At 57.1% G+C, this 57671-nt stretch carries 48 protein-coding genes (1 of these 48 cut by a window edge); 17 read left to right on the forward strand and 31 right to left on the reverse strand.

Features of this window, described 5'->3' with window-relative positions; genetic code table 11:
• Positions 1–89: 89 nt before the first annotated feature.
• Positions 90–1637 (reverse strand): glycoside hydrolase family 17 protein, encoded by a 1548-nt coding sequence (locus TU86_RS15800; RefSeq protein WP_048365267.1) that lies wholly within the window; start codon positions 1635–1637, stop codon positions 90–92.
• A gap of 213 nt (positions 1638–1850) precedes the next feature.
• Between TU86_RS15800 and TU86_RS15805 the strand changes: the two genes are divergently transcribed.
• The 3 genes from TU86_RS15805 (at position 1851) to TU86_RS15815 (ending at position 4895) form a co-directional block, all read left to right on the forward strand.
• A complete protein-coding gene (locus TU86_RS15805) occupies positions 1851–2702 on the forward strand; it encodes a glycine betaine ABC transporter substrate-binding protein (RefSeq protein WP_048365268.1) in 852 nt (283 codons plus the stop codon).
• 226 nt (positions 2703–2928) lie between these two features.
• Positions 2929–3240, forward strand: coding sequence for a DUF485 domain-containing protein (locus tag TU86_RS15810; protein ID WP_048365269.1), 312 nt, complete (start codon positions 2929–2931; stop codon positions 3238–3240).
• Entirely contained in the window at positions 3237–4895 is a 1659-nt protein-coding gene (locus TU86_RS15815) for a cation acetate symporter (RefSeq protein WP_048365270.1), read from the forward strand. The genes TU86_RS15810 and TU86_RS15815 overlap by 4 nt, the downstream gene beginning before the upstream one ends.
• Before the next feature lie 300 nt (positions 4896–5195).
• Here TU86_RS15815 and gltA read toward each other — a convergent pair whose 3' ends face one another.
• Complete coding sequence (gene gltA / locus TU86_RS15820) at positions 5196–6485, reverse strand: citrate synthase (RefSeq protein WP_048365271.1); 1290 nt, start codon at positions 6483–6485, stop codon at positions 5196–5198.
• Positions 6486–6836: 351 nt separating this feature from the next.
• On the opposite strand from gltA, the gene sdhC reads away from it, so the two are divergent.
• The 11 genes from sdhC (at position 6837) to TU86_RS15875 (ending at position 20822) form a co-directional block, all read left to right on the forward strand.
• Positions 6837–7223, forward strand: a complete 387-nt coding sequence (sdhC, locus tag TU86_RS15825) for a succinate dehydrogenase, cytochrome b556 subunit (RefSeq protein ID WP_070411961.1) — start codon at positions 6837–6839, stop codon at positions 7221–7223.
• Positions 7217–7585 (forward strand): succinate dehydrogenase, hydrophobic membrane anchor protein, encoded by a 369-nt coding sequence (sdhD, locus tag TU86_RS15830; RefSeq protein ID WP_003446906.1) that lies wholly within the window; start codon positions 7217–7219, stop codon positions 7583–7585. Before sdhC ends, sdhD begins: the two co-directional genes overlap by 7 nt.
• A gap of 3 nt (positions 7586–7588) precedes the next feature.
• Complete coding sequence (gene sdhA / locus TU86_RS15835; RefSeq protein ID WP_016780168.1) at positions 7589–9364, forward strand: succinate dehydrogenase flavoprotein subunit; 1776 nt, start codon at positions 7589–7591, stop codon at positions 9362–9364.
• An 11-nt stretch (positions 9365–9375) separates the two neighbouring features.
• On the forward strand, positions 9376–10080 hold the full coding sequence (locus TU86_RS15840) for a succinate dehydrogenase iron-sulfur subunit (protein WP_048365272.1): 705 nt from the start codon (positions 9376–9378) through the stop codon (positions 10078–10080).
• A gap of 260 nt (positions 10081–10340) precedes the next feature.
• Positions 10341–13172: a 2-oxoglutarate dehydrogenase E1 component gene (locus tag TU86_RS15845; RefSeq protein ID WP_048365273.1), complete on the forward strand. Its 2832-nt coding sequence runs from the start codon at positions 10341–10343 to the stop codon at positions 13170–13172.
• Positions 13173–13211: 39 nt separating this feature from the next.
• Positions 13212–14429, forward strand: a complete 1218-nt coding sequence (gene odhB, locus TU86_RS15850) for a 2-oxoglutarate dehydrogenase complex dihydrolipoyllysine-residue succinyltransferase (protein ID WP_048365274.1) — start codon at positions 13212–13214, stop codon at positions 14427–14429.
• A gap of 106 nt (positions 14430–14535) precedes the next feature.
• Positions 14536–15972 (forward strand): dihydrolipoyl dehydrogenase, encoded by a 1437-nt coding sequence (lpdA, locus tag TU86_RS15855; RefSeq protein WP_048365275.1) that lies wholly within the window; start codon positions 14536–14538, stop codon positions 15970–15972.
• Between the two features lie 226 nt (positions 15973–16198).
• Positions 16199–17365: an ADP-forming succinate--CoA ligase subunit beta gene (gene sucC, locus TU86_RS15860; protein ID WP_048365276.1), complete on the forward strand. Its 1167-nt coding sequence runs from the start codon at positions 16199–16201 to the stop codon at positions 17363–17365.
• On the forward strand, positions 17365–18246 hold the full coding sequence (sucD, locus tag TU86_RS15865; protein ID WP_016780174.1) for a succinate--CoA ligase subunit alpha: 882 nt from the start codon (positions 17365–17367) through the stop codon (positions 18244–18246). Before sucC ends, sucD begins: the two co-directional genes overlap by 1 nt.
• Before the next feature lie 372 nt (positions 18247–18618).
• Positions 18619–19932, forward strand: coding sequence for a branched-chain amino acid transport system II carrier protein (gene brnQ / locus TU86_RS15870; protein ID WP_048365277.1), 1314 nt, complete (start codon positions 18619–18621; stop codon positions 19930–19932).
• Between the two features lie 149 nt (positions 19933–20081).
• Positions 20082–20822, forward strand: coding sequence for a DUF599 domain-containing protein (locus TU86_RS15875; RefSeq protein ID WP_048365278.1), 741 nt, complete (start codon positions 20082–20084; stop codon positions 20820–20822).
• A 63-nt stretch (positions 20823–20885) separates the two neighbouring features.
• Here TU86_RS15875 and TU86_RS15880 read toward each other — a convergent pair whose 3' ends face one another.
• On the reverse strand, positions 20886–21155 hold the full coding sequence (locus TU86_RS15880; RefSeq protein ID WP_048365279.1) for a hypothetical protein: 270 nt from the start codon (positions 21153–21155) through the stop codon (positions 20886–20888).
• A 335-nt stretch (positions 21156–21490) separates the two neighbouring features.
• Between TU86_RS15880 and htpG the strand changes: the two genes are divergently transcribed.
• Both htpG and TU86_RS15890 read left to right on the forward strand, forming a co-directional pair.
• A complete protein-coding gene (htpG, locus tag TU86_RS15885) occupies positions 21491–23395 on the forward strand; it encodes a molecular chaperone HtpG (RefSeq protein ID WP_048365280.1) in 1905 nt (634 codons plus the stop codon).
• 59 nt (positions 23396–23454) lie between these two features.
• Complete coding sequence (locus tag TU86_RS15890; RefSeq protein WP_048365281.1) at positions 23455–24183, forward strand: dienelactone hydrolase family protein; 729 nt, start codon at positions 23455–23457, stop codon at positions 24181–24183.
• Positions 24184–24287: 104 nt separating this feature from the next.
• Here TU86_RS15890 and trhP read toward each other — a convergent pair whose 3' ends face one another.
• Positions 24288–25640 carry a prephenate-dependent tRNA uridine(34) hydroxylase TrhP gene (trhP, locus tag TU86_RS15895; RefSeq protein WP_048365282.1) on the reverse strand — a complete coding sequence of 451 codons (1353 nt, stop codon included), beginning with the start codon at positions 25638–25640 and terminating at the stop codon, positions 24288–24290.
• Positions 25641–25801: 161 nt separating this feature from the next.
• Between trhP and TU86_RS15900 the strand changes: the two genes are divergently transcribed.
• Complete coding sequence (locus TU86_RS15900) at positions 25802–26884, forward strand: AI-2E family transporter (protein WP_048365283.1); 1083 nt, start codon at positions 25802–25804, stop codon at positions 26882–26884.
• Here the strand turns inward: TU86_RS15900 and TU86_RS15905 are convergent.
• The 27 genes from TU86_RS15905 to TU86_RS16025 form a co-directional block, all read right to left on the reverse strand.
• Positions 26881–28980 carry a TonB-dependent receptor family protein gene (locus TU86_RS15905; RefSeq protein WP_048365284.1) on the reverse strand — a complete coding sequence of 700 codons (2100 nt, stop codon included), beginning with the start codon at positions 28978–28980 and terminating at the stop codon, positions 26881–26883. The genes TU86_RS15900 and TU86_RS15905 overlap by 4 nt on opposite strands.
• Positions 28981–29068: 88 nt before the next feature.
• On the reverse strand, positions 29069–30301 hold the full coding sequence (locus TU86_RS22555; protein WP_082152902.1) for a YcaO-like family protein: 1233 nt from the start codon (positions 30299–30301) through the stop codon (positions 29069–29071).
• A gap of 48 nt (positions 30302–30349) precedes the next feature.
• The gene (locus tag TU86_RS23510; RefSeq protein WP_275575770.1) at positions 30350–30481 is read right to left on the reverse strand and encodes a hypothetical protein; all 132 of its coding nucleotides are present in this window, start codon (positions 30479–30481) and stop codon (positions 30350–30352) included.
• A 240-nt stretch (positions 30482–30721) separates the two neighbouring features.
• Positions 30722–31720 carry a class I SAM-dependent methyltransferase gene (locus TU86_RS22560; protein WP_082152903.1) on the reverse strand — a complete coding sequence of 333 codons (999 nt, stop codon included), beginning with the start codon at positions 31718–31720 and terminating at the stop codon, positions 30722–30724.
• Positions 31721–31782: 62 nt separating this feature from the next.
• Positions 31783–31917: a hypothetical protein gene (locus TU86_RS23515; protein ID WP_275296388.1), complete on the reverse strand. Its 135-nt coding sequence runs from the start codon at positions 31915–31917 to the stop codon at positions 31783–31785.
• A gap of 504 nt (positions 31918–32421) precedes the next feature.
• Positions 32422–33891: an NADH-quinone oxidoreductase subunit NuoN gene (gene nuoN, locus TU86_RS15920; RefSeq protein ID WP_048365286.1), complete on the reverse strand. Its 1470-nt coding sequence runs from the start codon at positions 33889–33891 to the stop codon at positions 32422–32424.
• Between the two features lie 7 nt (positions 33892–33898).
• A complete protein-coding gene (gene nuoM / locus TU86_RS15925; RefSeq protein ID WP_048365287.1) occupies positions 33899–35431 on the reverse strand; it encodes an NADH-quinone oxidoreductase subunit M in 1533 nt (510 codons plus the stop codon).
• A 38-nt stretch (positions 35432–35469) separates the two neighbouring features.
• On the reverse strand, positions 35470–37323 hold the full coding sequence (gene nuoL / locus TU86_RS15930; RefSeq protein WP_048365288.1) for an NADH-quinone oxidoreductase subunit L: 1854 nt from the start codon (positions 37321–37323) through the stop codon (positions 35470–35472).
• A complete protein-coding gene (nuoK, locus tag TU86_RS15935) occupies positions 37320–37628 on the reverse strand; it encodes an NADH-quinone oxidoreductase subunit NuoK (protein WP_048365289.1) in 309 nt (102 codons plus the stop codon). Before nuoK ends, nuoL begins: the two co-directional genes overlap by 4 nt.
• Position 37629: 1 nt before the next feature.
• Entirely contained in the window at positions 37630–38133 is a 504-nt protein-coding gene (gene nuoJ / locus TU86_RS15940; RefSeq protein WP_048365290.1) for an NADH-quinone oxidoreductase subunit J, read from the reverse strand.
• Positions 38134–38142: 9 nt separating this feature from the next.
• The gene (gene nuoI / locus TU86_RS15945; protein ID WP_048365291.1) at positions 38143–38691 is read right to left on the reverse strand and encodes an NADH-quinone oxidoreductase subunit NuoI; all 549 of its coding nucleotides are present in this window, start codon (positions 38689–38691) and stop codon (positions 38143–38145) included.
• A gap of 12 nt (positions 38692–38703) precedes the next feature.
• On the reverse strand, positions 38704–39711 hold the full coding sequence (gene nuoH, locus TU86_RS15950; RefSeq protein WP_048365292.1) for an NADH-quinone oxidoreductase subunit NuoH: 1008 nt from the start codon (positions 39709–39711) through the stop codon (positions 38704–38706).
• Positions 39708–42422 (reverse strand): NADH-quinone oxidoreductase subunit NuoG, encoded by a 2715-nt coding sequence (gene nuoG, locus TU86_RS15955; protein ID WP_048365293.1) that lies wholly within the window; start codon positions 42420–42422, stop codon positions 39708–39710. The genes nuoH and nuoG overlap by 4 nt, the downstream gene beginning before the upstream one ends.
• Positions 42423–42554: 132 nt before the next feature.
• Entirely contained in the window at positions 42555–43910 is a 1356-nt protein-coding gene (nuoF, locus tag TU86_RS15960) for an NADH-quinone oxidoreductase subunit NuoF (protein ID WP_048365294.1), read from the reverse strand.
• Positions 43907–44404, reverse strand: a complete 498-nt coding sequence (gene nuoE, locus TU86_RS15965; RefSeq protein WP_048365295.1) for an NADH-quinone oxidoreductase subunit NuoE — start codon at positions 44402–44404, stop codon at positions 43907–43909. Before nuoE ends, nuoF begins: the two co-directional genes overlap by 4 nt.
• A 2-nt stretch (positions 44405–44406) precedes the next feature.
• Complete coding sequence (gene nuoC / locus TU86_RS15970) at positions 44407–46191, reverse strand: NADH-quinone oxidoreductase subunit C/D (protein WP_048365346.1); 1785 nt, start codon at positions 46189–46191, stop codon at positions 44407–44409.
• Positions 46192–46266: 75 nt separating this feature from the next.
• Positions 46267–46941: a NuoB/complex I 20 kDa subunit family protein gene (locus TU86_RS15975; RefSeq protein ID WP_016780200.1), complete on the reverse strand. Its 675-nt coding sequence runs from the start codon at positions 46939–46941 to the stop codon at positions 46267–46269.
• A 10-nt stretch (positions 46942–46951) separates the two neighbouring features.
• A complete protein-coding gene (locus TU86_RS15980; protein WP_003446990.1) occupies positions 46952–47365 on the reverse strand; it encodes an NADH-quinone oxidoreductase subunit A in 414 nt (137 codons plus the stop codon).
• 621 nt (positions 47366–47986) lie between these two features.
• Positions 47987–49312 (reverse strand): isocitrate lyase, encoded by a 1326-nt coding sequence (gene aceA, locus TU86_RS15985; RefSeq protein WP_048365296.1) that lies wholly within the window; start codon positions 49310–49312, stop codon positions 47987–47989.
• 245 nt (positions 49313–49557) lie between these two features.
• Positions 49558–50286: a secretin N-terminal domain-containing protein gene (locus tag TU86_RS15990; RefSeq protein WP_048365297.1), complete on the reverse strand. Its 729-nt coding sequence runs from the start codon at positions 50284–50286 to the stop codon at positions 49558–49560.
• Between the two features lie 170 nt (positions 50287–50456).
• Positions 50457–50879 (reverse strand): GNAT family N-acetyltransferase, encoded by a 423-nt coding sequence (locus TU86_RS15995; protein ID WP_048365298.1) that lies wholly within the window; start codon positions 50877–50879, stop codon positions 50457–50459.
• On the reverse strand, positions 50872–52038 hold the full coding sequence (locus TU86_RS16000; protein WP_048365299.1) for a ribosomal protein uL16 3-hydroxylase: 1167 nt from the start codon (positions 52036–52038) through the stop codon (positions 50872–50874). Before TU86_RS16000 ends, TU86_RS15995 begins: the two co-directional genes overlap by 8 nt.
• Before the next feature lie 83 nt (positions 52039–52121).
• Positions 52122–53492: an adenylosuccinate lyase gene (gene purB, locus TU86_RS16005; RefSeq protein ID WP_048365300.1), complete on the reverse strand. Its 1371-nt coding sequence runs from the start codon at positions 53490–53492 to the stop codon at positions 52122–52124.
• A gap of 128 nt (positions 53493–53620) precedes the next feature.
• Entirely contained in the window at positions 53621–54241 is a 621-nt protein-coding gene (hflD, locus tag TU86_RS16010) for a high frequency lysogenization protein HflD (protein ID WP_048365301.1), read from the reverse strand.
• On the reverse strand, positions 54238–55371 hold the full coding sequence (gene mnmA / locus TU86_RS16015) for a tRNA 2-thiouridine(34) synthase MnmA (protein WP_048365302.1): 1134 nt from the start codon (positions 55369–55371) through the stop codon (positions 54238–54240). The genes hflD and mnmA overlap by 4 nt, the downstream gene beginning before the upstream one ends.
• 59 nt (positions 55372–55430) lie before the next feature.
• Positions 55431–55877, reverse strand: coding sequence for an NUDIX hydrolase (locus TU86_RS16020; protein WP_048365303.1), 447 nt, complete (start codon positions 55875–55877; stop codon positions 55431–55433).
• 158 nt (positions 55878–56035) lie between these two features.
• Positions 56036–57671, reverse strand: the 3' portion of a protein-coding gene (locus TU86_RS16025; RefSeq protein WP_048365304.1) for an NADP-dependent isocitrate dehydrogenase. 587 nt of this gene lie beyond the right edge of the window; the window shows 1636 of its 2223 coding nt (coding positions 588–2223); the start codon falls outside the window, past its right edge; it ends in the stop codon at positions 56036–56038.

Consider the following 57671-nt stretch of genomic DNA (forward strand, 5'->3'; position numbering starts at 1 on the left):
GTCGGGGGAGCATGCCGAGACCGCTGTGCCTTATGTGTCTGGCGCAGCGGCTACTGAGTAAGTAGCCGCACGGCCTGGTCGAGCCTCATTCAGCGAGTGCGCACGCTGCGCCACAAAGCGAGTACCAGCAGCAGACTGACCAGCGCCCACCCCCATGCCTGTTCGTTGCTCACTCCTTCGCGATACAGCTGTAACGGAATGCCAGCGCCAATGATAAACGCCAGCAAGCCAAACTCACGCCGTGGTCCGCACACGGGGCGCAGCAGGTAAACCAGCGCGGGCAGCAACAAGGCCGCACTGGGGAAGCTGCGGTAGCGCGGTTCAAACACCAGCCCCAGCATCATGACCGCCCCGGCAAATCCGGCAGCGGCCAACCACCAGCCCGCACGGCGCTCCAGGTGGTTGAACAGGCGCTCGCGCCACCCCTCTTTTTGCCCCAAGGCCAGCGCCGCATGGGTCATCACAATCAGGTTCAAGACCAAGAGTGCCCCGGCCCACACCCATTCCCCGGCAAAGCGGCTGGTGACGGAGGCCAGTTCAGCCCAGGCAATGATCGTGCACCCTGACACTGCCCCCAGTGCGGGCAACAACAACGCTGCACGCGTGCTGCGAACGCGCCCGCCAATCAGCAGGGTGGCGAGGAGCAGGGCTGTACCGAAGCCGAGCCAAACGGGCCAGTGTGGCAAGTTGGAGACCGGCCCGGCCAGAATGCCTTTGTCCTGGCGGTCAGCGTCAAACAACCCCCAGTAGCCACCCACTGCTCCTTCGCTGCCACGTTTCCAGGGTTGGTCAAAGGCTTCGATCAGGTTGTACTTCCAGCCGTTTTGTTCGGCCAGGGTGACAAAGCCGCGAATGAACTTGGCTTCGTTGACGCGACTTGGCAGGGCTGTTTCGCGCTGTCGGCCTTCGCTGGGCCAGCCGGTCTCACCAATCAGGATGTCTTTAGGGGCGAATTTGCTGCCGAAGACTTCACGGATCTGTTCGACGTGTTTCACGGCTTGGTCGACGCCTGCCGGGTCATCTTCCCAGTAAGGCAGCAGGTGAATGGTCAGAAAATCCACCGCAGGTGCGATTTCAGGGTGTTGTAACCAGAACTCCCATACGTCTGCGTACGTCACCGGTTGCTTGATTTGATGCTTTACCTGTTCGATCAGTGCGACCAGTTGCGGGGCCGTGATTTCTTTGCGCAGCAGGGCCTCGTTACCCACGATCACAGCACTGACGACGTCGGGGTTGGCATTGGCCGATGCAATGAGCGCCTTGACCTCTGCGGCGGTCGCTATCGGGTCCGGGCTTACCCAGGCGCCGATCATCAACTTGAGTCCGTGCTTGCGGGCCAGCTCGGGTAATGCCTCGAGCCCGGCCTGGGAGTAGGTGCGAATGCACTGAAAACGCGTGGCGAGTAACGCCAGGTCTGCATCCATGCGCTCAATGCGCGGCACGAACGGTTGGTCGAAGGGCGATTGATCCTTGTCGAACGGGGTATAGGAGGCACATTGCAGTTTGTGTGTCGGGGTGGCCGCGTCGGGCAACAGGACGGGTTGGCCCAGGCCGTACCAGAAGCCGGCAACTGCAAACAGGCTGAGTAAACAGGCGAAGAGGTAGGGCAGGGCTGGAAAGCGGGCAGTCGCGGACATGGGCAGGCCGTATAGGAGCAAAGCCGCGCATCTTACCTGCAATTGAGTGTGCTCAGCGCTTGTGAATAATTTTGTTACGTCTACGCGTGATGTCGCTTGCGGTTGCCTTGATGTCGTCGTCAGAGCAGGTCGCTCGTACCGGGGCGTTGATGATCAAGGTGTGGGTTCGGGCGGTCCGGCACTCGTCGGGCCCGACACAGTGAGGAATCAGTGATGAGTATGCGACGACTCTTGAGTGTGGGGGCTGCTGTAGTGCTGGCGATGAGTGCGGGGTTGGCCAGCGCGCAAACCAAACCGACGTTGACCATTGGGTATGTGGACGGCTGGTCTGACAGCGTGGCAACGACTCATGTGGCCGCTGAAGTGATCAAACAAACGTTGGGGTATGAGGTGAAGTTGATGCCGGTCGCAACGGGCATCATGTGGCAGGGCGTGGCCACGGGTAAGCTGGACGCCATGTTGTCCGCCTGGTTGCCTGTCACGCATGGCGAGTATTGGGCCAAGAACAAGGACAAAGTGGTGGATTATGGCCCCAACTTTAAAGACGCAAAAATCGGTCTGATTGTGCCTGAGTATGTGAAGGCCACCTCCATCGCGGATCTGAAAGATGACAGTGGCTTCCAGCAAAAAATTGTCGGAATTGATGCCGGGTCAGGGGTGATGCTCAAAACGGATGAGGCCATCAAGGATTACGGTCTGGGCTATAAATTGCAGGCCAGTTCTGGCGCGGCCATGACTTCGCAGCTGGGGCGCGCTTATGCCAAGCAAGAGCCGATTGTGGTCACGGGGTGGGTGCCGCACTGGATGTTTGCCAAATGGAAGCTGCGCTTTCTGGATGATCCCAAAGGCGTGTATGGCGCTGCGGAGACAGTTAATAGCATTGGCAGCACAGCGTTAGGCACCAAAGCGCCTGAAGTGGCGGCCTTCCTGAAAAAATTCCACTGGAACTCAAAGGACGAAATTGGCGAGGTCATGCTGGCGATTCAGGAAGGGGCCAAGCCTGATGTTGCTGCCAAAGAGTGGGTGGCAAAGCATCCTGAGCGCGTGGCTGAGTGGGTCCACTAAAAACCGCTGAAGTGTCTAGCTCGCAGCCCCCAGAACCGCCCGGCGATATTGCCCGGCGGTTTTTCGATTTATGGGGTGGCAAATTGATGTCGTTATCCTTGCGGGCTAGATAAACCGGGGGCTACAGCAGATTGAGGGTTCTACTACTAAAGTCGTCTGGCTTAGAAATTGAAGCCCCCTAATAGTGAAAACGTTCCATCTCATCTGTGCTGCGAGGACAAAAATAATGAACGACAGCATTTACCTCAAGATTCAAAACAGCCCGCGTTTCAAGGAGCTGGTTAAGAAAAGAGAGCGTTTCGCCTGGATTCTATCGGCGATCATGCTTGGCTTATACGCCGCTTTTATCCTGTTAGTTGCCTACGGGTCGCACATCATGGGGGCGAAACTGAGCCCTGATTCGTCTATCACCTGGGGGATTCCGATTGGTGTGGGGCTGATTATTTCGGCTTTTATACTGACCGGTATCTATGTGCACCGGGCCAATGGCGAATTTGACGACCTGAACAACGCAATTCTCAAGGAGGCTGCGCAATGATCCGGCGTCTATTGGCAACATTGGGCCTTGCAGCCTTGTCTTCCGGCGTCTGGGCAGCCGACGCCCTGACCGGTGAAGTTCAAAAACAACCGCTCAACGTGTCGGCGATCATTATGTTCGTCGTCTTTGTGGGGGCGACCCTGTGTATTACCTATTGGGCTTCCAAGCGCAATAAGTCGGCAGCGGATTACTACGCAGCGGGCGGTAAGATCACAGGCTTTCAGAATGGTCTGGCGATTGCGGGCGACTATATGTCTGCGGCGTCTTTTCTGGGTATTTCCGCGCTGGTGTACACCTCTGGCTACGATGGCCTGATCTACTCGATCGGCTTTCTGGTGGGCTGGCCCATCATTTTGTTCTTGATCGCAGAGCGTTTGCGCAACTTGGGCAAGTACACGTTTGCTGACGTGGCCTCGTACCGGTTGGGTCAGACTCAGATCCGCTCCTTGTCTGCCTGCGGTTCGTTGGTGGTGGTGGCGTTTTACCTGATCGCGCAAATGGTCGGTGCAGGCAAGCTGATCCAATTGCTCTTTGGTCTGGATTATCACGTTGCGGTCATTCTGGTCGGCATCCTGATGTGCCTGTACGTGCTGTTTGGCGGCATGCTGGCCACTACGTGGGTACAGATCATCAAGGCGGTGCTGTTGTTGTCGGGCGCAACCTTCATGGCCGTCATGGTAATGAAGCACGTCAACTTCGACTTCAACGCGTTGTTTGCTGAAGCGGTGCAGATTCACCCTAAAGGTGAAGCGATCATGAGTCCGGGCGGTTTGGTCAAAGACCCGATTTCTGCTTTCTCCCTCGGCCTGGCACTGATGTTTGGTACGGCGGGTCTGCCGCACATTCTGATGCGCTTCTTCACGGTGAGCGACGCTAAAGAAGCCCGTAAGAGCGTGTTCTATGCAACCGGCTTTATTGGTTACTTCTACATCCTGACGTTCATTATTGGTTTTGGTGCAATCATCCTGGTCAGTACCAACCCGGCTTTCAAAGACGCTGCAGGCGCCTTGTTGGGCGGTAATAACATGGCGGCGGTGCATTTGGCTGACGCAGTGGGTGGCAGTCTCTTCCTGGGCTTTATCTCGGCGGTCGCGTTTGCCACCATTCTGGCAGTCGTTGCGGGCCTTACATTGGCGGGCGCCTCGGCGGTGTCTCACGACTTGTATGCCAGCGTCATCAAGAAGGGCAAGGCCAACGACAAGGACGAGATTCGCGTCTCGAAGATCACCACCATCGCGCTGGGCGTATTGGCGATTGGCCTGGGGATTCTGTTCGAAAGCCAAAACATCGCGTTCATGGTTGGTTTGGCGTTCTCGATTGCGGCCAGCTGCAACTTCCCGGTACTGCTGCTATCGATGTACTGGAAAAACCTGACCACGCGAGGGGCCATGATTGGCGGCTGGCTGGGTCTGATCAGTGCTGTTGGCTTGATGATCCTTGGCCCGACCATTTGGGTACAGATCCTTCATCATGAAAAAGCTATCTTCCCTTACGAGTACCCGGCACTTTTCTCAATGATCATTGCGTTTGTGGGTATCTGGTTCTTCTCGATTACTGACAAGTCCAAGTCGGCCGAGAAAGAACGGGCACTGTTCTTCCCGCAATTTGTGCGTTCCCAGACAGGGTTGGGGGCGAGCGGGGCGGTGGATCATTAATCCGCGCTAGACAGCCTGTTGAAAACAATCCCCCTGTCGTGAGACAGGGGGATTTTTTGTGTGGTCCGATAAGTCTCGTCGCTATTGGCGAGGGGTGAGGCTGGGGTCGAGGAGGCAATCGTCGTATGTGCGGCAGGTGTGATGCATCTGACGCTTGCCGGTTGAATGGTTTGCGAAGGCCGCGCCGCTGGATGCAGCCCCGTTCTTGCGTCAGCGGCTACAAAGCATGCGCAAAAAAAACGGCCCCTGCTCTATATAAAGGGCAGGGGCCGTTTTTGTTGCAGTTAAGACGCCAGGGTCTTACTTGCGGTCTTCCAGCGGGGTCAGATCACGCTGCTCGTAGCCGGTGTACAGCTGGCGCGGACGGCCAATCTTGTACGGGCTGGAGAGCATTTCTTTCCAGTGCGAGATCCAGCCGACTGTACGCGACAGGGCGAAGATCACGGTGAACATGCTGGTTGGAATGCCGATCGCCTTGAGGATGATCCCCGAGTAGAAGTCGACGTTCGGGTACAGCGAGCGTTCGATGAAGTAAGGGTCGGTCAGGGCGATCTCTTCCAGGCGCATGGCCAGTTCGAGTTGCGGATCGTTCTGAATGCCCAGCTCTTTGAGCACTTCGTCGCACGTCTTCTTCATGACCGTGGCGCGCGGGTCGCGGTTTTTGTAAACCCGGTGACCGAAGCCCATCAGCTTGAATGGATCGTTTTTGTCCTTGGCCTTGGCGATGAACGTGTCGATGTTGGACACATCGCCAATTTCGTCGAGCATGGTCAGCACGGCTTCGTTGGCGCCGCCGTGGGCAGGGCCCCACAGTGCAGCGATGCCCGCCGCAATACAGGCGAACGGGTTGGCACCCGAAGAGCCTGCCAGACGCACGGTAGAGGTTGACGCATTCTGTTCGTGGTCGGCGTGCAGGATAAAGATCTTATCCATCGCCTTGGCCAATACCGGGCTGATCGGTTTGATCTCGCACGGCGTGTTGAACATCATGTGCAGGAAGTTTTCGGCGTAAGTCAGGTCGTTACGCGGGTACATCATGGGTTGGCCCATGGAGTACTTGTAAACCATCGCTGCCAGGGTCGGCATCTTGGCAACCAGACGGATCGCGGAAATCTCGCGATGCTGCGGGTTATTGATGTCCAGAGAGTCGTGGTAGAAGGCCGAGAGGGCGCCGACTACACCGCACATGACTGCCATAGGGTGGGCGTCACGACGGAAGCCGTTGAAGAAGGTCTTCAACTGCTCGTGAACCATAGTGTGGTTCTTTACGGTGCTGACAAATTGAGCTTTCTGCTCTGCGGTCGGCAGTTCGCCGTTCAGCAGTAGATAAGCGGTCTCAAGATAGTCAGAGTGTTCGGCCAGCTGTTCAATCGGGTAGCCGCGGTGCAGCAGGATACCGTTGTCACCATCAATATAGGTGATCTTCGACTCGCAAGACGCGGTCGACATGAAGCCAGGGTCAAATGTGAACCGGCCCGTGGCCGTCAGGCCTCGCACATCGATTACATCGGGACCCACGGTGCCAGTTAAAATGGGCAGCTCGACGGGGGCTGCGCCCTCGATGATCAACTGCGCTTTTTTGTCAGCCATGTGGCCTCCTATTTATGCTTGAAATCATCAGACAGACCCCCCACGCAGGGCCCGCACCACTATAGTGAGATAAATTTGAATGTCAATTTGCCTAAAGTCTTGCTGTACAAGGCTTTGAGGTGTGTTTTTTAGCGATTATCCCTGCCGTTTACGCCTTTTATAGCCTGAGCGCAATGCGCTATTAGAGGCAGGTGATTGCGTTGTCATTAGTAAGCCAACTGTCTATACTCGGCAGCCGACCGCCAGAGGCTTTAGGGCCTGTTTAAATGGGGGTCGTCACTCCCCGGGTGGTGGGTACCTGACCAGTGCGCATCCCAACAAACTTGCCCTGATTGTTAGGGGCTCTTCAGTGTGAAAAAAGCCGTGAATAGCCAACGACCTGTAAACCTAGACCTAAGGACCATCAAACTCCCCATCACCGGCGTTACGTCATTCCTGCACCGTGTATCGGGCATCATTCTGTTTCTTGGCCTGGGCATCATGCTTTATGCATTGAGCAAATCCCTGGGCTCGGAAGAAGGTTTTGCCGAGGTGAAGGCGTGCTTGACCAGTCCGCTGGCCAAATTCGTTGCGTGGGGGCTGCTATCTGCCTTGCTGTATCACCTGGTGGCAGGTATTCGCCATTTGATCATGGACATGGGTATCGGTGAGACGCTGGAAGGCGGCAAGCTGGGCTCGAAAATTGTCATCGTCATTTCCGTGGTGATGATCGTTCTGGCAGGAGTTTGGATATGGTAACCAGCGTTACGAACCTATCGCGTTCGGGCCTCTATGACTGGATGGCACAGCGTGTGTCTGCGGTCGTTCTAGCGGCTTACTTCATTTTCCTGATCGGATACCTCGTTGCGAACCCTGGCATTGGCTACGCCCAATGGCATGAGCTGTTTGCAAGCAACTGGATGCGTATCTTCAGCCTGCTGGCCCTTGTTGCACTCGGCGCTCACGCCTGGGTCGGCATGTGGACCATCGCGACCGACTACCTGACGCCAATGGCGCTGGGCAAGTCCGCGACCGCAGTACGTTTCCTCTTCCAGGCAGTTTGCGGCGTTGCAATGTTCGCTTACTTCGTCTGGGGTGTGCAGATTCTTTGGGGTATCTGATTCATGGCTAACACAGTTAATACACTTTCGTTTGACGCCATTATTATTGGTGGCGGCGGTGCTGGCATGCGTGCTGCTTTGCAGCTGGCACAAGGCGGTCACAAGACTGCTGTAATCACCAAGGTCTTCCCGACCCGCTCCCACACCGTTTCGGCTCAGGGTGGCATTACCTGCGCAATCGCCTCTGCAGATCCAAACGATGACTGGCGCTGGCACATGTACGACACCGTCAAGGGTTCCGACTATATCGGTGACCAGGACGCTATCGAATACATGTGTTCCGTAGGCCCTGAAGCCGTATTCGAACTGGAGCACATGGGTCTGCCATTCTCCCGTACCGAGCAAGGCCGCATCTACCAGCGTCCTTTCGGTGGTCAGTCCAAGGACTTCGGTAAAGGCGGCCAGGCTGCGCGGACTTGCGCTGCGGCTGACCGTACCGGTCACGCGCTGTTGCACACCCTGTATCAAGCCAACCTGAAGGCCGGCACCGTATTCCTGAACGAATACTACGGCGTCGATCTGGTGAAGAACGAAGCTGGCGATTTTGTCGGCATGATCGTTATCTGCATCGAAACCGGCGAAACCTCGTACGTTCGTGCCAATGCCACTGTATTGGCGACTGGCGGTGCAGGCCGTATCTACTCCTCGACCACCAACGCCTTGATCAACACCGGTGACGGTATTGGTATGGCGCTGCGTGCTGGCGTGCCGGTACAAGACATCGAAATGTGGCAGTTCCACCCAACCGGTATTGCCGGCGCCGGTGTACTGGTTACCGAAGGTTGCCGTGGTGAAGGTGGATACCTGATCAACAAGCACGGCGAGCGTTTCATGGAGCGCTATGCGCCGAACGCTAAAGACCTTGCTGGTCGTGACGTCGTGGCTCGCTCGATGGTTAAAGAAATCATCGCGGGCAACGGCTGCGGTCCAGATGGCGACCACGTCATGTTGAAACTCGATCACCTCGGTGAGGAAGTTCTGCACAGCCGTCTGCCAGGCATCTGCGAACTGTCCAAGACATTCGCTCACGTTGACCCGGTACTGGCTCCGGTTCCAGTAGTTCCAACTTGCCACTACATGATGGGCGGCGTTGCCACCAACATTCATGGTCAGGCAATCACTCAGGATGCCGACGGCAACGACCAGATCATCCCTGGCCTGTTCGCAGTGGGTGAAGTGGCGTGCGTATCGGTTCACGGTGCCAACCGTCTGGGCGGTAACTCGTTGCTCGACCTGGTGGTGTTCGGTCGTGCTGCCGGCCTGTTCCTTGAGCAGACCCTGAAAGAAGGCGTCGATTATGCGCGCCCACGCCAGTCCGATATCGACGCTGCGCTGGCACGTCTGGACGGCCTGAACTCGCGTACTGACGGCGAAGACGTGGCAACCCTGCGTAAAGAACTGCAAAGCTGCATGCAGAACTACTTCGGTGTATTCCGCACTGGCGAATACATGCAGAAGGGTATTGCCCAGCTGGCTGATCTGCGCAAGCGCATTGCCAACGTGAAAATCAACGATAAGAGCCAGGCGTTCAACACGGCCCGTATCGAAGCCCTTGAGCTGCAAAACCTGCTCGAAGTGGCTGAAGCGACTGCAATCGCTGCTGAAGTTCGTAAAGAATCGCGCGGTGCTCACGCCCGCGAAGACTTCGAAGATCGTGACGACGTTAACTGGCTGTGCCACACCCTGTACTTCCCGGGTGACAAGCGCGTAGCCAAACGTGCGGTGAACTTCTCGCCGAAAACCGTTCCGACCTTCGAACCTATGGTTCGGACTTACTAAGGGTGGCCGATATGTTGAAAGTCAGTGTTTATCGCTACAACCCGGATCAAGACGCTGCGCCGTTCATGCAGGAGTTCCAGGTCAATACCAACGGTAAAGACCTGATGGTGCTGGACGTACTGGCCCTGATCAAAGAGCAGGACGAAGGTTTCTCCTATCGTCGCTCTTGCCGTGAGGGCGTTTGCGGCTCCGACGGCATGAACATCAACGGCAAAAACGGCCTGGCGTGCGTAACGCCACTGTCCGCTGTCGTTAAAGGCAACAAGCTGATCGTTCGTCCTCTGCCAGGTTTGCCGGTTATCCGTGACCTGGTCGTCGATATGAGCATCTTCTACAAGCAATACGAGAAGGTGAAGCCGTTCCTGCAGAACGATACGCCGGCCCCGGCCATCGAACGTCTGCAATCGCCAGAAGAGCGTGAAAAGCTCGACGGTCTGTACGAGTGCATCCTGTGCGCTTGCTGCTCGACCTCCTGCCCGTCCTTCTGGTGGAACCCGGACAAGTTCCTGGGCCCTGCTGCACTGCTGCAAGCCTATCGATTCCTGGCTGACAGCCGTGACACCAAGACCAGCGAGCGTCTGGCTTCACTGGATGACCCGTTCAGCGTATTCCGCTGCCGCGGGATCATGAACTGCGTCAACGTGTGTCCGAAGGGCTTGAACCCGACTAAGGCCATCGGTCACGTGCGTAGCATGCTGCTGCAAAGCGGCGTTTGATACACAAGCTGTAACGTAGATCGCTGTAACCGTAGATGCTACGGCGCAGGCTTCAACCGGCGCCGTAGTTATAACCTGAGCAGCAGCTCACAAAGTTGCGGCTCTTATTTTGAAGAAATGAGACCAGCAGGGGCATCCGGGCTGGTACCCGGACTATCAGCGTGATCCTAAGTGGCTTGTTTTAGTCGCTGTATTCGGACTTTCTCAAGCGTGCTCTGGTGTTCTCGTCGATGGTGTCCCCTAACCGAGGGTGACCAAGCATGCAAGAAAGCGTGATGCAGCGCATGTGGAACAGCGGCTATCTTTCAGGTGGTAACGCTGCCTATGTGGAAGAGCTCTATGAGCTCTACCTGCACGACCCTAACGCTGTGCCAGAAGAATGGCGCACCAAATTTCAGACGTTGCCGACTGACGGCAACTCTGCCAACGATGTTTCGCACTCCACAATCCGCGACCATTTCGTGCTGCTGGCAAAGAACCAGCGCCGCGCCCAACCGGTTTCCGCCGGGAGCGTGAGCAGTGAGCACGAGAAGAAGCAGGTTGAAGTGCTGCGATTGATCCAGGCCTATCGGATGCGCGGCCACCAGGCAGCCCAGCTTGATCCGCTGGGGCTGTGGCAGCGTCCTGCACCTGCAGACCTGTCGATCAATCATTACGGCTTGACCAATGCCGATCTTGATACGACCTTCCGTGCCGGCGACCTGTACATCGGCAAAGAGGAAGCGAGCCTACGCGAAATTCTCGAAGCGTTGCAGCAGACATATTGCCGCACCATTGGCGCAGAGTTCACGCACATCGTCGATTCCGAGCAGCGCCACTGGTTTGAACAGCGCCTCGAAAGCGTGCGCGGCCGCCCAACGTATTCGGCAGATGTCAAAAGCCATCTGCTTGAGCGCGTCACGGCTGCTGAAGGTCTGGAAAAATACCTGGGTACCAAATACCCCGGCACCAAGCGTTTCGGCCTGGAAGGCGGCGAGAGCCTGATTCCTTTGCTGGACGAACTGATCCAGCGTTCGGGCAACTACGGCACCAAAGAAGTCGTCATCGGCATGGCCCACCGTGGTCGTCTGAACGTATTGGTGAACACCTTCGGTAAAAACCCGCGCGAATTGTTCGACGAGTTCGAAGGCAAGAAGAAGATCGAGCTGGGTTCCGGTGACGTTAAATACCACCAGGGCTTCTCCTCCAACGTCATGACCTCCGGTGGCGAAGTTCACCTGGCAATGGCGTTTAACCCTTCCCATTTGGAGATCGTTTCTCCTGTGGTTGAAGGGTCTGTACGTGCACGTCAGGATCGTCGTAACGACAAGACTGGTGAGAAAGTACTGCCAATTTCCATCCACGGTGATGCTGCTTTCGCAGGTCAGGGCGTGGTCATGGAAACCTTCCAGATGTCGCAGACCCGCGGCTTCAAGACGGGCGGTACGGTGCATCTGGTGATCAACAACCAGGTTGGCTTCACCATCAGCAACCCGGAAGATTCCCGTTCTACCGAGTACTGCACTGACGTCGCGAAAATGATTCAGGCGCCGATCCTCCATGTGAATGGTGATGATCCGGAAGCCGTATTGTTCGTGACCCAGTTGGCTATCGACTACCGCATGCAGTTCAAGCGCGACGTCGTAATCGACCTGTTCTGCTACCGCCGTCGCGGTCACAACGAGGCCGACGAGCCAAACGGTACGCAGCCGCTGATGTATCAGCAAATCGCCAAGCAGCGCACCACTCGTGAGCTGTATGCCGAGCGTCTGACACAAGAGCAAGTGGTTGACGCAGAACGCGTTCAGGCCAAGATCGACGAATACCGCAACGCGCTGGACAATGGTCTGCATGTTGTGAAAAGTCTGGTCAAAGAGCCGAACAAAGAGCTGTTCGTTGACTGGCGTCCATATCTGGGCCACGCCTGGACGGCGCGTCACGACACGCGTTTTGATCTCAAAACCCTGCAAGAACTGTCCGCCAAGCTGCTGGAAATTCCAGAAGGCTTCGTGGTACAGCGCCAGGTTGCGAAGATCTACGAAGACCGTCAAAAAATGCAAGCCGGCGGCCTGCCGATCAACTGGGGTTATGCCGAAACCATGGCATACGCGACCCTGGCGTTCGAAGGTCATCCGATCCGCATGACCGGTCAAGACATCGGCCGCGGTACGTTCTCGCACCGTCACGCCGTGTTGCACAATCAGAAAGATGCGGGCACCTACATTCCGCTTCAGCACCTGTACGAAGGTCAGCCACGTTTTGACCTGTACGACTCGTTGCTGTCGGAAGAAGCCGTACTGGCATTCGAATACGGTTACTCGACCACCACGCCAAACGCGCTGGTGATCTGGGAAGCCCAGTTCGGCGACTTTGCCAACGGTGCACAAGTTGTGATTGACCAGTTCATCACCAGCGGCGAGCACAAGTGGGGTCGCCTGTGCGGTCTGACCATGCTGCTGCCACACGGTTATGAAGGTCAGGGCCCTGAGCACTCCTCGGCACGTCTTGAGCGTTACCTGCAACTGTGTGCCGAGCACAACATTCAGGTGTGCGTGCCGACCACGCCAGCGCAGATCTACCATTTGCTGCGCCGTCAGGTTATCCGTCCGCTGCGCAAGCCGCTGATTGTGCTGACACCCAAGTCGTTGTTGCGTCACAAACTGGCCGTTTCGACCCTGGAAGACCTGGCCGAGGGTTCGTTCCAGACCGTTATTCCAGAGATCGATGCACAAGATCCGGCCAAGGTCGATCGCATCGTGCTGTGTAGCGGCAAGGTCTATTACGACCTGCTGGAAAAACGCCGTGCCGAAGGTCGTGAAGACATCGCCATCGTGCGTCTTGAGCAGCTGTACCCATTCCCTGAGGACGACTTGATTGAAGTCCTGGCTCCGTACAAAAACCTCAAACACATTGTTTGGTGTCAGGAAGAGCCGATGAACCAGGGTGCCTGGTACTGCAGCCAACATCACATGCGCCGCATCATTGGCGGTCACGACAAGTCGCTCGTACTTGAGTACGCGGGCCGTGACGCTTCTGCTGCACCTGCTTGTGGTTATGCATCGATGCACGCTGAGCAACAGGCCAAACTGTTGCAAGACGCGTTTACTGATTAACGCCTTCGCGCACTGAACCGAATTAAAGGAACCACGAACATGGCTATCGAGATTAAAGCCCCAACTTTTCCGGAATCGGTTGCCGACGGCACCGTTGCCACTTGGCACAAGCAACCCGGCGACGCAGTAAAGCGTGACGACCTGATCGTTGATATCGAAACCGACAAGGTTGTGCTGGAAGTGCTGGCCACGGCTGATGGCGTGCTGGGCGCTATCGTCAAGAACGAAGGCGACACTGTTCTGTCCGACGAAGTGCTGGGTTCCATCGTTGAAGGCGGCGCTGCTGCCGCACCAGCCGCTGGCGCTGCACCGGCTGCCCAGGCTGCTGCACCTGCCGCTGATGGCGAAGACGATCCGGTTGCTGCTCCGGCTGCGCGCAAGATCGCTGAAGAAAACGGTATCAACATTGCTTCCGTTGCCGGTACTGGCAAAGGCGGTCGTGTGACCAAGGAAGACGTAGTCGCGGCTGTTGCTGCCAAAAAGGCCGCGCCTGCTGCTGCACCTGCCAAGGCCGCCGCGCCTGCCGCTGCTGCTCCGGTATTCGCTGCTGGCGACCGCGTTGAAAAACGTGTACCGATGACCCGCGTTCGCGCCACCGTGGCCAAGCGTCTGGTTGAAGCACAGTCGAACATGGCGATGCTGACCACCTTCAACGAAGTGGACATGACCGAAATCATGGCGCTGCGTTCGAAGTACAAGGACCTGTTCGAGAAGTCCCACAACGGCGTACGCCTGGGCTTCATGTCGTTCTTCGTTAAAGCGGCCACCGAAGCGCTGAAACGCTTCCCGGCGGTTAACGCTTCGATCGACGGTTCCGACATCGTTTACCACGGCTTCGCCGACATCGGTGTGGCTGTTTCCAGCGACCGTGGTCTGGTGGTTCCGGTTCTGCGTAACGCAGAACTGATGAGCCTGGCTGAAATCGAAGGCGGCATTGCCGCTTACGGCAAGAAAGCCCGTGACGGCAAACTGTCGATCGACGAAATGACCGGCGGTACGTTCACGATCACCAACGGTGGTACTTTCGGTTCGATGATGTCGACCCCGATTGTCAACCCGCCACAGGCTGCGATCTTGGGCATGCACAACATTCTTCAGCGCCCAATGGCAATCAACGGTCAGGTCGTTATCCGTCCGATGATGTATTTGGCTTTGTCTTACGATCACCGTTTGATCGATGGCAAAGAAGCTGTAAGTTTCCTGGTAGCAATCAAAAACCTGCTGGAAGATCCAGCGCGTCTGCTGCTGGATATCTGATAGAAGCAGCCCTGCGCTGCAAGTCTGGAGCCTTCAGTCGTTCGCGACCGGGTTCTGACTTGCAGCGGTCGGCTTGAAGCGTGTCGCTAAAAGAGGATTCTTTTACATGTCTCAGAAATTTGACGTTGTAGTGATTGGTGCGGGCCCTGGCGGCTACGTTGCAGCCATCAAGGCCGCGCAACTGGGCCTTTCGACTGCATGCATCGAAAAATACACCGACAAGGAAGGCAAACTGGCGCTGGGCGGTACTTGCCTGAACGTTGGCTGCATTCCATCCAAGGCGCTGCTGGACAGCTCCTGGAAGTATCACGAAGCTAAAGATGCGTTCGCCATTCACGGTATCACCACCGGTGAAGTGAACATGGACGTGCCAGCGATGGTCGGCCGCAAAGCCAACATCGTTAAAGGTCTGACTTCCGGCGTTGCCACCCTGTTCAAGGCGAACGGCGTTACTTCCCTGCAAGGCCACGGCAAACTGCTGGCCGGCAAGCGTGTAGAGCTGACCAAGCCAGACGGCAGCGTAGAAATCATCGAAGCCGAGAACGTGATTCTGGCCTCGGGTTCGCGTCCGATCGACATTCCGCCAGCACCTGTAGACAACAACGTCATCGTTGATTCGACTGGCGCACTGGAATTCCAGTCGGTGCCTAAGCGTCTGGGCGTGATCGGCGCAGGTGTTATCGGTCTGGAGCTGGGTTCGGTATGGTCCCGCCTGGGCGCCGAAGTGACTGTTCTGGAAGCGTTGGACACGTTCCTGATGGCAGCTGATGCTGCTGTGTCCAAAGAAGCCTACAAAACCCTGACCAAACAAGGTCTGGACATCAAGCTGGGCGCTCGCGTAACCGGTTCCAAGGTTAACGGCGACGAAGTCGTTGTGACCTACACCGATGCCAACGGCGAACAGACCATCACCTTCGACAAGCTGATCGTAGCGGTGGGTCGCCGTCCGGTGACCACTGAACTGCTGGCAGCTGACAGCGGTGTGACCATCGATGAGCGCGGTTTCGTGTTTGTTGACGATCATTGCGCCACCAGCGTTCCGGGCGTATTCGCCATCGGTGACGTGGTACGCGGCATGATGCTGGCTCACAAAGCGTCCGAAGAAGGCATCATGGTGGTTGAGCGCATCAAAGGTCACAAGACCGAGATGAACTACGACCTGATTCCATCGGTTATTTACACTCACCCGGAGATCGCGTGGGTCGGTAAAACCGAACAGGCCTTGAAAGCTGAAGGCGTTGAAGTTAACGTCGGCACCTTCCCGTTCGCAGCCAGTGGCCGTGCCATGGCAGCAAACGACACCGGTGGCTTTGTAAAAGTCATTGCTGATGCCAAAACTGACCGCGTACTGGGCGTCCACGTGATTGGCCCGAGCGCAGCAGAGCTGGTACAGCAGGGCGCAATCGGTATGGAATTCGGCACCAGTGCCGAGGATCTGGGCATGATGGTTTTCTCCCATCCAACCCTGTCCGAAGCGTTGCACGAAGCAGCGCTGGCAGTGAATGGCGGCGCCATCCACATTGCCAACCGTAAGAAACGTTAAGACCAGACAATAAGAAACCACGGCGGTTTGCCCGTCGTGAGCCTTGCTTGCAAGCCTCACCGCGGAACTTCCGCCGGACGCAGTCTTGTCTTTTGTCAAACAGGCCCGGCCCTGCTTTCGCGGGTGCTGGGGGTGTTGAAACAGCACAAGCAGCAGTCACAGGTGGTGCGGCACTAATAAAAGTGCAGCGCCGAATGCGCAGTACCTAACGAAGACGGTAAAAAGCATGAATCTTCACGAGTATCAGGGTAAGCAGCTGTTCGCTGAATACGGCCTGCCAGTATCCCAGGGTTATGCAGTAGACACCCCGGAAGCGGCCGCAGAAGCTTGCGACAAAATCGGCGGGACCGAATGGGTTGTAAAAGCTCAGGTTCACGCAGGTGGTCGCGGTAAAGCGGGCGGCGTAAAGCTGGTTCGCAGCAAAGAAGACGCTAAAGCGTTTGCACAACAGTGGTTGGGCAAGCGTCTGGTGACTTACCAGACTGATGCCAATGGTCAGCCGGTCACCAAGATCCTGGTTGAATCGTGCACTGATATCGCTAAAGAGCTGTACCTGGGCGCTGTCGTTGACCGTTCGAGCCGTCGCATCGTGTTCATGGCGTCCACCGAAGGTGGCGTGGACATCGAGAAAATCGCTCACGACACTCCAGAAAAAATTCTGAAAGCCACTATCGATCCACTGGTTGGCGCTCAGCCATTCCAGGGTCGCGAGCTGGCTTTCCAGCTGGGTCTGGAAGGCAAGCAAGTTGCTCAGTTTGCCAAGATCTTCGTAGGCCTGGCCAAGCTGTTCAAGGATCACGATCTGGCGCTGCTGGAAGTGAACCCGCTGGTTATCAAGACTGACGGCGACCTGCACTGCCTCGATGCAAAAATCAACATCGACGCAAACGCCATGTACCGTCAGCCCAAGCTGAAAACGTTCCACGATCCGTCGCAAGACGATCCGCGCGAAGCGCACGCTGCCAAGTTCGAACTGAACTACGTAGCGCTGGAAGGCAACATCGGCTGCATGGTTAACGGCGCTGGTCTGGCCATGGGCACCATGGACATCGTTAACCTGCATGGCGGCAAGCCAGCCAACTTCCTCGACGTTGGCGGCGGTGCTACCAAAGAACGTGTTACCGAAGCGTTCAAAATCATTCTGTCCGACAGCAATGTCGCCGCAGTACTGGTTAACATCTTCGGCGGCATCGTTCGTTGCGACATGATTGCCGAAGGCATCATCGGTGCAGTGAAAGAAGTCGGCGTGAAAATCCCGGTAGTTGTGCGCCTTGAAGGCAACAACGCTGATCTGGGCGCTAAAGTACTGGCAGAAAGCGGTTTGAACATCATCGCTGCTACCAGCTTGACCGACGCTGCTCAACAAGTTGTTAAAGCTGCGGAGGGCAAGTAATGAGCGTCCTGATCAATAAAGACACCAAAGTTATCTGCCAGGGCATCACTGGTTCGCAGGGCAGCTTCCACACCCAGCAAGCCATCGAATACGGCACCAAGATGGTGGGTGGCGTTACTCCGGGCAAAGGCGGCACCACTCACCTGGACCTGCCTGTTTTCAACACCGTGAAAGAAGCTGTAGCGGCCACTGGCGCAACCGCCAGCGTTATCTACGTACCGGCTCCTTTCTGCAAGGATTCCATCCTTGAAGCAGCATTCGGCGGCATCAAGCTGATCGTTTGCATCACCGAAGGCATTCCTACCCTGGACATGCTGGACGCTAAAGTTAAGTGCGACGAACTGGGTGTTACCCTGATCGGCCCTAACTGCCCAGGCGTTATCACGCCAGGCGAATGCAAGATCGGCATCATGCCAGGTCACATTCACTTGCCAGGCAAAGTAGGCATCGTGTCGCGTTCCGGCACCCTGACTTACGAAGCTGTTAAGCAAACTACTGACGCCGGTTTCGGTCAGTCGACTTGCGTAGGCATCGGTGGTGACCCGATCCCGGGTTCCAACTTCATCGACATCCTGAAGTTGTTCCAGGAAGACCCGAAGACCGAAGCGATCGTCATGATCGGTGAGATCGGCGGTTCGGCTGAAGAAGAAGCGGCTGCCTACATCAAGGCAAACGTGACCAAGCCGGTTGTTTCCTACATCGCTGGTGTGACTGCCCCTGCGGGCAAGCGCATGGGTCATGCGGGCGCAATCATCTCTGGCGGCAAGGGCACAGCAGACGAGAAGTTTGCTGCCCTGGAAGACGCAGGCGTTAAAACCGTGCGTTCGCTGGCAGACATCGGCAAGGCTCTGTCCGAGCTGACTGGCTGGGCAATCAAGTAAGCCTCTCGCTTAACTGATCGCTACACCAGGCAAAGGCCACCTTCGGGTGGCCTTTGTGCGTTTACAGATACCCTAAACTCGGCAGTCCCAGGTGATAGTTGCATAGGAAAACAAGAGTTCGCGGCATGGAAATCACACCGAACCAAATTTAGATGTCATTCAGGCGACAACTGCGTGCGTTCATCGGACAGAACGCCCTGCAACAGTGCGTTACAGGAAAAAACTCGGTAATCTGGCAGCCAAATCTGCGTACGCATCCCACAAGGAAGCCGCGCGCTAGACGGGTTGGACTTATACAGTTCGACAGCATTTCCCACATCCGCACGGGAAATTCCCCTCTAAATTCCGATTCAGTAGTGTGGTATTTCCGTAATGAAAGTATTGAAAGGCCAGGACATCCTGGCACTTGGGTTTATGACATTTGCCCTGTTCGTTGGGGCTGGCAACATCATTTTCCCGCCGATCGTTGGCCTGCAAGCCGGACCTAATGTCTGGATCGCTGCATTGGGCTTTCTGCTCACTGCGGTAGGCCTGCCGGTCATCACCGTTGTTGCCCTGGCCAAAGTCGGGGGTGGCATGGATGCACTTAGCAGCCCGATTGGTAAAATTGCTGGCGGTTTGCTGGCCGCTGTCGCGTATTTGGCGGTGGGGCCGTTGTTCGCCACGCCACGTACCGCTACGGTCTCGTTTGAAGTCGGCCTTGCGCCGTTGACCGGTGAAAGCCCGCTGGCGTTGTTTTTGTACAGCTCGGTGTACTTCCTGATCGTGTTCTTTGTGTCGCTGTACCCAGGCCGTCTGCTTGATACCGTGGGCCGTTTTCTGGCGCCCCTGAAAATCATTGCACTGGCGATTCTCGGTATTGCCGCTTTCGCTTTGCCCGCTGGTGACATTGGCGTGGCAACCCCGGAATACGTGGCAGCACCGTTCTCTCAAGGGTTCATCAATGGCTATCTGACCATGGACACCTTGGGCGCTTTGGTATTCGGCATCGTGATTGTTAACGCGATCCGTTCCCGTGGCGTTGAGTCACCCAAGCTGATCACCCGTTACGCCATCATTGCGGGCCTGATCGCAGGTGTGGGTCTGGCACTGGTTTATGTCAGCCTTTTCCGCCTCGGTGCTGGCAGTCACGAAGTGGCCGCGGGTGCAACCAATGGCGCGGCCGTTCTGCACGCGTATGTTCAACATACCTTTGGCTCGCTGGGCAGCGGTTTCCTGGCCGTACTGATTGCCTTGGCCTGTCTGGTAACGGCGGTCGGCCTGACCTGTGCGTGCGCTGAATACTTCAGCACCGTGCTGCCGCTTTCGTACAAGACGCTGGTGGTGATTCTGGCCGTGTTCTCACTGGGTGTGTCGAACCTGGGGTTGACGCAGTTAATCGCGTTCTCGATTCCGTTGCTGACCGCTATCTACCCGCCGTGCATCGTGCTGGTTGCGTTGAGCTTCTGCAAAGGTCTGTGGCATGCACAGGCGCGGATTGTGGGCCCGGTGATGCTGGTGTCGTTTATCTTCGGCTCGATTGATGCGCTCAAGGGCGCTGGCCTGGCTGAATGGATTCCGACCCGCCTGGCCAATATGCCTTTCAGCGAACAAGGTCTGGCGTGGCTTGTGCCGTCGCTGGTGGTCTTGCTCGGTGCATTCATTTGCGATCGCATGCTGGGTAAGCCTCAACAAGCGTTGGCTTAAGTGTTCAGCAAGCCAAAAGCTTGCACTGAATCAACAAAAATGCCCTGTATCAATTAGATACAGGGCATTTTTTATGGGCGTGTCTTTTTGCTGGGCAAAGCGTCGAACTCAGGTGCATAACGTTCACCTCACGCGCTTCGGGATATCCCATGTCGTTCATTCAGTCCAATTTGATCCATCTGCTGGCAGCTTTATGGTTTGTGGTGTGTTGGGGCGGCTACACCCGCTACGCGACCTTCAAAGCCCGGGACACCGCCTGCCTGGCCAGTGTGTTGCACCTGTACCGCAAAGACTGGATGCGCCGCATGCTGTTGCGGGACAACCGTATCGCCGATGCCAGCGTGATTGGCAATCTGGAGCGTAACGCATCGTTTTTCGCCTCCAGCACGTTGATTATTCTGGCGGGTATTTTGACAGTACTGGGCGCCTCGGAGCGCGCTGTGTCACTGCTGGCCGATATTCCGATGGTGCAGCAAGCCTCGCAGGGTATGTCAGAGATCAAGTTGCTGTGCCTGGCGCTGGTCTTCGTGTACGCCTTTTTCACGTTCAGTTGGTGCATGCGCCAATACAACTTTGCCGCGATTCTGATCGGCTCGGCACCGATGATCGGTGAGCGCGATGTGACGGAACAAGAACGCAAGGCATTTGCGCTACGCGCCGCCAAAGTGATTTCGATGGCCGCTAACCAGTTCAACTTTGGGCTGCGCGCCTACTATTTCGGCATGACCATGCTGGCCTGGTTTGTCAGCCCCTGGTTATTTATGTTGATGAGTGCAGGGGTCGTTGTGGTGTTGTATCGCCGCGAGTTTCATTCCGACGTACTGAGTGTGATGTTCTATACCCCGACTGAAGCGCCTGCGCCTGAATCCGCCAAGGATTCTGCCCTCTGAGCAAACAGCAGACAGAGTAAAGCCCGCACGAAGCGGGCTTTCTTTTGCCGCCAGGTAAATGAATTACTTGGTAGCAGGTGCTGCTTCTGGAGCAGCCGGTGCAACTGGAGCTGCTTCTTCAGCAGCCGCTTTGTTCGACTCAGCCTGATCTTTAGCGGCTTCAGCGTTTTCTTTTGCAGCTTCGTTCACTTTGTCTTGTGCTTCATTCATTTTTTCTTGAGCTTGCTCAGCGTGCTGAGTAGCGTCTTGTGCTTTGTCTTCGGATTTTTTGTCGCAAGCAGCGAGACCGAGGGAAGCAGCCAACATCAAAGCAACAGCGAAAGTCTTACGCATGGGGTGTTTCTCCTTATTGAGTAGATCTACCGGCCGTTTGAGCACAGGCCAATAGCTTAAGTTCCTTGGGCGTGCAGATATATAAGTGCATGCCGCGCGCGGATTCTACGCAGTCCCCGGCTGCCAAGCCAAGCAGATTAATAAATGACCTGGCGCCTACCCCGGATGCCTCGTTTAGAGCGTGTCGAGTCAGTGCTTCAACATTCTGTAAAAAGTACTGGTGGGTTGTTTTGACGTGCGGCCTTGAATTTTCACCGTCAGCCCCAACTTTTATGACATCCCGCCGCCAACCCTCTAGGGCGTGGCACATGCCATCTAATTGGAGCTTTATAACAATGAGCGTGGACACTCAAAAAGAAACCCTGGGTTTTCAGACCGAGGTTAAACAACTGCTGCACCTCATGATCCATTCGCTGTACTCCAACAAGGAAATCTTCCTTCGCGAATTGATCTCGAACGCCTCCGACGCGGTCGACAAATTACGCTTTGAAGCGCTGTCCAAGCCAGAACTGCTGGAAGGCGGCGATGAACTGAAGATCCGTGTGAGCTTCGACAAAGATGCCAACACCGTCACCCTTGAGGACAACGGTATCGGCATGAACCGTGATGACGTGATTGCCCACTTGGGTACGATTGCGAAATCCGGCACAGCCGACTTCATGAAAAACCTCTCGGGCGATCAGAAGAAAGACTCGCACCTGATCGGTCAATTCGGTGTGGGCTTCTACTCAGCCTTTATCGTGGCGGACAAAGTGGATGTTTACAGCCGTCGTGCAGGTACACCTGCAAGCGAAGGCGTGCACTGGTCCTCCAAAGGCGAAGGCGAGTTCGAAGTCGCCAATATCGACAAGCCTGAGCGCGGCACCAAAATCGTTCTGCACCTAAAACCGGGCGAAGAAGAGTTCGCTGACGGTTGGCGTCTGCGCAATATCATCAAAAAGTATTCCGATCACATTGCCTTGCCGATCGAGCTGCCTAAAGAGCAGACCGTGGCTGAAGGCGGAGAAGTACCTGCGCTGGAATGGGAAACCGTCAACCGCGCCAGTGCTTTGTGGACCCGTCCTCGTACTGAAGTCAAAGACGAGGAGTATCAGGAGTTCTACAAGCACATCGCACACGACTTCGAGAACCCGCTGGCGTGGAGCCACAACAAGGTTGAAGGCAAGCTGGAATACAGCTCGCTGCTCTACGTTCCGGCCCGTGCACCGTTCGACCTGTACCAGCGTGAAGCGCCTAAAGGCCTGAAGCTGTACGTACAGCGTGTATTCGTTATGGATCAGGCTGAGTCGTTCTTGCCGCTGTACCTGCGTTTTATCAAAGGTGTAGTTGACTCCAACGACCTGTCGTTGAACGTGTCGCGTGAAATTCTGCAAAAAGACCCGATCATCGACTCCATGAAGTCCGCGCTGACCAAGCGCGTGCTCGACATGCTGGAGAAGCTAGCGAAGAACGAGCCGGAAAAATATCAGGGTTTCTGGAAAAACTTCGGTCAGGTGCTTAAAGAAGGCCCGGCTGAGGATTTCGCCAACAAAGAAAAAATCGCCAGCCTGCTGCGCTTTGCTTCGACCCACGAAGACGGTGGCGAGCAAACGGTTTCCCTGGCGCAGTATCTTGAGCGTGCCAAAGAAGGCCAGGACAAGATCTACTACCTGACCGGTGAAACCTACGCTCAGGTTAAAAACAGCCCGCACCTGGAAGTCTTCCGTAAAAAAGGCATCGAAGTGCTGCTGTTGACTGACCGTATCGACGAGTGGCTGATGAGCTACCTCAGCGATTTTGATGGCAAGTCGTTTGTAGACGTGGCCCGTGGCGATCTTGATCTGGGTAACCTGGACTCGGAAGAAGACAAGAAAGCCGCAGAAGAAGTCGCCAAGGCTAAGGAAGGTCTGGTTGAGCGGATCAAAGCTGCACTGGGCGAAAGCGTCAGTGAAGTACGCGTCTCGCACCGTCTGACTGACTCTCCAGCCATTTTGGCCATCGGCGAGCAGGACCTTGGCCTGCAAATGCGCCAAATCCTGGAAGCCAGTGGCCAAAAAGTGCCGGACTCCAAACCGATTTTTGAATTCAACCCGGCACACCCGCTGATTGAAAAACTGGATATGGAGCAGAGCGAAGAGCGTTTTGGCGACCTGTCGCACATCCTCTTCGACCAGGCGGCACTGGCAGCCGGTGACAGCTTGAAAGATCCGGCGGCGTATGTCCGTCGTCTAAATAAGTTGTTAGTTGAGTTGTCAGCGTAAGACGTCTATAAAAAACCCGCTTCGGCGGGTTTTTTTTGTTTCGCATTCAGGAGTTTTCGATGGAATCAATAACGCTGCAACCGGTGGTCTATCAAATTGATGGCCAACCCTACGAAGGCCTTCTTGCCTATGACTCCAGCCGCGTCGATCCGTTGCCGGGGCTGCTGATGGCACCTAACTGGATGGGCATCAGTGATGGGGCCCAAGAGATTGCCAAGTCTGTGGCCGAGCAGGGTTATGTCGTATTGATTGCCGATTTGTATGGTCAAGGCATTCGCCCCGCCAATGCAGACGAAGCGGGAGCGGCGATGATGCCGCTGAAAAATGACCGTGCTTTGCTGCGCAAGCGCATGTGGGCGGCGTATGACACGTTGCGCAATACCTCGTTCGCTCAAGTCGACAGCAGCAAACTGGCGACGTTCGGCTTCTGCTTCGGCGGCTGTTGCTCACTGGAGCTGGCACGCGGCGGGGCGCCATTGAAAGCGGCGATCTCGTTCCACGGTTCTCTGGACACGCCCAACCCGATTGACGCCAACAGCATCAAGGGATCTGTGCTGGTTCTGCACGGGGCTGCTGACCCGTTGGTGCCGAACGAACAACTGCCTGCGTTCGAGGCAGAGATGACAGCGGCGGGGGTGGACTGGCAATTGACCAGTTACGGTGGCGCAGTGCACTCCTTTACAGATCCCCACGCCAACGTACCGGGCAAGATGATGTACGACGCCAGGACGGCAAAGCGTGCCTTTATCGCGATGCACAACTTGTTGGATGAAGTGTTCCGCGACTGAGCCTCTGACTCTTTTGCGCACAGGCATCACGTACCTTCCTCTGTAGGAGCCGCCGCAGGCTGCGATTGAGTGCGCAGCGCGTCAGCACCGACAGAGGTGTTTATTCAAGCCGGGCGTTCGAGGGTCTCGGTGACGGTCAAGTCGCGCATCAGCAGGGCATAGCGCAAATCCACCTGGTCCGGAATGGGCAGGTACACCGTGTGACCATCCCCCGGCGCCACTTGAATCGGCAAGCCTGCACTGTTGTGCAATTGGTCGAGATCAAAATGGTAATTGCCGCGCGGGGTCATCAATTCCAGATGATCAGCCAGGGCGAAGCGGTTTTTGACTTTGACCTCCGCCAGACCATTGCGACGCTCTCCGGTCAGCTCCCCGACAAATTGCTGGCGATGTGAAAGTGAACTGCCATGCAGGTAATTCTGGTATTCGTCATGCACATGGCGGCGCAAGAAACCTTCGGTATACCCACGCTGTGCCAATGATTCGAGGTCGGTCATCAGGCTGCGATCAAACTCACGTCCTGCCACCGCATCATCGATGGCCTTGCGGTACACCTGTGTCGCGCGAGCACAGTAAAAGTGCGACTTGGTGCGGCCCTCAATTTTCAGCGAGTGAACACCCATCTGCGTCAGGCGTGCGACGTGTTGCACCGCGCGTAGGTCTTTGGAGTTCATGATGTAGGTACCATGCTCGTCCTCAAAGGCAGCCATCGGCTCATCAGGGCGGTTTGCCTCATGCAGCACGAATACCTCATCCGTTGGCGCACCAATGCCCAGGGTCGGCTCTACCGGCGGTTCTACAATCTGCACCACATTGCCCAGTTCGTTCTCTGTGGCCGGTGTGGCCTCGTATTTCCAGCGGCACGCATTGGTGCAACTGCCCTGATTCGCGTCGCGCTTGTTCATGTAGCCGGACAATAGGCATCGGCCGGAGTAGGCCATGCATAGCGCGCCATGTACGAAAATCTCCAGCTCCATATCAGGGACTTTTTGGCGAATTTCTTCGATTTCTTCCAGTGACAGTTCACGCGACAAAATGATCCGGCTCAAGCCTTGTTGGTGCCAGAACTCAACACTGGCCCAGTTCACCGTGTTGGCCTGCACAGACAAGTGAATCGGCATCTGCGGGAAGTGTTTGCGCACCAGCATGATCAGGCCCGGGTCTGACATGATCAGCGCGTCCGGCGCCATCGCGATTACCGGCTCCAGATCCTTGAGGAACGTGCGTAATTTGGCGTTGTGCGGTGCAATGTTCACGACCACGTAAAAACGTTTGCCCAGGGCTTGGGCTTCTTTGATGCCAACGGCCAGATTGTCATGGTCGAATTCGTTATTGCGCACCCGCAGGCTGTAGCGCGGCTGGCCTGCGTACACGGCATCGGCGCCATAAGCGAAGGCATAACGCATGTTTTTCAGGGTGCCGGCGGGGGCGAGGAGTTCGGGCGGTGCAAGGGACATAGTCGAGCCATTCGCAAAAGGGCGCGATGGTAGTCGAGCTCAAACGGCGCAATGTTGATCTGGATCTATGCTTTATGCAGCAAAAATGGCACTCGGCGGTATATTGGCGGACTAAGCTGCGGCTAACCGATCAATTTGCGCCTTACCGACATGGACGGCATATGAACGAAACAAGTCTGCAACGTAAAACCCTGCTGTTATTGCTGGCGCTAGTCACCCTTGCTTTCATCTGGATTCTGTTGCCGTTTTATGGCGCAATTTTTTGGGCGGTTGCTCTCGGTATTTTGTTCGCGCCCTTGCAGCGCAAGTTGCTGCTCAAGTTCAGGGGGCGGCGTAATCTCGCCACATTTTCCACGTTGGGGATATGCACCGTCATCGCCATTTTGCCGGTGATTATCACCACGGCTTTACTGGTACAAGAAGTGGCCACGCTTTACAGCGATGTCCAAAGCGGCAAGATCAACGTCGCCAGCTACGTCATGCAGTTCAAGGACATTTTGCCGACGACTGTGCAGGACTGGCTGGATCGTTTTGGCCTGGGCAATATCGACGGCCTGAGCGAGAAAGTGTCCAAGGGCGCGCTGGAAGGCAGCCAGTTTTTCGCGACCCAAGTGTTCAGTTTCGGTCAGAGCACGTTTGAGTTGGTGGTGAGCTTTTTCATCATGCTCTACCTGTTGTATTTCTTTATTCGTGACGGCCAGCAAATGGTGCGCCTCATCCGCAATGCTGTGCCGTTGGCAGAGCAGCAAAAGCGCTTGTTGCAGCTTAAGTTGCGACGCGTGGTGCGGGCATCGGTCAAAGGCAATCTGGCAGTCGCCATTACTCAGGGTGCGCTGGGCGGGTTGATGTTCTGGTTTCTGGGCATCCACAGCTCGCTGTTCTGGGCGGTGTTGATGATGTTCCTGTCATTGCTGCCAGCCGTTGGAGCGGGAATCGTGTGGGCGCCGGTTGCGGTGTACTTTCTGGTCTCGGGCCAGATCTGGGAAGGTGTGGTGTTGACGCTGTACGGGGTATTAGTGATCGGTATGGTCGATAACGTATTGCGCCCGATCCTGGTAGGCAAAGACACCAAGATGCCGGACTTTCTTATCCTCATTTCAACGCTGGGCGGTATGGCGATCTTCGGCCTCAACGGCTTTGTGATCGGGCCGTTGATTGCCGCGTTGTTCCTCTCCAGCTGGGGGTTGTTCAGCGGTACACGCCGTAAAGTGCGACTGCCCGCTGATATCGAGCCGAACAATTAACGAAAGCTGTATGACACCCCGACATAAGCCCCCATGCCAACGCCTGGGGTTGAGCGCGCAGCGTCTTTGCCGTTGTCGTCATACCCTGGCGTGACCGTGGCAGCATAGCGCTGGTTAGTCAGGTTGCGCAGGTCCAGCCAGGTGCTCCAGTCTTGCTTGGGCGAGGTGTAACCCAGACTGGCGCCAAACAGGGTGTATGACGAGGCGTAATACGAGTTGGCGTAATCCACGGCCATGCGCGAGGCCGCTTGGGTATTTACCCCGGCATAGAAACCTCGGGGGTGGTCGTATCGCACTTCGGCCTGATAGTAGTGCTGCGCGATACCGGGCAATGAATGACTGCCAAATCGTGCATCGTCGCGGTAATGGAAGTCACTGAAGGTGTAAGCCTGACGCAAAGACACCTTGCCGATCGCATCGTGCTCCCACAGCACGCTGTTCAGTCCCGCTTCGAACCCTTGGTGCACGGTCGGGCTGGCGTTGTACTCGCCGACAATGAGCGGCTCGACTTCAACCGTCAGCAATTCGTGACGCACAGCGGAGTAGTACCAGGCCAAATCCCACTGTCCGATCCAGGACTGGCCACGGGTGCCGAGTTCAAGCGTGGTTGCTGTTTGATTATTCATGGCGATGGGCGTGCTTTGACGACCGGTAGCCGGACCGCTACCGCCAGGGAATCGAGCAGGCGAACTCCAGATCAATGACCACGGGTGCGGTGGCTCAACCGAGCGGCTCAGGTTGCCGTACACCTGCACGTCTGGGCTGAGCTCATAACGCAGACCAATACGTGGCGCGTAGTCCCAATCATGCTGGCTCACTTTGCCACCGGTTTTGGGGTAACTCACGTCACTTTCGCGGCGGGTATAAATCAGCGCCATGCCGGTGGTCAACCACAGGTCAGGCATCAGTTCCAGATCGTTGCTGACGTGCAGCACGGTGTCTGACCCTTGATAGCTGAAGTCGCGCATTTGGGTGCCGGGCGCGTAGCTGGCTGTCGTGTCACGCGGGATGCGCACATATTCCGACGCACCGGTATTGGGTAAATGCCGGGTTGTACGCCAACCGACAGTGGTTGCGCTTTGAAGCCCGAACAACGTGTCACGCCGTTTATAGTTCAACGTGCCGCTGACGTCGGTGTAGGCCACCTTCAATCGATTGGGGCCTTCGCGCAGATCCATGGGGTAGTCGTGATAAACCACCCCCGCCTCCAGTTGCGAGTCGTCATCCAGATACATCGTGGTTTTGTTGGCCAGCCAGGTGCTACCCGGTTGTGGGCGTGAGTAGTCGCCGCTGACATACGCCGGATTGGCCGAGCGCGGGTGATGTTTGATCTGGTCTTGGGTCACACGACCTGCCAGTTCGTTATCCGTTTCGCGATAACGCAGGTAGAAGCGTGTCGCAAGTTGCGGGTTGAAGCGATAGCCGATGTTGGCCGCGATGCCTTTACTGCTGCCTCGCGTGTGATTCTGATAACCGTCAGTGTCGGAATCGGTCAGAGAAACGTAGTAATCAAGGTCTCCCAGTACCTGTCCTGTGCTGATCTGGCGTTTGCGATAACCATAACTGCCCGCTTCGTATCGCACTTGCAGCGGCGCAGCGTCGTAGCCCGTATGCGTCACGTAGTTGATGGAGCCACCCAATGCCAGCGAGCCGGCGCCGAATCCATTGGCGCCCCGCAGCACTTCGGCGCGGCTCAACCACAACGGTTCGAACAGTTCATAGGGCGTGCCGCCCGGGCCCGTCAGCGGCAGGCCGTCGAACATGACATAGAGGCCAGAACCGTGGGCGCCGGGCGCCCGGTTGATTGCGGAACCCCGCACCGACACTTTGGCGCCATCATTGCCCGCTGATTGAGCGTAGATACCAGGCTGGTAAGCCAATACATCAACGTTGCTTGCCGTGCGGCCGTTTTCGACACGGGTTAAATCAATCAGGTTGCTGGCGCCGGGAACCTCACGCAGTGCCGACTGCGCGGCCTCCAGATCACTACTGTCTTCACTGCGAACTTGCACCTCGCTCAGTTCCAGCGCACTGCCATAGGCGGGGGCAGCGCAAGCAAGCGCCAAAGGTAGAAGTGAAGTAAAGGCGGAGCGCATTAACGGAGATTCCAGGTCGATTGGCGAGGGCGCGCCAGCCTATACAAGCCGAGAATCACTCGCAACTGTTAGCGCCGTACCGGTGGCCTTAACCATAAAGCTCATGCAGTTGAAGACCCCGTGCTTGTGGAATAACGACATTGCCACTGGTGACGATGTAAAACCGTTCCAGCCCCGGAATGACCACATTGGCCAGTGTCGTGCCCAGTGCGGTTTGGTACATGACGCTGACGCCCAGCTCTTTTTGGTGGCTGCGAATATCTTCGGCCAGCCTGCGAATATGTTCGGACACGGGCTGTTTGGGCTGAGCGACAGGCAGTTGCACGCAGTGAGTCACTGCACGTGCCAGCAGCTCGTCGGTGTCCAGTTGAAGGCAGCGCTGCAAACGGGGGAACGGTGCCAAGTGACAGTTTTGAAGACTCAGCAGCCGCGCAACGTCCGGCTGCTGCGCGGCCAATACCATTTGCGCCAACTCTGTTAACGCGCGAGTGGCTGCATGTTCAGGGCACAGCGAGGTACCGGAGCCGAACAGAGCGACAGGCCGGGTACACGGGACAGTAAAGGCAAGGAAGGTACGCGCCAAAAACTCACTGCTGATATCCAGCACGACGACTTGCGTGTTCAACTCCTTCTCTACATCGCTCCAGAGTTGGAACAGAGGCTCGTGGGCGGTAGGGCGCTTGAGCATGCGCAACGGCTGGTCATGTAAATAGTAAAAATGATGAAGCAGAAACAGCGACAGGGCATCGCGCTCCAGGCACTCATTGATGGCATGCAGAACTGCTTCGTTCCACGTTGCACCAATGGCGATGCCGCTGTTGCAGCAATAGCGTTTCAAACTGGCGTAGTTGAAGGTATCGCCGTGGGCGGGAGCCTCTGGGTAGCCTGGCAGGCTTAAGGCGAGCGGGTAGCAGAAGCTATGGTCATCCAATGGGCAGGTATAACGGCGGCAGGCAAGCGTTGAGTCCTGATCTTGGTAAATAACATCCAGTACGCTGTCATCGGATAAATAATCACGGCGGCTGAAGTGGTGTGCAGGTATTAGCTCTATCGGTGCTTCTTGGCCATGGAACTCGGTCAAGTAATGCTCCAGGGCCTCGAAGTACGCCCCTGTGCAGGCGGCTTCTTTGTAACCCTTGCCCGAGCCGCAGGTTTGGCGGCTCGCGTCTGAAGAACTCAAGAGCACGCGAGCATTGACGACCGTGTTGCCCGCGACGTGCAGTGTGCTGGAAAGGCCGAGGCTGGCCAGTTCTTGATGAATACGAACATGAGCATCAATCAATGAAAGTTCACGTTCATCAGGGGGCGAAAGTGCGCTCATGGAAGTCTCCGGTGAAGAAGGGCGTTTGCAACACCCTTCTTGCTGTGATTACACGGCGTTGAGTTCCGACTTATCAGCGTCGGTAAGTTCGAGAGGCTCAAAAGAGGGGAGGCCTGTTTCAGTGTCGGCGGTATGTTGCTCTTTCAGTTTTTGTGCGTTCAGTCCCATGTAATAACCCATGTTATTAACCTCGTGGAATTGTCGGAGTCAGGTGAGTTTGCGTGTGTCAGTAATGTCACGCGCAGGGCGCAGGTAGGTAAGCGCTGATGGGTTGTCAAATGCGAGTTAAAGGCTAATAAGCCATTGATAATATTCTGTTCAGTGTCCGTGAGTTGTTGTGAGTGTTGCCCTCTGTGTGTTTAAAGTCAGGCGTGTAATCAGGGTGTTTTCTGAGGTGATGCTGCAAAAAAAATGCGGTGCTTATTTGAAAGTATCGGGTGTGTTTAAGGGGGGAAGGTGTTCTTTGTGAATGCCTGGCTTTTTCATTACATAGAACTCAAACAGCTCAGTGTGGCCAGGGCGCGCAGCTAAAGACGATATCAGGCGTAACCCTAAAGCTTGAGCACTATTACGTACATTGATCAGGACCGGTGTATGGCCAAATACAATGAGCGTGGCACCAGGCTTGAGCAGGTTGCCCATATGTTTAAACAGACAGTGGGCGTCATCGCGGTGAATAACTTCTGCATTCAAAAAGCGCAGGATCAACACATCACACAGGCTTGCGAGTTGCGTCAGGCCAGCGTCCATGTGTTTGAAGACCAGCGCAGGAAACCGGTTGCGCGCGTGCTCGATCATGGTTGCAGACTGATCGGAGCCTATGCAGTGCGCTTCGGGAAAGGCTTGGGCTAAGGATCCAATGAACGTGCCGGTTGAACAGGCCGGATCGTAAATAACCATGCTGGGTTGGATCAGGGGCCGTAAAAAAAAAGCGCAGTAGTCGCGAAAGTGTTGCTCGTCGTTGTCGAGTCGCCCCGCCAGTTGTGGTGTACAGGCCCATTGCTCCTGCGAGAGCGTGCACTCCTGTCCGGCGCTATCAAGTAACGGGAAAGGAAAATAAACCTCGCTGTCAGGGTATTGAATAGCAGCGTGGAAAAGATCATGCCTTTGACTGTCTTCGAGTGATATGAAATGCACAGCCAAACCATTGTTGGTGTATGCGATGCTTAAAAGCTGCCCTAGAAGTTGTGACGGATTTAGGCAACTTGATTGATACCACCCGCGTTCGTCTGAGTGGGATAAAAGTTTACGTCCTACGTAGGTCACATCATGTACTGATAAGAAGAACAGGTTGTTTAATTCAGGTCCTGGCGGTGAGTTAAAGCGAAAGGCTTGCCTCGGTCTATTGCTGATGGCTTGAAATTGCCGTGTCAGTGAAACTTCATTGGCCAGTAGATTGCAGTTAACCGAATCAGGCATTGTCTTCCCCTTGCCGTGTGAGGTTTGCGAGAGGGAAAAGCGATGTGCTTTTCCCTCTGGGATTACACGATGTTTAACTCGGCTTTTTCGTCTTCGCTGAGCTGTAATGCTTCAATTCGTTGTTCTTCGGTTTCAGCGTGTTGAAGTTCACTGTCGGGAAGTTCGGCCCCGATGAAGCCGCGTACCATATAGCCCATGATGAATTACCTTTTTGTTAGAAGTAGTGAATGGGGTGGTTAAGGTGACTCTTTCAAGTTGCGGGGTCAATTTATGGCGGTGAAGAATGGGTGTCAATGCAAGGGTGGGTGTGCCTGCGGAAGGATTAAGAAGTGCGTTTACTTATCTGCACATATTTACAAATGTTTATAGCGTTGACACGCCAAACTATTAAACAGTGAGGCGCGGATGTTGATGTAGGCAGCCTGTGGCCGGGGCCCGTTGGGGTAGGGGGTGCATACAGATAGGAAGCGCTGATACGACTGGCGGGGTTGCGGTTTTAAACGCGTGGCCTGGATCGCAAGAACAGGTGGGACAACGCAAGGCAATTTAGTGATTTGAGGGTTTATCGATCTCTACAAAAGGATGCGTCTTGGTCGAGAGAGGGGCTGTACCCGGTGAAGCGGGTGTGTGAGCCTTACCGTGAGCAAAAAAATACCCCGTGAAAGCCAGGCTTTCACGGGGTATGGTTCAACCACGACTGTTTAGCCCATAAGGCCCAAGGTTGCGCGTTGTACAAGTTCCAGCATCGGCTGCGGGTACACGCCCAGGAAGAACACCAGTACCGAAACTGCCAGCAGCATGACGCCGCCTGCTTTCTGCTCCCAGTTCAGCGGAGCGTCGTGGCGATGCAATTTTGGTTCAACCAGATACAGGGTCACCATCACACGCAGGTAGTAGAACACGCCGATGGCGCTGCCCAGGATCAAGGACGCTACCAGCCACCATTGATGAGCCTCAACACCTGTCGCGATGATGTAGAACTTGCCGATAAAGCCTGCGGTCAGCGGGATGCCGGCCAGCGAGAGCATCATCACGGTCATCACCGCGGTCAGGTACGGACGGCGCCAGAACAGGCCGCGGTACTCGTACAGCGCATCGGCGTCACGGCCTTTGTACGGCGAGGACATCAGGGTGATCACACCGAATGCACCCAGGCTGGTGAGCACGTAGGTGATCAGGTACACACCGATGGCTTCCATGGCCATGCCTTTGCTCGCCACGAGGGCGATCAGCAGGTAGCCGAAGTGAGCGATGGAGGAGTAACCCAGCAGACGCTTGAGGTTGTTCTGGGTCAGGGCCAGCAAGTTACCAAACAGGATCGAAGCAATCGCGATCACGGTCAGCACATCGCTCATCACCCCCGTCGTGGCCGACGGAGTGATTTGGAACAGACGCACCATTACCGCAAACACGGCCACTTTCGACGCAGTCGCCAGGAACGCAGCCACTGGTGCCGGAGCACCTTCGTACACGTCCGGCGTCCACAAGTGGAAAGGTACCAGCGACAGTTTGAATGCCAGGCCGACCAGCATCATGCCAAGACCCAGCTGGGCCAATGGCGCAGGTACGCCAGTGGCTGCCAGAGCCTGACCGATACCGCTGAAGCTCAGGCTACCGGCTTCGGCGTATAGCAAAGCCATACCAAACAACAGGAACGCAGAACCGGCGGCCGACAGCACCATGTACTTGATACCGGCTTCCAGCGAACGCTTGTTGAAGAAGGCATAAGCCACCAGACCGTAAACCGGCACCGACAGCAGCTCCAGGCCGATAAACAAACCAGCCAGATGCTGTGCGCTGACCAGAACAATACCGCCGGTCGCAGCCAGCAGCATGAGCAGGTACAGCTCTTCGCGATTGCCCGGATAACCCGTGCCGCCTTCGCCCAGGTAGGCGTGAGCCAACGTGACACAGGCCAACGTCGCGGCCAGAATCAGCCCGATGTAGAGATAGGCGAAGTTGTCCATCATCAACAGCGGGGTGACTGCCAGTGGCGCGACTTTCAACGCCGGGAAAATCGACAGCAGGGCCAGGTTAAGCCCCGCCACCGAGAGCAGGAAGGTTTGCGAGTGGTTGCGGCGCCACGCGATTGCCAGCATCACCACCACAACGGTGAGGCTGGTAATCAGCAGCGGAGCAAGCGCGATAAAGTGTTGGATCGTGAATTCCATAGCGCTCTTACCGGGCCGAAGCGAGTTGAGTGAAGGCGGTGCCGATCCATTGCTGCACGCCATTCATGGTGGCAGCCGAGGTATCGAGGAACGGTTGTGGGTACACGCCGATGAAAATCAGCAGTACCGCCAGACCGAGCACCATGATCAGTTCACGTGCATCCATACCGGCCAGTACAGCGTCCGATTTGGAAGGGCCGAAATAGGCGCGGTGAATCATGATCAGCGAGTAGACCGAACCAAACACCAGACCGGTCGTTGCAATCGCCGTGACCCAAGGGAAGTGTGCAAACGAGCCCATCAGAATCAGGAACTCACCGACGAAGTTACCGGTGCCCGGCAAGCCCAGCGAAGCGGCCGCGAAAAACAGACTGATGGCCGGCAAGTAAGCGATCTTGGACCACAGTCCACCCATTTCACGCATGTCGCGGGTGTGCAGACGTTCGTACAGTTGACCGCTGAGGATAAACAGCGCGGCTGCCGAAACACCGTGGGCCAACATCTGGATCACCGCGCCTTGAAGGGCCAGCAGGCTACCGGAGTAGATACCGATCAGTACAAAGCCCATGTGCGAAACGCTGGAGAAAGCGATCAGACGCTTGATGTCGGTTTGTGCGAAGGCCAGGAACGCACCGTAGAAAATCCCGATCAGACCCAGGGTCATGGCAATCGGCGCAAACTCGGCCGACGCATTCGGGAACAGCGGTAAGGCAAAACGCAGCAGACCATAGGCAGCGGTCTTCAACAGGATACCGGCCAGATCGACCGAGCCTGCGGTAGGCGCCTGTGCGTGAGCATCCGGCAGCCAGGAGTGGAACGGCACAACCGGCAGCTTCACGGCAAAGGCAATGAAGAAGCCGAGCATCAGGATGTACTCGGTGGTGAGCGACATCTTGGTTTTTAACAACTCGGCGTAGCTGAAGGTAATGACGCCGGTGTTGTTGAAGTTGACCAGTACCAGGCCCAGGATCGCCACCAACATGATCAGACCTGAGGCCTGAGTGAAGATGAAGAACTTGGTGGCGGCGTAGATACGGGTTTTCTTGCCGTCGGATGAACTGTGACCCCAGAGCGCAATGAGGAAGTACATCGGTACCAGCATCATTTCCCAGAAGAAGAAGAACATGAACAGGTCGATGGCGAGGAACACGCCCACTACACCGCCCAGGATCCACATCAGGTTCAGGTGGAAGAAGCCCACGTGACGCTGAATTTCTTTCCAGGAGCACAACACCGACAGCACACCGAGCAAGCCGGTGAGCAGGATCATCAGCAGCGACAGGCCATCGAGTGCCAGGTGCACACTGATGCCGAAGCGTTCGATCCAGGTGTGCTGGAACTCAAGCGCCCAGGTCGGAGCGACGCCGGGGTTGGGTGCCAGTGAATAGTTACCTTGAGACCACAGCCAAAGGCCGAGGGCAAGTTCAAGGGACATGGTCAGCAATGCAATCCAGCGGGGCAGGGTGGAGCCGAAACGCTCACCCAGCCAGCACAGGAGGCCGCCGATAAAGGGGATCAGGATTAGCCAAGGCAGAATCATGACGGGCTCAATTCCTTTCGCAAAGTCGAAGGTTCATATCAGACCGCTACCAGTACGATGGCGCCCATGACCAGTACAGCACCGGCGGCCATGGATGCAGCGTACCAACGCAGTTGACCGGTTTCGCTGCGGCTCAGGGCGTTATGCCCGGCCTTGGCCATCTTCGGGATCAAACCAATGGTCTGGTCCAGAGGATCTTTGGCCAGCAAGCGGCAGATCAACAGGTACGGTTTGACGAACAGTTTGTCGTACAGCCAGTCGAAGCCCCAGGCTGCGAACCACCAGGCAGACAGGAAGCGACCGATGCCGCTGTTGGCGACGGCGGTGACAAAGCTACGCTTGCCCAAGTACAGCAGGGCGGCGAGCAGGATACCGGCCAGGGCAATGGCACCCGAGGCGATTTCGAGGCTGTGCTTGGCTTCACCGCCCGCGTGGCCAACGCTTTGTGGCAGAACACCGGCCAGTGGCGGGGTGATCATGGCGCCGATGAAAGTCGACAGTACGATCAACACGCTCAATGGCAGCCAGTAGGTCACGCCGTGGCCTGCGTGAGCTTGGGTCTTGGCTTCGCCGTGGAAGGTGACGAAGATCAGGCGGAAGGTGTACAGCGAGGTCATGAACGCACCCACCAGACCGGCATACAGCAGCTCGTTGTTACCGCTGGCGAAGGCTTCCCAAAGAATTTCGTCCTTGGAGTAGAAGCCGGCCGTCAGCAATGGCAAGGCAGACAGCGCCGCGCCACCGACGATAAAGCTGGCGTAGGCCAGAGGCAGTTTTTTCCACAGGCCGCCCATCTTGAAGATGTTCTGCTCGTGATGGCAGGCAACGATCACTGCGCCGGAGGCAAGGAACAGCAGGGCCTTAAAGAAGGCATGGGTCATCAGGTGGAAGATCGCGCCGTCCCAGGCACCCACGCCCAGCGCCAGGAACATGTAGCCGATCTGGCTCATGGTCGAGTAGGCGAGGATACGTTTGATGTCGGTTTGCACCAGTGCCGCAAAACCTGCCAGCACCAGGGTCACACCGCCGACAATGCCCACCAGGTGCAGCACATCAGGCGCCAGCGTGAACAGGCCGTGGGTACGGGCAATCAGGTAAACACCGGCCGTAACCATGGTTGCAGCGTGGATCAGTGCCGACACCGGCGTCGGACCAGCCATCGCGTCTGCCAACCAGGTTTGCAGGGGCAGTTGGGCCGATTTACCGACCGCGCCGCCCAGCAGCATCAGGGTCGCGAGAACGATCCAGAAATCGCCGGCCTTGAACTTGATCGGGGCCTGAACCAGCAGCTCTTGAATGTTCAATGTGCCCAGTTGCTGGAACAGGATGAACAGGCCGATGGCCAGAAACACGTCGCCGATACGGGTCACGATAAAGGCTTTGAGTGCGGCGTTACCGTTGTTGCGGTTGCTGTAGTAGAAACCGATCAACAGGTATGAACACAGGCCTACGCCTTCCCAGCCGAAGTACACGAACAACAGGTTATCGGCCAGGATCAGGAACAGCATGCTGGCAATAAACAGGTTGGTGTAGGAGAAGAAGCGCGAGTAGCCGTCTTCACCGCGCATGTACCACGAGGCGAAGACGTGGATTAGAAAGCCTACACCGACGACAACGCCGAGCATGGTGACTGACAAACCGTCCAGGTGCAGGGCGAAGTTGGCCTTGAAATCACCGGCCGCCATCCACTGCCACAGCACTTGCGTGTACTGACCGCCCTCAGGCGGCGCCACGTTGAATTGCCAGATCACATACGCGGCCACGATGGCTGACAGGCCAATGGAGCCGACGCCGATCAGGGCCGAGAGGTTTTCGCTGAAGCGTCCTCGGGAGAACGACAACAACAAAAAGCCGATCAGGGGGAATACGAAAGTCAGAAAGAGAAGGTTCATCCGCGCATCTCACTGGCAGCATCGATATCAAGCGTGTGGAAGCGGCGATACAGTTGCAGCAGGATCGCCAGGCCAATACTGGCCTCGGCCGCTGCCAGGGTGATCACCAGGATGAACATCACTTGCCCATCCGGCTGCGCCCAACGTGCACCCGCCACAATGAACGCCAGTGCAGCGGCGTTCATCATGATTTCCAGACTCATCAACACGAAGAGAATATTACGGCGAACCATCAGTCCAACCAGACCGAGGCAGAACAGGATGCCCGCGACTGCGAGACCATGTTCGAGAGGTATTGATGGCATGTTATTGCTCCTTCGCCTCAGTGCGGCCCAAGTGGAACGCCGTCACGGCTGCGGCAAGCAACAGCATCGAGGCGAGTTCGACCACTAGCAGATACGGGCCGAACAGGCTGACGCCCACGGCTTTTGCATCGATGGTGGTTTGACCGATTGCGGCACCGCTCGACTGGGCGAACAGCACGTACAGCAGTTCGGCCAGCAGGATGGCGGACAGAATGCTCGGTCCGACCCAGATACCGGGCTTGAGCCAATGGCGCTCCTGAGTCACCGAGGCCGGGCCTTGGTTGAGCATCATCACCACAAACACGAACAGCACCATGATGGCACCGGCGTAGGCGATCACTTCGAGCACACCGGCAAAGGGTGCACCGAGGCTGAAGAATGTCATCGCCACGGCAATCAGCGAAATAATCAGGTAGAGCAGGGCGTGCACAGGGTTGGTGTTGGTGATCACGCGTAGCGTGGACACGACAGCGACACCCGATGCGAAATAGAAAGCGAATTCCATCGTTCTTCCTTAAGGCAGCAAGCTCTTCACGTTGATCGGTTCAGCTTCGTTCTGAGCAGCACCTTTCGGTTTGCCCTCAACGGCCATGCCCGCAACACGATAGAAGTTGTAATCAGGGTTCTTGCCCGGCCCTGCGATCAGCAAATCTTCTTTTTCGTACACCAGATCCTGCCGTTTGAACTCGGCCATCTCGAAATCCGGTGTCAACTGGATCGCGGTGGTCGGGCAGGCTTCCTCACACAGGCCGCAAAAAATGCAGCGTGAGAAGTTGATGCGGAAAAACTCCGGGTACCAACGGCCATCTTCGGTTTCGGCTTTTTGCAGCGAGATGCAGCCCACCGGGCACGCGACGGCGCACAGGTTGCAGGCTACACAGCGCTCTTCGCCGTCCGGGTCGCGGGTCAGGACAATACGGCCACGGTAGCGCGGAGGCAGATAGACCGGCTCTTCGGGGTATTGCAGCGTGTCACGCTTGCGGAAGGCATGGCCAAACACCATCACCAAGCTGCGAAGCTGGGTGTAGGTGCCATGCACGATGTCAAACAGATACTTGAACATGGGTCTCTATCCTCACTGAACCGCGCCGGCAGGCGTGTTCAACAACACGACTGCGGCGGTCACCAGCAAATTGATCAGGGTCAGCGGCAGGCAGAACTTCCAGCTGAAGTCCATCACTTGGTCATACCGTGGGCGCGGAATAGAAGCGCGCAGCAGGATGAAGATCATGATGAAAAACGCGGTCTTCAGGGCGAACCAGATAAACGGAATCTGCGGCAGGATGCCGAAAGGCCCGTGCCAGCCACCGAAGAACAAAGTCACCAGCAATGCCGAGATCAACACGATCCCGATGTATTCACCGACGAAGAACATGCCCCATTTCATGCCGGCGTATTCGATGTGGTAACCATCGGCCAGTTCCTGCTCGGCTTCTGGCTGGTCGAAAGGGTGACGGTGAGTCACGGCCACGCCAGCGATGAAGAAGGTCAGGAAACCGAAGATCTGCGGAATGATGAACCACAGGTTCTGCGCTTGGTATTCAACAATGTCGCGCATGTTGAACGAGCCTACCTGCACCACGATGCCCATCAGCGCCAGGCCCATGAACACCTCGTAGGACACGGTCTGTGCCGAGGCACGCAAGGCGCCCAGCAGGGCAAACTTGTTATTGCTTGACCAGCCGGCGAACAGCACCGCGTACACCGACAGACCGGCCATGGCGAAGAAGAACAGGATGCCGATGTTCAGATCCGCCACACCCCAGGTCGGGGTGATCGGGATGATCGCGAAGGCAATCAGCAAGGCGCTCATGGCCACTACCGGTGCCAGGGTGAAAATCACCTTGTCGGCGAACGGCGGCGTCCAGTCTTCCTTGAAGAACATCTTGATCATGTCGGCGGCGATCTGGAACGCGCCGAACGGGCCCACGCGGTTAGGACCGTAACGGTCTTGCCACAGGGCCAGCAGACGACGTTCAACCCAACTGAGCAGCGCGCCGCATACGACAACCGCCAGCAGAATGACCACGGCTTTGACCACCGATATGATCGCGTCGATTACTTCAGGCGTGAACCAGGTCATTGGGCTGCCTCCTGCAAACCGTCAACGGTAAGGCCAAAGATCGCAGGCGGGATACCGGCAAGCCCGACAGGCAATGCCACCAGACCCGCACCCAACTCGTCATTAATGCGCAGGGGCAGACGCAGGGTCACACCGGCAACGTTAAGGCTGAGCAGGGCGCCATCGTTGACACCCAGGCGGTCGGCTTCAGATTTGGCCAGTGCAATGTAAGCGGCCGGGATGCGTTCCTGAACAGGTGCGGCTTTGGACGAGTTTTCTTCGCTGCCCAGCAGGTGGAAGAACGGCACCACTTGCCAGCTGCCACGTGCCGGGTTGAAAGCGCCCGGAATGTTGGCGCACCAGTTCAGTGAATCACCTGTGCTTTCGATCAGGCGGGTGCCCGGGTCGCCTGCACGGATATGCCCACCGACTTCATCCTGGAACTTGTTCCACGCTTGTGGCGAGTTCCAGCCCGGCGACCAGGCGAACGGCACTTGCTGGCGCGGTTCGACGGAGCCTGAGTAACCTTCCATCGAGAACGCGAACGCGGTGTCCGGGTCTTGTGGGGTACGCGGCTCGTGCACACTGATGTTGGCGCGCATCGCGGTGCGGCCGCTATAACGCAGCGGTTCGCGGGCCAGTTTCATGCCCTTGATGCGGAATGCAGCGGATGGCGCTGCATCGACGATGCGGGCCAGTTCAGGTGTGCTGGCTGCCGTGGCTTGCGTGACGTGGTCGAGCAGGGTCCAGTCAACCGGCTTGTTCAGCAGGGTACTGCGCAGGGCATGCAACCAGCGCCAGCCTTCGTGGACCAAAATGTTGGCGTCCAGGTAAGTCGGGTCGAAGACCTGGAAGAAGCGCTGGGCGCGACCTTCCTGGCTGACCAGAGTGCCGTCGCCTTCAGCAAAGCTGGCCGCTGGCAGTACCAGATCGGCACGGTCGGTGGTGGCGGTCTTCTGGTGGTCGGCAACAATCACGACCTTGGCAGCGTCCAGTGCAGCATTGACTTTGACCGCGTCAACGCGGGTGAACAGATCGTTTTCCAGCACCACGATGGCGTCGGCGTTACCGTCGATCACCGCTTGCAGGGCGGCGTCTACCGAGTCGCCCCCTAGCATGGCCAGGCCGAGGCTGTTGGCTTCCGGCACGATCAGGCTGATAGAACCGGCCTTTTCGCGCAGGTGCAAGGCTTTGGCGATGTTGCCTGCGGCTTCGATCAGGGCGTTGTTGCCCAGCGAAGTACCGGCAATGATCAGCGGGCGTTTGGCGGCGAGCAGGGCGTCGGCAATACGCTTGGCCAGCTCCAGCGCCTCAGCGTCCAGACCGGTAACGGCCGGTGCGCTGGCATCGATGGCATGAGCCACGGCAAAACCGATGCGCGCCAGATCGTCCGGTGCCGCATGCACGCACTCTTCAGCCACGTCATCGAGTTTGGTTTCAGCCAGGCTCGCGATAAACAGCGGGTTCAGCGCGTGCTGACCGATGTTCTTCACGGCGGCGTCGAGCCAAGGCTGAACGCGCATGGCATCGGCCATTTCTTCAGCTTTGCCCTTCACCGACTGACGGACCGACAGCGCCATACGGGCAGCGGTTTGCGTCAGGTCTTCGCCCAGTACGAACACGGCGTCGTGATCTTCGATCTCGCGCATGTTCGGAACAGGCAGCGGGCTGTCTTTCAATACTTGCAGCACCCGGCGAATGCGCGCCAGCTCACCGGCTTCGATGCCTGAGTAGAAGTGTTCGGCGCCGACCAGCTCGCGCAACGCGTAGTTGCTTTCGAGGCTGGCGCGTGGCGAGCCGATACCGACAATGTTGCGCCCGCGCAGCAGGTCAGCGGCTTTATCCAGCGCAGCGTCGAGGCTCAGCTTGGTGCCGTCGGCCAGGAGTGGCTGACGTGGACGGTCGGTACGGTTGACATAGCCATAGCCAAAGCGGCCGCGGTCACACAGGAAGTACTGGTTGACCGAGCCGTTGAAGCGGTTTTCGATACGGCGCAATTCACCATAACGCTCGCCGGGGCTGATGTTGCAGCCGCTGGAGCAACCGTGGCAGATGCTGGGCGCGAACTGCATGTCCCACTTGCGGTTGTAACGCTCGGAGTGGGTTTTGTCCGTGAACACGCCGGTCGGGCAGACTTCTGTGAGGTTGCCCGAGAACTCGCTTTCGAGCACACCGTCTTCAACGCGACCGAAGTACACGTTGTCGTGGGCACCGAACACACCGAGGTCAGTACCGCCTGCGTAGTCTTTATAGAAGCGCACGCAGCGGTAGCAGGCAATGCAGCGGTTCATTTCGTGGGAAATGAACGGGCCGAGTTCCTGGTTCTGGTGAGTGCGCTTGGTGAAGCGATAACGGCGCTCGTTGTGGCCGGTCATCACGGTCATGTCTTGCAGGTGGCAGTGACCGCCTTCTTCGCACACAGGGCAGTCGTGCGGGTGGTTGGTCATCAGCCATTCGACGACGCTGGCGCGAAACACTTTCGCCTCTTCGTCTTCGATGGAAATCCAGCTTCCGTCAGTGGCCGGGGTCATGCAGGACATGACGATACGACCACGGGTGTCGTTTTCGTCGGTGTATTGCTTGACTGCACACTGGCGGCAGGCGCCAACACTGCCCAGGGCAGGGTGCCAGCAGAAATACGGAATATCGAGTCCTAGCGACAGACAGGCCTGTAACAGGTTGTCTGCCCCATCGACTTCGAGCTCTTTGCCGTCTACGTGGATAGTGGCCATGGTTCAAAGATCTTCGTTGGCCCGGTGTCAGCGGGCGTGGCTAATGGAATCTTGTTATGCGTTCGAAGCAACCCAGCCTTACGGCGTTATCGAACGATCAGAGAGCGGCACGGACCGCCCTCAGTCAGAGCGTTACGCGCCGATAACAATCGGGCGTGCCAGAGGCGGAACACCGGGGGTTGCTTGCGCAATACCGGCTTCAAACTCTGGACGGAAGTACTTGATCGCGCTGCCCAAAGGCTCCACGGCACCCGGTGCGTGTGCACAGAACGTCTTGCCAGGGCCGAGGAAGCCGACCAGACCCAGCAGGGTCTCGATATCGCCGGGCTGACCTTCGCCGTGCTCGATTGCCATCAGCAGCTTGACGCTCCAGGGCAGACCATCACGGCAAGGGGTGCAGAACCCGCACGATTCGCGCGCAAAGAATTGTTCCATGTTGCGCAGCAAGGACACCATGTTGACGCTGTCGTCGACGGCCATCGCCAGACCGGTACCCATTCGGGTGCCGACTTTAGCAATACCACCGGCGTACATTTGTGCGTCCAGGTGTTCAGGCAGCAAAAAGCCCGTACCGGCGCCGCCTGGCTGCCAGCACTTGAGCTTGAAACCGTCGCGCATGCCACCGGCGTAATCTTCGAACAGCTCGCGTGCAGTCACGCCGAACGGCAGTTCCCACAGGCCGGGGTTCTTCACTTTGCCGGAGAAGCCCATCAGCTTGGTGCCGTGGTCTTCGCTGCCTTCGCGGGCGAGGGATTTGTACCAGTCAACGCCGTTGCCGATGATGGCCGGTACGTTGCACAGGGTTTCAACGTTGTTCACGCAGGTGGGCTTGCCCCATACGCCCACAGCAGCCGGGAATGGCGGCTTGGAACGCGGGTTGGCGCGACGGCCTTCGAGGGAGTTGATCAGTGCGGTTTCTTCGCCGCAGATGTAACGCCCCGCGCCGGTGTGCACGAACAGTTCGAAGTCAAAGCCCGACCCTAGAATGTTCTTGCCCAGCAGGCCTGCTGCTTTGGCTTCTTCGACGGCGCGGCGCAGGTGTACGGCGGCAGTGGTGTATTCGCCACGCAGGAAGATATAGCCGCGGTAGGTTTTCAGCGCACGGGCACTGATCAACATGCCTTCGATCAGCAGATGGGGCAGTTGCTCCATCAGCATGCGGTCTTTCCAGGTGTTGGGTTCCATTTCATCGGCGTTACACAGCAGGTAACGGATGTTCATGGATTCGTCTTTGGGCATCAGCCCCCACTTCACGCCTGTGGGGAAGCCCGCACCGCCGCGACCCTTGAGGCCGGCGTCTTTCACGGTCTGGACGATATCGTCCTGAGCCATGTCGGCGAAAGCTTTGCGCGCAGCGGCGTAACCGTCTTTGGCCTGGTATTCGTCGAGCCACACAGGCTCGCCGTCGTCACGCAGGCGCCAGGTCAACGGGTGGGTTTCTGCCGAACGCTTGATCAGGTTGGCAGGGCCGAAAGAAGTCAGGCTCATGGGTAGCCCTCCAGCAACGTGGCGACGCCAGCAGGCTGCACGTCACCGAATGTGTCGTCGTCGATCATCAACGCCGGCGCCTTGTCGCAGTTGCCCAGGCAGCACACCGGCAGCAGCGTGAAGCGCCCGTCCGCAGTGGTTTGGCCCAGGCCGATGCCCAGCTTGCTCTGGATTTCGCCGACCACCGACTCGTGGCCGCCGATGTAGCAGACCATGCTGTCGCATACACGGATGATGTGGCGGCCCACCGGCTGGCGGAAGATCTGGCTGTAGAACGTGGCCACGCCTTCAACGTCGCTGGCCGGAATGCCCAGCAGTTCGCCAATGGCGTACACCGCGCCGTCCGGCACCCAGCCGCGCTCCTTCTGAACAATCTTCAGGGCTTCGATCGACGCTGCGCGTGGATCTTCGTAGTGATGCATCTCGTGCTCGATGGCCGAGCGCTCGGTTTCGCTCAGGGCGAAACGGTCTGTCTGGATAAGCGTGCTGTTCATGCTTAGCGGTCCACGTCGGCCATAACGAAATCGATACTACCCAGGTACGCAATCAAGTCCGCGACCATTTCACCTTTGATCACCGAAGGGATCTGTTGCAGGTGCGGGAAGCTTGGGGTGCGAATCCGGGTGCGGTAGCTCATGGTGCCGCCATCGCTCGTCAGGTAATAACTGTTGATGCCCTTGGTCGCTTCGATCATCTGGAAGGATTCGTTGGCCGGCATGACCGGGCCCCACGAAACTTGCAGGAAGTGTGTGATCAAGGTCTCGATGTGCTGCAACGTGCGCTCTTTGGGCGGCGGCGTGGTCAGCGGGTGATCCGCCTTGTACGGGCCTGCTGGCATGTTGCGCATGCACTGCTCGATGATTTTCAGGCTCTGGCGCATTTCTTCGACACGCACGATGCAACGATCGTAGGCATCGCCATTGGCCGCCAGCGGGACTTCGAATTCGAAGTTTTCGTAGCCGGAGTACGGGCGCGCTTTACGCAGGTCGAAGTCGCAACCGGTCGAACGCAGGCCAGCACCGGTGACGCCCCATTCCAGGGCTTCTTTGGTGTTGTAGGCGGCAACGCCGATGGTGCGGCCACGCAGGATGCTGTTGTCCAGAGCGGCTTTTTGGTATTCGTCCAGACGCTTTGGCATCCAGTCGATGAACTCTTTGACCAGGCGTTCCCAGCCGTTTGGCAGGTCGTGGGCAACGCCGCCGATGCGGTACCAGGCCGGGTGCAGACGGAAACCGGTAATGGCTTCGATCACTTTGTAGGCGCGCTGACGGTCGGTGAAGGTGAAGAACACCGGGGTCATGGCGCCTACGTCCTGGATATAAGTCCCCAGGAACAGCAGGTGGCTGGTGATGCGGAAGAACTCGGCCATCATGATGCGGATGGTGTCGACCCGATCCGGCACCTTGATCCCGGCGAGTTTCTCGACCGAGAGCACGTACGGCAGGTTGTTCATCACGCCGCCGAGGTAGTCGATACGGTCGGTGTACGGGATGAAGCTGTGCCAGGACTGGCGCTCGGCCATTTTTTCGGCACCACGGTGGTGGTAGCCGACGTCAGGCACGCAGTCGACGATTTCTTCGCCGTCCAGTTGCAGGATGATGCGGAAGGCACCGTGAGCCGAAGGGTGGTTCGGGCCCAGGTTGAGGAACATGTAGTCCTCGTTTTCGCCGGAACGCTTCATGCCCCAATCTTCAGGACGGAAGCGCGCGGCTTCTTCTTCCAGCTGCACTTTGGCCAGGGTCAGGCTGTACGGATCGAATTCTGTGGCACGGGCCGGGAAGTCCTTGCGCAGCGGGTGACCTTCCCACGTCGGTGGCATCATGATGCGCGACAGGTGCGGGTGACCTTTGAAGTCGATACCGAACATGTCCCAGACTTCACGCTCGTACCAATTGGCGTTCGGCCAGATGCTGGTGATGCTCGGCACGCTCAGGTCGGTTTCGGACAGCGCCACTTTGATCATCACGTCGCTGTTACGCTCCAGCGACATCAAGTGGTAGAAGACAGTGAAGTCTGCGCCTGATGGCAAGCCCTGACGCTTGGTACGCAGACGCTCGTCCACACCGTGCAGGTCATAGAGCATGACGTAAGGTTTTGGCAGGTTGCGCAAGAAGGTCAGGACTTCAACCAGTTTGGCGCGGGTAACCCAAAGCACCGGCATGCCGGTGCGCGTGGCCTGGGCGGTGAACGCCTCGGGGCCAAAACGGGTATTGAGTTCGACAACCACATCTTGGTCGTCAGCCTTGTAAGGCGGGATGTACAGAGCGGAGCCTGTAGTCATGGTTTTTTTATCGCTTTCGTTCAACGTAAAGAATGAAGCCAGTGTCTCGTTCTAATAAATAGACGCGGGGCTGGATCAGACTTCGTCGGGGCTGCGCAGGTTAGTGACCTGAATACGCTGTTCGCGGCGCTGTTCCTTTTGCGATGGCATCTCGGCGCGGTACACGCCTTGTTCGCCAACGACCCAGGAAAGTGGGCGACGCTCCTGGCCAATCGACTCTTGCAAAAGCATCAAGCCTTGCAGAAAAGCTTCAGGGCGGGGTGGGCAGCCGGGTACGTAAACGTCCACGGGCAGGAACTTGTCGACCCCTTGAACCACGGAGTAGATGTCGTACATGCCACCGGAGTTGGCGCACGAACCCATGGAAATAACCCATTTAGGTTCAAGCATTTGCTCGTAGAGACGCTGAATGATCGGCGCCATCTTGATGAAGCAGGTACCGGCAATCACCATGAAATCCGCCTGACGCGGCGATGCCCGGATCACTTCGGCGCCAAAGCGCGCGATGTCGTGGGGCGCCGTGAAGGCGGTGGTCATTTCCACGTAGCAGCACGAAAGGCCGAAGTTGTACGGCCACAGGGAGTTTTTACGCCCCCAGTTGACCGTGCCGTTCAGCACGTCTTCAAGCTTGCCCATGAAAATGTTTTTGTGGACTTGATCTTCTAACGGATCGGCAACGGTTTCCCGTGTGCCGATCGGGTACTGCTCGTTAGGAGCGTCCGGGTCGATCCTGGTAAGTTCGTATTGCATCGCCAAAGCCTCATTGTTTCAGCTTGGCCTGTCGCTTACGACGAGCTTCTGGCGCCCAATCAAGAGCACCCACCCGAAATAGGTAGACAAGGCCTGCCAACAGAATTGCTATGAAAACGAGAGCTTCGACGAATCCGGTCCAGCCGCTTTCGCGTACAGACACAGACCAGGCAAAGAGAAAGAGGGCTTCGATATCGAAGATCACGAACAGCATCGCGACCAGATAGAATTTGGCTGAGAGCCGCAAGCGGGCGCCACCGGTAGGTAGCATGCCGGACTCGAACGGTTCGTTTTTGCTGCGGCCCCAGGCTTTTGACCCAAGGAGGCTGGAGACGCCAAGCATGAAGGCGCAAAGGCCGACAACGCCGAGAAGGAAAATGGCAAAGCCCCAGTTATGGGCTATGAGTCCTGTCGCTTCGGGCATGCTGGTAATCCTTAACAGAGAGCACGTGTCTCTGAACTCAAAAAGGTAATAAAGCAGTGACGATATGTCGCAGCGCAATTGATGGGCGCGATTTTATGGCTAAACACCCAGCAAGTAAATTTTCTAAGATGAATTAATTCAGTCCTTTAGTGGTATGGCTTCTCCTAAAGTCTGCGCAAGCCTCGTGGTCCGGGCATTACAGCGTATTTGAGTGATTATGTTTTGTTAGGTAAGTAATGAACAAAAGCACCTCTAAATGATAATGAATATCGTTTAATGGCTGATTAATTGTTCCTATGCTTCGCTCGCCTTTGAAAGTTGGCTTATATAAGCAGTCTTGGCAAGTTTTGAACTTGGCTTTCTACCCTTTTTTTGTATGGGGTTCATGGATCTGCGTCAGGGTTTGGGTCAGAAGATGTGCACGCGTGTAGTCGCGGCTGATGAAGGGATGCTGTGCTTGGGAGGCGCTATTTAAAAGCTCGCTGTCTGCGTACCTCGGCAGTGACTGCCAGGGCGTGTGAAAATCAGGCAAAAAAACGCCCCGAACCAGTCGGGGCGCTACGTTCAAGGCATTGCGATTGTTCTTTACAGGCTAGGCAATGGCCGTGGTTCCACGATCAATCAGTGGAACTGTTCTTCTTCGGTCGAGCCGGTCAGGGCGGTCACCGAGGACGAGCCACCTTGAATCACCGTGGTCATGTCGTCGAAGTAGCCAGTGCCCACTTCCTGCTGGTGTGCCACAAAGGTGTAGCCTTTGGCCGCGTCAGCAAATTCCTGCTCTTGCAGCTTCACGTAAGCCGTCATGTCGTTGCGGGCATAGTCGTGCGCCAGGTTGAACATGCTGTGCCACATGTTGTGGATGCCCGCCAGGGTAATGAACTGGTGCTTGTAGCCCATTGCCGACAGTTCGCGCTGGAACTTGGCGATGGTCGCGTCGTCCAGGTTCTTCTTCCAGTTGAAAGAAGGCGAGCAGTTGTACGACAGCAGTTGGTCCGGGTATTCCTTTTTGATCGCTTCGGCAAAACGACGCGCTTCTTCCAGGTCCGGCTTGGCAGTTTCACACCAGATCAGGTCGGCGTAAGGCGCATACGCCAGGCCGCGTGCAATCGCCTGGTCCAGTCCTGCACGCACTTTGTAGAAACCTTCCTTGGTGCGCTCGCCAGTCACGAACGGCTGATCGTACGGGTCGCAATCGGAGGTCAGCAGGTCAGCCGCGTTGGCGTCGGTGCGGGCCAGAATGATGGTCGGAGTACCTGCAACGTCAGCCGCCAGACGCGCAGCGGTCAGCTTTTGCACGGCTTCTTGAGTCGGTACCAGCACTTTGCCGCCCATGTGGCCGCATTTTTTCACTGATGCAAGTTGGTCTTCGAAGTGAACGCCGGCGGCGCCTGCTTCGATCATGCTTTTCATCAGCTCGTAAGCGTTCAGCACGCCGCCAAAACCGGCTTCGGCATCCGCCACGATCGGTGCGAAGTAGTCGATGTAACCTTGGTCGCCCGGATTTTTACCGGCTTTCCACTGGATCTGGTCAGCACGACGGAATGAGTTGTTGATGCGCTTGACCACGGTTGGCACGGAGTCCACCGGGTACAGCGACTGGTCGGGGTACATGGATTCGGCAGAGTTGTTGTCTGCCGCCACTTGCCAGCCCGACAGGTAGATTGCCTGGATGCCGGCTTTAACCTGTTGTACCGCTTGGCCCCCGGTCAGGGCGCCCATGCAGTTGACGAAATCTTTCTCAGGACGGAAGGACGGGTGTGCGCCCTGTGTCACCAGTTTCCACAGCTTGTCAGCGCCCATTTTTGCAAAGGTGTGCTCGGGTTGAACCGAGCCGCGCAGGCGGACCACGTCAGCAGCGGAATAATCGCGAGTCACGCCTTTCCAGCGTGGGTTTTCGGCCCAGTCTTTCTCAAGGGCTGCAATTTGCTGTTCGCGTGTCAGTGCCATGGTGATAAACCTCGTCGCATAGGTCTGGGTTGAAAAAATCAGCTCCACCAAGCACACAGCAATATTGTTTGAGTGAGTGCGTGAATGGCGTCTCGCCTTTGATCCAGGGCCTTTGCAAGGCGCTGGATCGGCGGGAGCGGGGCCATCATGCCTCTGCTTTTTTGAGTCGTCAAACGTTTTGTAGTGCCTTTTTTAATTCACTACATATTTTCTCGATTACGACTTGCCAGTCAGTTTTGGGCCTTTTAGTCGAGTGCGTCGACTTTGACCCGCAATGTCATGTCATCGCGGTTCTGAGTCGAGTACGTGCGGGTTGCGCCTTGTTGGTCGGCCTGACTCTGGCCATTGATGCCTGCCACCGTGATCCATTGCCCGAGTGGGCCGCTGACCTGTGTGTCGGTACTTTGTACGTTCACTACATCCGGTTGTGCCTGGCTCATGCGGTCGCGGTTGGTACTGATCGCCAGGTGTACCGTTTCACCTGTGACGCTTGCGGTGACATAAAACCCTTTGGTGACGTTGCGGTAACTGGTTTGCGCCGACAGGCGACCGTAGGCATCTGTCTGAGTGCTGGTGAGCGGTACGCTTTGGCCGGTCTGGATCAGTGCCGGTACGCCTTCGGTAGCTTGTATCTGCTGGACGCCGCCGTCGCGGCTGGCGGTGCTATAGACCCGAGTGTTGCTGTCGGTGTCGGGGGAATTGTTGTCGCTGGTGTCAACGGTGATCAGCAGGCGCTTGGCAGGTGTGTCGAGTTTGGCCAGCAGGTCCTCCAAGCCCTGAATTTTCTGTGCGGGCGCTTCGACGATCAGTTGGTTGCCATACAGGGTGACTTTGCCCTCGGTGCCGATAAAGCTTTGTGCCACCGGCAGTAAGGCCGCACCCGTGCGATTTTGCAAGGAGATGACTTGGGTCTCGGCGATGGCGTTGAAGCTGAGCATCAATAGCAGGCTGATGATGAGAGGGCGTAGGGACATGTCCGTTATCTCCGCAATGTGTAAAGGGTTATGACAGGAGTGTGCCAGTTTGTCGGCGCCAATTGGGCGAGGTTGAATGCTACATAGCAAAACGCCCTGCGATCCGAAAATGGCAGGGCGTTTTGTAGGGTGTTGCAGTCGCTGGCGCAGGCTGCGACTAACGGGGGATGTCAGGCACCGCGCACCATGTCGACGTGCGGGATTCCGGCTTCCAGAAACTCGTTACTGACGACTTTAAAGCCCAGTCGTTCATAGAAAGGCGTGGCATGCACTTGCGCGCTGAGCTTTTGCTCTTTAAGGCCACGCTTTTCGGCTTCAACGATGGTCGCTTGCATCAGCGCATCACCCACTTTCAAGCCGCGCCAGTCCTTCAAGACTGAGACGCGGCCGATATGGCCGTCTGGCAGCAGCCGGGCGGTACCAATCGGAAAGTCACCTTCGTAGGCCAGGAAATGCACGGCGCTACTGTCGTCTGAGTCCCACTCCAGCTCAGGCGGGACTTTTTGTTCGGCAATAAACACCGCCTCACGAATGCGTCGAAGTTCGGCGTTGTCCTTTTGCCAGTCGGCGACACGTACGTGAATGCTATTCATCAGCGAACCCCAGGCTTCCTTGTTTAACCAGCTCGCAGAGCAGGTTGCGTCCATCTTCATCGGCCAGCCATGCGCCGAGGTTGTCGCTGTGCAGCGCGTCGGCGGCACAAATCATTTTCAACAGATCACGCAGTTTGCCTGGCAGCAGTCGGCTTTGGCCGCTGGCGAACAACAGCAGGTCCTCATCGACTTCAGACCAGGCCAGGCGAGCGCTTGGGTTGCGGATCAGAACCGCACCTTGATCCAGGCTGCCCAGCAGGTCTTCTTCTTCGAGCTCGGGGCCGACCACGAGTTCCGGATATCGTGGCTCGGTCATGAACTGGCCGAACCAGGTCAACAGCATGCGCTCATCGCTCATGTGTTCTGCGAGCAGACCCTTGAGGCGGTCGAGCGCGTCGTGCTGGATTTGATGCGGGTCGCTGACCGGCTGAGCGTCAGCGTCGGTATAGCGCTCTTCGTCAGGCAGGTATTGGCTCAGGAAGTCGGTGAAGTGGGTGAGCACTTCAGCGGCGCTCGGGGCGCGGAAGCCTACCGAGTAGGTCAGGCAGTCATCGACGGCAACGCCACAGTGGGCCAGGCGCGGCGGCAGGTACAGCATGTCGCCCGGCTCAAGGGTCCATTCATCGGTGGCCTGGAAGTCGGCCAGAATGCGCAGGTCGGCATGCTCCAGCAACGGGCTTTCGGAGTCGCACATCTGGCCGATCTGCCAGTGACGCTTTCCGGCGCCTTGCAGCAGGAACACGTCGTAGTTGTCGAAGTGCGGGCCAACGCTGCCGCCCGGTGCGGCATAGCTGATCATCACGTCGTCAATGCGCCAGCTCGGCAGGAAGCGGAAGTTTTCCAGCAGCTCGCCGACTTCCGGCACGAACTGATCGACGGCTTGAACCAGTAAAGTCCATTCACGCTCTGGCAGTTTGCCAAACTCGTCCTCGGCAAAAGGGCCACGGCGCAGTTCCCATGGGCGTTCGCCGTGCTCAATCACCAGTCGCGATTCGACTTCCTCTTCAAGCGCCAGACCGGCCAGTTCGTCGGCATCGATCGGGCTTTCAAAGTCAGGAATGGCCTGACGGATCAGCAGCGGTTTCTTCTGCCAGTAGTCGCGCAGGAATTCGCGTGCAGTGATGCCGCCCAGAAGTTGAAGAGGAATATCAGGATTCATGTGTAACCTATTGAAAAATTGCGCTTTGTATTCGGGAATAAAAACGCCCGGCACGGCCGGGCGTTAGTAGGTCGTTGCAGCAATCAGATGCGCTTGGCCTGCTCAACCGCGTTGCCAATATAGTTGGCAGGGGTTAGCAGTTTCAGCTCGGCTTTGGCCGCTTCCGGCATTTCAAGGCCGTCAATGAAGGTTTGCAGTGCTTGAGGGCTGATGCCTTTGCCGCGCGTCAGCTCTTTGAGCTTCTCGTACGGGTTTTCAATGTTGTAACGGCGCATGACGGTCTGGATCGGCTCAGCCAGAACTTCCCAGCAAGCGTCCAGGTCAGCAGCGATCTTCTGAGCGTTTAGCTCCAGTTTGCTGATGCCTTTGAGGCTGGCTTCGTACGCGATCACGCTATGAGCAAAACCTACGCCCAGGTTACGCAGTACGGTGGAGTCGGTCAGGTCGCGCTGCCAGCGGGAGATTGGCAACTTGCTGGCCAGATGCTGGAACAGCGCGTTGGCGATACCCAGGTTGCCTTCGGAGTTTTCGAAGTCGATCGGGTTGACCTTGTGCGGCATGGTCGAGGAGCCGATTTCGCCTGCGATGGTGCGCTGCTTGAAGTAACCCAGGGAGATGTAACCCCAGATATCGCGATCGAAGTCGATCAGGATGGTGTTGAAGCGCGCAATCGCGTCGAACAGCTCGGCGATGTAGTCGTGCGGTTCGATCTGCGTGGTGTACGGGTTGAAACCCAGGCCCAGCTCGTCTTCGATGAAGGCGCGGGCATTGGCTTCCCAGTCGATCTGCGGGTAGGCCGACAGGTGGGCGTTATAGTTGCCCACTGCGCCGTTGATCTTGCCCAGCAGCGGTACAGCCGCCACTTGAGCGATTTGGCGCTCCAGGCGGTAAACCACGTTGGCCAGCTCTTTGCCCAAAGTGGTCGGCGAAGCCGGTTGGCCGTGGGTACGCGACAACATCGGGACGTCGGCGAACTTGATCGCCAGTTCGCGGATGGCGTCGGCGGTTTGGCGCATCAGGGGCAGCATCACCTCATCACGGCCTTCGCGCAGCATCAAAGCGTGGGACAGGTTGTTGATGTCCTCGCTGGTGCAGGCGAAGTGGATGAACTCACTGACGTTGGCCAGTTCAGGCAGCTTGGCGGCCTGTTCTTTGAGCAGGTACTCAATGGCTTTTACGTCGTGGTTGGTGGTGCGCTCGATCTCTTTGACGCGCTCGGCGTGCTCCAGAGAAAAGTTTTCGGCCAGTTCATTCAGCACAGCGTTAGCTTGCGCGGAAAAGGCCGGGACTTCAGGGATGGCGGCGTGAGCGGCCAAACGCTGGAGCCAGCGAACTTCAACCAGTACACGGGCACGGATTAAGCCGTATTCGCTGAAAATGGGGCGCAGGGCCTGGGTTTTGCCGGCATAGCGGCCGTCAACAGGGGAAACCGCAGTGAGCGAAGAGAGCTTCATGGGGTGTTCTCGGACAGTCGGGCAACGAAATGGGGCGCGTATCATACATCAAAAAAACGGCCGGTCCGTTGCCAAGTGACCGGCGTCATACGCGTATCGACGTTACAGCGTGTGCTTGCTGGCGGCGATCAGCCGCGCAGCATGGGATAAAGCGCTTTGAGCAATTTGCGTCGGCTGAATACCAGCTGCCAGCGATGGCCACCCAATTGACGCCATAGGCGTGCCGAGCGAATACCGGCCAGCAGCAGGGCGCGAATTTTGGCGGCGTTGTTCGGTTGTTGCAGGTTGCGCATGTCGCCATGCACTTGAATGCGTTGGCGCAGCGTGCTCAGGGTGTCCTGATAGAGGGCACCGCACGCGGCGACCACGTTCTCGTGAGCGGGGCCGAAGTGTTCAACTTGCGACTGGATCTGTGGCAAACGCTTGCCAATTAGTTCCAGCATGTCGTCGCGCTTGGCCAGTTGACGCTCAAGGTTGAGCATCGACAGGGCATAGCGCAGCGGTTCGCGTTGCAGGGTATTGGGGTCGCGCTCCAGTGCACCGATAAGGGCGCGGTAGCCCTCGCGCAGGTTGATGTCATCACCCCCGAAGACTTCAAGCGTGTCCTTGGGGTCGCGCACCAGCAAGCTGCCCAGCATGCAGGCCAGATCAGCCTCGCTGACCTGACCGGTCTTGGCGATTTTATCCACCAGTACGGCGGCCAGAAACACGCCGCCCAGGGCCACCAGTTGTTCCTGGGTGGGGTTCATGCCTGTGCGCTCTTGCTGGTCCAGGGTTCGGCCACTTCGATCACGCCGCCGCCCAGGCACACTTCGCCATCGTAAAACACCACGGACTGGCCCGGCGTGACCGCGCGTTGCGGATCGTCGAAGGTGGCGCGGTAACCGGTCGCGGTTTGCTCCAGCGTGCAGGGTTGATCGCTCTGGCGATAGCGCACCTTGGCCGTCAGGCGCAACGGTGTGCTCAGGTCGACCGGGTTGACCCAAAAGATCTCCGAGGCGAGCAGGGCGCGCGAGAACAGCCACGGGTGATCGTTACCTTGGCCGACGATCAGTTCGTTGTTCTCAAGGTCTTTGTGCAAGACGTACCACGGCTCATCGCTGGCGTCTTTCAGGCCGCCGATGCCCAGACCCTGACGCTGGCCGATGGTGTGATACATCAGGCCGTGGTGGCGGCCAATGACTTCACCTTCGGTGGTTTTGATCTCGCCCGGTTGGGCCGGCAGGTATTGCTTGAGGAAGTCACTGAAACGGCGCTCGCCGATAAAGCAAATCCCGGTGGAGTCCTTTTTCTTGGCGGTGGCCAGGTCGTGTTTTTCGGCGATCTGGCGCACCTCGGGTTTTTCCAGCTCGCCGACCGGGAACAGGGTGCGGGCGATTTGTTCACCGCCGACCGCGTGCAGGAAGTAGCTCTGGTCTTTGTTGGGGTCCAGGCCTTTGAGCAGCTCGGTGCGGCCGTCGATGTCGCGGCGACGCACGTAATGGCCGGTAGCAATCAAGTCAGCCCCGAGCATCAGGGCGTAATCGAGGAACGCCTTGAACTTGATCTCGCGGTTGCACAGGATGTCCGGGTTTGGCGTGCGTCCGGCTTTGTATTCGGCCAGGAAGTGCTCAAACACGTTGTCCCAGTATTCGGCGGCAAAGTTGGCGGTGTGCAGCTTGATGCCAATTTTGTCGCACACGGCCTGGGCATCTGCCAGATCATCCATGGCGGTGCAGTAATCGGTTCCGTCGTCTTCCTCCCAGTTCTTCATGAACAGGCCTTCCACCTGGTAGCCCTGCTCGATGAGCAGAACGGCGGAAACGGAAGAGTCGACACCGCCGGACATGCCGACAATGACGCGCTGTTTTTCGGGGGCGACTAAGGCTGGATCACGCATAGGGTTTCAATGAGTGTCTTGAAAAAGGACGCGATTCTAGCAGGCCCGAGCGCTCAAGGCTAAACCGAAGGGCGGATTAGCGAGAGGTCGAACAATTTGCCGCTCAGATAATCGTCGATACAGTGCAGGGTCAATTCGCTGCGCCAGCGATGGCGCTGTTCCAGCAGCTCGTCGCGGGTCAACCACAGCGGGCCGATGATGCCTGTGTCGAGCGTGGCATCGGCATGGTGTTTGACCGCGTTACCGGCAAAGCATACGCGCTGATACGTCACACCGTTGCTGGGCGCCGTGTACAGATAAATGCCGATGACACCGGTGAGTTCGACGTCATAACCGGTTTCTTCAAGGGTTTCGCGGATAGCCGCGTCGATCAGGCTTTCATTCGGGTCCAAGTGGCCTGCGGGCTGGTTGAGCACTGCGTGCCCGTGCTTTAACTCTTTGACCATCAGAAAGCGCCCGTTGTCTTCGACGACAGTGGCAACAGTGATGTGGGGTTTCCAGTCCATGTGTGAGGTCTCGATTTTTTGTCGGGGCTGCTGAAGGCTGCGTTTTCATAAAAATCAAAAGATCGCAGCCTTCGCCAGCGCCGACAAGTTTTGTGTTCGATTTAAAAACACAAACCCCGGCGTCGTGGGCCGGGGTTTGTGGTGTTGCGATGTTGCTCTTACACGGCGGCGATGATCGCGTTCAGTGTGGCGCTAGGGCGCATTACTTTGCTCACCTTGTCTGCATCGGCGTGGTAGTAACCACCGATATCAACAGGCTTGCCCTGCACGGCGTTGAGTTCAGCAACGATGGTTGCCTCGTTCTCGGTCATGGCTTTTGCTACAGGAGCAAATTGGGCTTGCAGCTCTTTGTCTTCAGTCTGGGCTGCCAGGGCTTGTGCCCAGTACAGCGCCAGGTAGAAGTGGCTACCGCGGTTGTCGATGTTGCCGACTTTACGCGATGGCGATTTGTTGTTGTCGAGGAACTGGCCAGTGGCCTGATCCAGGGTTTTGGCCAATACCAACGCTTTCGGGTTGTTGTAGGTCGTGCCCAGGTGCTCCAGCGAGGCCGCCAGTGCCAGGAACTCACCCAGCGAGTCCCAACGCAGGAAGTTTTCTTCCAGCAATTGTTGAACGTGCTTTGGAGCCGAACCGCCTGCGCCTGTTTCGAACAGACCGCCGCCATTCATCAGCGGTACGATCGACAGCATTTTGGCGCTGGTGCCCAGTTCCATGATCGGGAACAGGTCAGTCAGGTAATCGCGCAACACGTTGCCGGTCACCGAAATGGTATCCAGACCCTTGCGGGTGCGTTCGAGCGTGAACTTCATGGCCTCAACAGGCGACATGATGCGGATATCCAGGCCGCTGGTGTCGTGATCCTTCAGGTACGCCTGAACTTTCTCGATCATCACGCCGTCGTGGCTGCGCTGGGGGTCGAGCCAGAAAATCGCCGGGGTGTTGCTGGCGCGAGCGCGGTTAACGGCCAGCTTGACCCAGTCGCGGATCGGCGCGTCTTTGGCCTGGCACATGCGCCAGATATCGCCTTCTTCGACGTTTTGTTCCATCAGCACGTTGCCGTTGCTGTCGGATACGCGGACTACGCCAGGCTTTTTGATGTGGAAAGTTTTGTCGTGCGAGCCGTATTCTTCGGCTTTTTGCGCCATCAGGCCAACGTTCGGCACGCTACCCATGGTGGTTGGATCGAAAGCGCCGTGCTTCTGGCAGTCTTCGATGGTCGCCTGATAGATAGTGGCGTAGCAGCGGTCCGGGATGATGGCCTTGGTGTCTTGCAACTGACCTTCGGTGTTCCACATCTTGCCGGAGTCGCGGATCATGGCCGGCATCGAGGCGTCGACGATAACGTCGCTCGGCACGTGCAGGTTGGTGATGCCTTTGTCGGAGTTCACCATTGCCAGGGCAGGGCGATTGGCGTAGACCGCCTGAATGTCTGCTTCGATTTCGGCTTGCTTGTCGGCTGGTAGCGCTTTGATGCGAGCGTACAGGTCGCCAATGCCGTTGTTCAGGTTGAAACCGATTTCTTTCAGGACGTCTGCGTGTTTTTCCAGCGCATCCTTGTAGAACTCAGCCACGATCTGACCAAACATGATCGGGTCGGAGACCTTCATCATGGTGGCTTTCAAGTGCACCGAGAACAGTACGCCTTTGTTTTTGGCGTCTTCGATTTCGGCCGCTACGAACTGGCGCAGGGCTTTTTTGCTCATGACGGAGCAGTCGATGATCTCACCGGCTTGTACGGCGGTTTTTTCTTTCAGGATGGTGGTGGTGCCGTCTTGAGCGATCAGCTCGATTTTG

This window comes from Pseudomonas weihenstephanensis (genome assembly GCF_001043055.1).
Classification (GTDB): domain Bacteria; phylum Pseudomonadota; class Gammaproteobacteria; order Pseudomonadales; family Pseudomonadaceae; genus Aquipseudomonas; species Aquipseudomonas weihenstephanensis.

Bases quoted from the DNA above. Each gene is read 5' to 3' on its own strand.
- TU86_RS15845 (WP_048365273.1), top strand. From the start codon at position 10,341: ATGCAAGAAAGCGTGATGCAGCGCATGTGGAACAGCGGCTATCTTTCA.
- nuoN (WP_048365286.1), bottom strand. From the start codon at position 33,891: ATGGAATTCACGATCCAACACTTTATCGCGCTTGCTCCGCTGCTGATT.
- TU86_RS15890 (WP_048365281.1), top strand. From the start codon at position 23,455: ATGGAATCAATAACGCTGCAACCGGTGGTCTATCAAATTGATGGCCAA.
- hflD (WP_048365301.1), bottom strand. From the start codon at position 54,241: ATGAACCCCACCCAGGAACAACTGGTGGCCCTGGGCGGCGTGTTTCTG.
- TU86_RS15975 (WP_016780200.1), bottom strand. From the start codon at position 46,941: ATGCAATACGAACTTACCAGGATCGACCCGGACGCTCCTAACGAGCAG.
- nuoE (WP_048365295.1), bottom strand. From the start codon at position 44,404: ATGAACAGCACGCTTATCCAGACAGACCGTTTCGCCCTGAGCGAAACC.
- sdhA (WP_016780168.1), top strand. From the start codon at position 7,589: ATGGCTAACACAGTTAATACACTTTCGTTTGACGCCATTATTATTGGT.
- TU86_RS15875 (WP_048365278.1), top strand. From the start codon at position 20,082: ATGTCGTTCATTCAGTCCAATTTGATCCATCTGCTGGCAGCTTTATGG.
- sdhD (WP_003446906.1), top strand. From the start codon at position 7,217: ATGGTAACCAGCGTTACGAACCTATCGCGTTCGGGCCTCTATGACTGG.
- TU86_RS15805 (WP_048365268.1), top strand. From the start codon at position 1,851: ATGAGTATGCGACGACTCTTGAGTGTGGGGGCTGCTGTAGTGCTGGCG.
- TU86_RS23510 (WP_275575770.1), bottom strand. From the start codon at position 30,481: ATGGGTTATTACATGGGACTGAACGCACAAAAACTGAAAGAGCAACAT.
- nuoH (WP_048365292.1), bottom strand. From the start codon at position 39,711: ATGACCTGGTTCACGCCTGAAGTAATCGACGCGATCATATCGGTGGTC.
- TU86_RS15840 (WP_048365272.1), top strand. From the start codon at position 9,376: ATGTTGAAAGTCAGTGTTTATCGCTACAACCCGGATCAAGACGCTGCG.
- odhB (WP_048365274.1), top strand. From the start codon at position 13,212: ATGGCTATCGAGATTAAAGCCCCAACTTTTCCGGAATCGGTTGCCGAC.
- sucD (WP_016780174.1), top strand. From the start codon at position 17,365: ATGAGCGTCCTGATCAATAAAGACACCAAAGTTATCTGCCAGGGCATC.
- TU86_RS15800 (WP_048365267.1), bottom strand. From the start codon at position 1,637: ATGTCCGCGACTGCCCGCTTTCCAGCCCTGCCCTACCTCTTCGCCTGT.
- TU86_RS22555 (WP_082152902.1), bottom strand. From the start codon at position 30,301: ATGAGCGCACTTTCGCCCCCTGATGAACGTGAACTTTCATTGATTGAT.
- TU86_RS16020 (WP_048365303.1), bottom strand. From the start codon at position 55,877: ATGGACTGGAAACCCCACATCACTGTTGCCACTGTCGTCGAAGACAAC.
- TU86_RS15990 (WP_048365297.1), bottom strand. From the start codon at position 50,286: ATGTCCCTACGCCCTCTCATCATCAGCCTGCTATTGATGCTCAGCTTC.
- nuoI (WP_048365291.1), bottom strand. From the start codon at position 38,691: ATGTTCAAGTATCTGTTTGACATCGTGCATGGCACCTACACCCAGCTT.
- purB (WP_048365300.1), bottom strand. From the start codon at position 53,492: ATGAAGCTCTCTTCGCTCACTGCGGTTTCCCCTGTTGACGGCCGCTAT.
- TU86_RS15995 (WP_048365298.1), bottom strand. From the start codon at position 50,879: ATGAATAGCATTCACGTACGTGTCGCCGACTGGCAAAAGGACAACGCC.
- trhP (WP_048365282.1), bottom strand. From the start codon at position 25,640: ATGTCCCTTGCACCGCCCGAACTCCTCGCCCCCGCCGGCACCCTGAAA.
- nuoL (WP_048365288.1), bottom strand. From the start codon at position 37,323: ATGAACCTTCTCTTTCTGACTTTCGTATTCCCCCTGATCGGCTTTTTG.
- TU86_RS23515 (WP_275296388.1), bottom strand. From the start codon at position 31,917: ATGGGCTATATGGTACGCGGCTTCATCGGGGCCGAACTTCCCGACAGT.
- htpG (WP_048365280.1), top strand. From the start codon at position 21,491: ATGAGCGTGGACACTCAAAAAGAAACCCTGGGTTTTCAGACCGAGGTT.
- nuoK (WP_048365289.1), bottom strand. From the start codon at position 37,628: ATGCCATCAATACCTCTCGAACATGGTCTCGCAGTCGCGGGCATCCTG.
- aceA (WP_048365296.1), bottom strand. From the start codon at position 49,312: ATGGCACTGACACGCGAACAGCAAATTGCAGCCCTTGAGAAAGACTGG.
- TU86_RS15880 (WP_048365279.1), bottom strand. From the start codon at position 21,155: ATGCGTAAGACTTTCGCTGTTGCTTTGATGTTGGCTGCTTCCCTCGGT.
- nuoC (WP_048365346.1), bottom strand. From the start codon at position 46,191: ATGACTACAGGCTCCGCTCTGTACATCCCGCCTTACAAGGCTGACGAC.
- TU86_RS15900 (WP_048365283.1), top strand. From the start codon at position 25,802: ATGAACGAAACAAGTCTGCAACGTAAAACCCTGCTGTTATTGCTGGCG.
- nuoF (WP_048365294.1), bottom strand. From the start codon at position 43,910: ATGAGCCTGACTTCTTTCGGCCCTGCCAACCTGATCAAGCGTTCGGCA.
- nuoG (WP_048365293.1), bottom strand. From the start codon at position 42,422: ATGGCCACTATCCACGTAGACGGCAAAGAGCTCGAAGTCGATGGGGCA.
- TU86_RS15905 (WP_048365284.1), bottom strand. From the start codon at position 28,980: ATGCGCTCCGCCTTTACTTCACTTCTACCTTTGGCGCTTGCTTGCGCT.
- mnmA (WP_048365302.1), bottom strand. From the start codon at position 55,371: ATGCGTGATCCAGCCTTAGTCGCCCCCGAAAAACAGCGCGTCATTGTC.
- lpdA (WP_048365275.1), top strand. From the start codon at position 14,536: ATGTCTCAGAAATTTGACGTTGTAGTGATTGGTGCGGGCCCTGGCGGC.
- nuoJ (WP_048365290.1), bottom strand. From the start codon at position 38,133: ATGGAATTCGCTTTCTATTTCGCATCGGGTGTCGCTGTCGTGTCCACG.
- sucC (WP_048365276.1), top strand. From the start codon at position 16,199: ATGAATCTTCACGAGTATCAGGGTAAGCAGCTGTTCGCTGAATACGGC.
- TU86_RS16000 (WP_048365299.1), bottom strand. From the start codon at position 52,038: ATGAATCCTGATATTCCTCTTCAACTTCTGGGCGGCATCACTGCACGC.
- gltA (WP_048365271.1), bottom strand. From the start codon at position 6,485: ATGGCTGACAAAAAAGCGCAGTTGATCATCGAGGGCGCAGCCCCCGTC.
- TU86_RS22560 (WP_082152903.1), bottom strand. From the start codon at position 31,720: ATGCCTGATTCGGTTAACTGCAATCTACTGGCCAATGAAGTTTCACTG.
- brnQ (WP_048365277.1), top strand. From the start codon at position 18,619: ATGAAAGTATTGAAAGGCCAGGACATCCTGGCACTTGGGTTTATGACA.
- nuoM (WP_048365287.1), bottom strand. From the start codon at position 35,431: ATGATTCTGCCTTGGCTAATCCTGATCCCCTTTATCGGCGGCCTCCTG.
- TU86_RS15815 (WP_048365270.1), top strand. From the start codon at position 3,237: ATGATCCGGCGTCTATTGGCAACATTGGGCCTTGCAGCCTTGTCTTCC.
- TU86_RS15810 (WP_048365269.1), top strand. From the start codon at position 2,929: ATGAACGACAGCATTTACCTCAAGATTCAAAACAGCCCGCGTTTCAAG.
- TU86_RS15980 (WP_003446990.1), bottom strand. From the start codon at position 47,365: ATGCCCGAAGCGACAGGACTCATAGCCCATAACTGGGGCTTTGCCATT.